We start from the raw sequence: 56,829 nt of genomic DNA, 5'->3' as shown, positions 1-56,829 counted from the left end.
TATCTGGCCGGGCTGCGCGAGCGCGCCGCGGCCGGCGGCCGCGAGGTCGTGGTCTGCGGCGACTGGAACATCTGCCACCGCGAGGCGGACCTCAAGAACTGGCGGACCAATCGCAAGAGCGCCGGGTTCCTGCCCGAGGAGCGCGAGTGGCTCGGGAAGGTCTACGACGAGGCCGGGTACGTGGACGTGGTGCGGGCCCTGCACCCGGACACCGAAGGCCCGTACTCGTGGTGGTCCTACCGCGGCCGCGCCTTCGACAACGACGCCGGCTGGCGCATCGACCTGCAGGTCGCGACCCCGGGGCTCGCCGCCCGCGCCGTCAAGGCGTTCGTCGAGCGGGCCGAGACCCACCCGGAGCGGTGGTCCGACCACGCCCCGGTGACCGCGGTCTACGAGCTCGGCTCCTGAGCGGGGCCCGACGGGCGGGCCGCCGCCAGGAGGCGGTCCATGGCCAGGGAGAGCTCCGCCTCCACCACGCCCTTGGTGAGGGGGCGCAACCGGGCCACCGCCTCCTCGTCGGGCAGGTGCACGGCGATGAGCTCGGCGAACAGGGCCGCCATGGCGTCCGCGTGCTCGCGGACCCGGCGGCCGGTCTCCAGGACCGCCGAGAGCGGGACGCCCTCGCGGACCAGCGCCGAGGAGACGTCGAGCAGGCGGCGGCTGACGTGGACGATCGCGTCGCCGTCGGTGGCGAGGTAGCCGAGGTCGAGGGCGGCCGCCAGGTTCTCGGGGGTGGCCTCGCCCTCGAAGTAATCGGCGAGGGCCTCCGGCGTCAGCCGTACCGGGGTCTCCTCGGACCAGCCGATGCCGAGCAGCTCGCCGAGCTGGCTGACGTCCCGGCCGTTTTCGAAGGCGGCGGTGAGCTCGGCTATGCCGCCGAGGGTGTGGCCGCGCTCCAGCAGGGCGGCGATGGTGCGCAGCCGGGCCAAGTGGTGGTCGTCGTACCAGGCGATGCGGCCCTCGCGGCGCGGCGGCGGCAGGAGCCGGCGCTCGCGGTAGAAGCGCAGGGTGCGGACGGGGATGCCGGCCGCCTCGGCCAGCTCCTCCGTACGGTATTCGCGCACTGTCGTCCCCGCTTCCGTGTCTGCCACGGCCGAAGCCTATGGCGTACCGGCAGTAACTTTCCGGGTGCGACCCCTACCCATGGGTACGGAGCTGCTCTACCCTCCCGATTGTGCCAGTGATTGCTGGCAGGGTGGCGCGACGGTGCGATGCGGAGAGGCGGCGGGCATGAGCGGCAGGGGCGGCACGGGCGGGCACGAGCACGTACGGGTGGCGGTGATCGGCTCCGGGTTCGGCGGGCTGGGCGCGGCCGTCCGGCTGCGCCGCGAGGGGATCACGGACTTCGTCGTCCTGGAGCGGGCCGACTCCGTCGGCGGCACCTGGCGCGACAACAGCTATCCGGGGTGCGCCTGCGACGTGCCGTCGCACCTCTACTCCTTCTCCTTCGCACCCAACCCCGACTGGCCGCGCACCTTCTCCGGCCAGCCGCACATCCGGGCCTACCTCGAGCACGTCGCCGACACCTTCGGCCTGCGCCCGCACATCCGGCTGAACCACGAGGTCCGCACGGCCCGCTGGGACGCCGAGCGGCTGCACTGGGAGCTCGACACCACGGGCGGCGCGCTCACCGCCGACGTCGTCGTCTCCGCGACCGGGCCGCTGTCCGACCCGAAGACGCCCGAGGTCCCCGGGCTCGCCGAGTTCCCCGGCAAGGTCTTCCACTCCGCCCGCTGGGACCACGACTACGACCTGCGCGGCAAGCGCGTCGCCGTGATCGGGACCGGCGCCTCGGCCATCCAGATCGTCCCGGCCATCGCGCCCGACGTGGAGCGGCTCACCCTCTTCCAGCGCACCCCGCCGTGGGTCATGCCGCGCACCGACCGCGCCATCAGCTCGGTCGAACGCTGGCTGCACCGCCAGCTGCCGTTCACCCGGGCGGCCCGGCGCGGGCTGCTGTGGGGGATCCGGGAGCTCCAGGTCAGCGCGTTCACCAAGCGGCCGAACCAGCTCGGGCTGATCGAATCGCTGGCCAAGGCCAATATGGCCCGCTCCATCAAGGACCCGGAGCTGCTGGCCAGGCTGACGCCCTCCTACCGGATCGGCTGCAAGCGGATCCTGCTGTCCAGCGAGTACTACCCGGCGCTCGCCCGGCCCAACGTGGACCTCGTCGCCTCCGGGCTGAAGGAGGTCCGCGGCACCACCCTCGTCGCCGCGGACGGCACCGAGACCGAGGCCGACGCGATCGTCTTCGGCACCGGCTTCCACGTCACGGACATGCCGATCGCGGACCGGGTGGTGGGCGCGGAGGGCCGTACGCTCGCCGACCACTGGAAGGACGGGATGCAGGCGCTGCGCGGGGCGACCGCCGCCGGCTTCCCGAACTGGATGACGATCATCGGCCCGAACACCGGGCTCGGGAACAGCTCGATGATCCTGATGATCGAGTCGCAGCTGAACTACATGGCCGACTACCTGCGCCAGCTGGACCTGTTGGGCGGGCGGGTCGCGCTCGCCGCCCGGCCGTCGGCCGTGAACCGGTGGAACCGGCACGTCCAGGCGCGGATGCAGCGCACCGTGTGGAACACCGGCGGCTGCACCAGCTGGTACCTGGACGCGCAGGGCCGCAACACCACAGTCTGGCCGGGGACCACCGGCGAGTTCCGCAAGCTCACGCGGACGGTGGACCTGGGCGAGTACGAGGTGGTGCGCGTCCGGGACGGCGGCGGCGAACGGATCCCCGCCCAGGCGGCGGCAGCCGCGGCGCCGGCCCCGGCCAAGGCCCCGGCCAAGGCCCCCGCGCAGACCGCCCCCAAGGCCGCCGCCGAGGAGGGCGCCGCATGAGCCGCCGTACGAACCGGCGCCCGGCCCACGCCACCACCGGGCGGTACGCCCCGCCCGCCGCCCGGCGCGAACGGTTCGCCGTGTCCGCGGACGGCGCCCGCCTGCACGTGGAGGAGCACGGCCCCGAGGAGGCCCCGGCCGTCGTCCTCGCCCACGGCTGGACCTGCTCCACCTCCTTCTGGGCCGCCCAGATACGCGACCTCGCCCGGGACCACCGGGTCATCGCCTACGACCAGCGCGGACACGGGCGCAGCCCGGTCGTCCCCGCCTCCGGCTACACCACCACCGCGCTCGCCGACGACCTCGTCGCCGTGCTGCGCACCACCCTCGCCCCCGGGGAGCGGGCCGTCGTGGCCGGCCACTCCATGGGCGGCATGACGATCATGGCCGCCGCCGGCCGGCCCGAGTTCGCCGAGCACACCGCGGCCGCCCTGCTGTGCAGCACCGGAAGCTCCCGCCTGACCGCCGAGTCCCTCGTGGTGCCGCTGCGCCCCGGCCCGGTGCGGACCCGCCTCACGCGCGCCGTCCTCGGCTCCCGCGCCCCGCTCGGGCCGGTCACGCCCGTGGCCCGGCAGGTGCTGAAGTACGCCACCATGGGCCCCGGATCGGCGCCCGACCGGGTCGACGCCTGCGCCCGTATCGTGCACGCCTGCCCCACCGACGTCCGGTACGGCTGGTCCCGGGTCCTGGCCGAGCTGGACCTGGACGCCGACCTGGCGGCGCTCACCGCACCCACCGCCGTCATCGGCGGCACGAGCGACCGGCTCACCCCGATCGGGCACGCCCGCGGCCTCGCCGCTGCCCTGCCCCACTGCGTCGGGCTGACCGAGCTCACCGGAATGGGCCACATGACCCCGATCGAGGCCCCCGAGGCCGTCACCGGCGCCGTGCGCGAGCTGGCCGGCCGGTACCTGAACCCGACGTCCCAGGAGCAGAAGGAGAAGACGCCGTGAGCACCCGCAGGAGTCTGGAAGGCCGGGTCGCCGTCGTCACCGGCGCCGCCCGCGGCGTGGGCGAGCTGCTCGCACGCAAACTCTCCGCGCGCGGCGCCCGGGTGGCGCTGGTCGGCCTGGAGCCGGAGGCCCTCAAGGAGGTCTCCGAGCGACTGCACACCGACAGCGACCACTGGTACGCCGACGTCACCGACCAGGAGGCGATGTCCCGGGTCGCGCAGGAGGTCAAGCAGCGCTTCGGCAAGGTGGACATCGTCGTCGCCAACGCGGGCGTGGCCGCCGGCGGGACGTTCGCCGACTCCGACCCCGACTCCTGGCGCCGGGTGATCGAGGTCAACCTGATCGGCGGCGCCGTCACCGCCCGCGCCTTCCTGCCGGTCCTGACCGAGAGCCGGGGCTACTTCCTCCAGATCGCCTCGCTCGCCGCGATCACGCCCGCCCCGATGATGTCGGCGTACTGCGCCTCCAAGTCCGGCGTCGAGGCCTTCGCGCACTGCCTGCGCGCCGAGGTCGGCCACAAGGGCGTCAAGGTCGGTGTCGGCTACCTGTCCTGGACCGACACCGACATGGTGCGCGGCGCCGACCGGAACGACGTGATGCGCGAGCTGCGCGGGCGGCTGCCGTGGCCGGCGAACCGCACGTACCCGCTGGGCCCGGCCGTGGACCGGATCGTCGCCGGCATCGAGCGCCGCTCGGCCCACGTCTACGCCCAGTGGTGGCTGCGCGGGATGCAGTCCGTCCGCGGCTACCTCCCGGCGGTCATCGCGCTGGGCGGACAGCGGGAGATGAAGCGGTTCGAACCGCGCCTGGGCGACGGGCCCAAGGGGCTGGTGGGGGCCGGCGGGGCCGCCGACGAAGCGGCCCGGATGCAGCGCAACTGATCGAAATGCGACCTTTGTCCTGTCGTGCAAGTCTGGTCGAGGCCCGGTCCCCTACACCCTCCAGGAGGGAAAAGCATGGGCATCAAGGACGAGTCCCAGGACAAGGCGCAGGAGCTCAAGGGCAAGGCCCAGAAGGCCAAGCAGGACGCGTCACAGCGCTCCCAGCAGGCCAAGGGCAAGGCCCAGCAGGGCCAGGAACGCGCCCGGCAGAGCGGCCAGGACAAACTGGACGACGCGCGCGACGAGCTCGACGACTGGGACGCGTGAGTCGGCGAGGAACTGACCGAACGGGCCTGACTGCCACCGGGTCCTGACGCACACAGCGCCGAGGGGCGCGACCCGCACTCTTCTCCGGGTCGCGCCCCTCCTGCGCTGCTCTTTTGCGCTGCTCGCGCTGCTCAGCTTTTACCGCGGCGGCAGCTTCGGGCGCCGCAGGTCCGGTACGTCCTCGTAGCCGGGCGGTACGGCGGCCGGGTCCTGCTCCAGCAGTTCCAGCGCCAGGTGCACGGCGTCGTCCAGTTGGGCGTGCCGGCCCTCCGCCCAGTCGAGCGGGGTCCGCAGGATCTCCAGGTCCGGCTCCACGCCGTGGTTCTCCACCGACCAGCCGTACTCCGGGAACCAGGCGGCGTTCATCGGCACCGTGATCACCGTGCCGTCGCCCAGGGTGTGCCGGCCCGTCATGCCGACGACCCCGCCCCAGGTGCGCTGGCCCACCACCGGGCCCAGGCCCAGCAGTTTGAACGCCGCGGTGATCATGTCGCCGTCGGAGGAGGTCGCCTCGTCGGCCAGCGCCACGATCGGGCCGCGGGGCGCGTTGGAGGCGTAACTGACGGGCTGGGCGTTGCGCGTGAGGTCCCAGCCGAGGATCGAGCGGGTCAGCTTCTCCACCACCAACTCGCTGATGTGCCCGCCCGCGTTGCCGCGCACGTCCACGATCAGGGCAGGCCGGGACATCTCCATGCGCAGGTCGCGGTTGAACTGCGCCCAGCCGGAGCCGCCCATGTCGGGGATGTGCAGGTAGCCGCACTTGCCGCCGCTGACCTCGCGAACGACGGCGCGCCGCTTGGAGACCCAGTCCTGGTAGCGCAGCGGCCGCTCGTCGACCAGCGGGACCACCGCCACCCTACGGGCGGGGCCCTCCCCTTCGGCGGGTGTGAAGGTCAGCTCGACGGTGGTGCCGCCCGCCGCCGTCAGCAGCGGGTAGGGCCCGGCCACCGGGTCGACGGGCCGGCCGTCCACGTGCGTGAGCACGGCGCCCTCCCGGATCCCGGTGCCGGCCAGCGGGGAGCGCGCCTTGGAGTCGGAGGACTCGCCGGGCAGGATCCGCTTGACCACCCAGCCCTCCTCCCGCGGCACGAGGTTGGCGCCGAGCAGCCCGATGGGCCGCTGGTAGTGCGGCGGGCCCTCGTTGCGGCGGGCGGGGGAGACGTACGCGTGGGAGGTGCCGAGCTCGCCGAGGACCTCGCGCAGCAGGTCTGCGAACTCGTCGGGGGAGGCGACCCGTTCGACGAGCGGCCGGTACTGGGCGAGGACGCCGTCCCAGTCGATGCCGCACATCTTCGGCTCCCAGAAGTACGCGCGGATCAGCCGGCCCGCCTCCTCGAAGGCCTGGCGCCACTCGGCGGCCGGGTCCACCTCGTGCCGGATGCGCCGCAGGTCCAGGTAGACGGTGGAGTCGCTGTCGCCCGACTCGGTGGCCGGGACCGCCCGCAGGTCGCCGTCGTCGTTGAGGACGAGCCGGGTGCCGTCGCCGCTGACCGCGAACCAGTCCAGCCCGGAGGCCAGTTCGCTCTTGCGGGCCTTGGTGATGTCGAAGTGCTCCAGGGTGGGCTTGCCGCTGATGTCGGCGGGGTTGGCGAAGGTCTCGCCGAGCGCCCCGGAGATCGGCCAGCGCAGCCACACCAGCCCGCCGCCGTGCACCGGGTGCAGGGCCGAGTACTTCGAGGCCGCCACCGGGAACGGCGTGACCCGGCTCTCCAGGCCTTCCACCTCCACGATCACCGAGCCGTCGCCGTCCCCGGACTCCCCTTCCACCGGGTCGAGCCCGCCCGCCGCGGGGCGGCCCTCGGGGGTGAGCGCGAAGGGCGAGGGCGTCGCCGAGGACAGCGGCACCAGGTACGGGCGGCAGCCCAGCGGGAAGGACAGGTCGCCGGTGTGCACGTCGTACACCGGGTCGAAGCCGCGCCACGACAGGAAGGCCAGATAGCGGCCGTCGCGCGTGAAGACCGGGTGGTCGTCCTCGAAGCGGCCGTTGGTGACGTCGACGACGGGGCGCGGGCCCGGGCCGGAGATCCGGGCCATCTTGATCTGCCGCAGCGAGCGCCCGATGCCCGGGTGCGACCAGGTCAGCCAGGCCCCGTCCGGCGAGAACGCCAGGTCGGTGACGGGCCCGTTGACGGACCGGATGAGCTCGGTGACCTCTCCGCCGGACTCCTCGGTTGCGTCGATGAGCAGCAGCCGCCCGTCGTGGGAGGCGATCGCGAGGCGCTCGCCGTCCGGGTCGGAGAGCAGCTCCAGTACGCGGCCCAGCTGCCCGGAGGCCAGCCGCCGCGGCTCGCGGTCGCCGGAGGCCCGCGGCAGGGAGGCGATCTCGACGGCGTCCTCGCCCTCCGCGTCCGTCACGTACGCGATCTGCCCGCTCGTGCCGAGCATCTCGGGCAGCCGCACCCGCACCCCGGGGGTGTCGGCGATGGTGCGGGCGGGCCCGTCGCGGTGGGTGAGCCAGTACAGGCTGCCGCGGATGACGACGGCGCTGGCCCGCCCGGTGGTGTCCACGGACAGCGAGTCGACGTGGTGGGCGGCGGGCACCTGGTAGTGGCGCCGGCCCGCGCGGGGGCCGCCGAGGCGGACGTCGAGCCGGCGCGGGACGGCCCCGTGCGCGAGGGACTCGACGAGCCACAGCTCCCCGGCGCACTGGTAGACGACCCGTGTGCCGTCGCTGGAGGCGTGCCGGGCGTAGAACTCCTCGTGGTCGGTGTGCCGGCGCAGGTCGGTGCCGTCGGGCAGGCAGGAGTACAGGTTGCCGATGCCCTCGTGGTCGGAGAGGAAGGCGATCCGGCCGTCCACGAACATCGGGGCGTCGAGGTGGCCCTCGATGTCCTCCAGCAGCCGCTTGCCGTGCAGCCATAGCCGGCCGGTGGCGCCGCCGCGGTAGCGCTTCCAGGCGGCGGGCTCGTGCGGCGGCTTGCCGGTCAGCAGCAGGGTGCGCCGCTCGCCCGCCCCCTCGCCGTCGTGGTCGCCGTCGTGGACCGCGATGTCCGAAACCGGCCCCCACGGCAGCCGGCCGCCGGGGGAGCCGTCGGTGGGCAGGCAGTAGGCCCAGGCGAAGTAGGAGAAGGGCTGCCCGTGCGAGGACACCGCCAGGATGTCGCTGCGGCCGTCCTTGTCGGGCGGGGTCCAGCCGCAGACCCGGGTGTCGGTGGCGCCCCAGTAGCTGAGCTGGCGGGCCGTGCCGCCGTCGACCGGGGCGAGGTGGACCTCGGGGTCGAGGCTGCGCCAGGTGGTGAAGGCGATGTGGCGGCCGTCGGGGGAGAAGCGGGGGTGGCCGATGCGGGTGCGGTCGACGGTGATCCGCCAGGCGCGGCCCGGGGTCTGGCCTTCCGGGACCAGCGGGGCGACCCACAGGTCGTCCTCGGCGGCGAAGCACAGCAGGTCGTCGTGCAGGTGCGGGAAGCGGAGGTACGCGACGTCGTGACTCACCCCACAATGCTTTCCGCGCCGGAGGGGCCTGGCAACTCGTACAGGTGATCCACGCCACCCCGGCAAACGAAACGGAACGGTTTCGTTTCGCTTGCCTGCGGGGTATCGTCGTCGGTGTACGCAACGGTTTCGCCCGGGACGGGAGGTGTCGGCATGTCCGAGGAGGTTTCCTCGCGGCGCACCCGCATCACCCCCGAGCGGGAGGCCGAACTCCACGGGGCGGTCCTCGACCTCCTGCGCGAGGTCGGCTACGAGGCGCTGACCATGGACGCGGTCGCCGCCCGTACGAAGTCCAGCAAGGCCACCCTCTACCGCCAGTGGGGGAGCAAGGCCGAACTGGTCGCCAAGGCCCTGCGGTGCACCCAGCCGGTCTCCCTCGCGGAGATCGACACGGGCAGCCTGCGCGGGGACTTCGGGCTGATGGTCCAGCGCTCCGACGACGCGCAGATGGCGAAGGACACCGCCCTGATGCGGGGTCTGGCCCACGCCGTCCACGAGAGCCCGGAGCTCCACAAGGCGCTGCGGGACCTGCTGGTCGACCCGGAGATCACCGGACTCCAGGTGATGCTGCGGCGAGCCGTCGACCGGGGGGAGATCGCCCCCGACTGCCCGGCCCTTCCGTTCGTACCGCACATGCTCATCGGGGCGTTCATCTCGCTCCCGCTGATCGAGGACCGGTCCGTCGACCGGACCTTCCTCGGCCAGTTCATCGACGCCGTGGTCTTCCCCGCCCTCGGCGTCTGAACAACCCGTACAGCGCACCGCCCTGCTGCTCCTGACACGCCGCTCTCGTCGTCGGGCCGGCTCTCCACGCCCTGATCCGTCCCATCCACGACGGATCCACCACGACCTGAACGGGAGAACCGCCTCCGTGGCCACCTTCCTCTACAGACTCGGCAGGGGCGCCTTCCGGCGCCGCGGCCTCGTCGCCCTCATATGGGTGGCGCTGCTCTTCGCCGCCGGCTTCGGCGCGGCGTCGGCGGGCGCGCCCACCTCCGGCTCGTTCTCCATGCCCGGTACGGAGGCCCAGAAGGCCTTCGACGTGCTGGACGAGAAGTTCCCGGGCATGTCCGCCGACGGCGCCTCCGCGCGCATCGTCATCAAGGCGCCGCAGGGCGCGAAGATCACCGACCAGGCCAACAAGGACCAGGTCGAGAAGATCGTCTCCGGTATCAAGGACGGCGAGGGCAAGGCCCAGGTCGCCTCGGTCACCGACCCCTTCCAGGTGCAGGCCGTCAGCCAGGACGGCTCCACCGCGTACGTCAGCGTGAAGTACACCGTCAGCGGCATGGAGCTGAAGGACGACACGCGCGACGCGCTCAAGGAGTCCGGCACCGCCGCCAAGGCCGCCGGGCTGACCGTCGAGATCGGCGGCGACGCCCTGATGACCGCGCCCGAGCAGGGCTCGGGCGAGATCATCGGCATCGTGATCGCCGCGATCGTGCTGGTCATCACCTTCGGCTCGCTGGTCGCGGCCGGGCTGCCGCTGCTGACCGCGCTGATCGGCGTCGGCATCGGCGTCTCCAGCATCACCGCGCTCGCCAACGTGCTCGACCTCGGCTCCACCACCTCCACCCTCGCGATGATGATCGGCCTCGCGGTCGGCATCGACTACGCCCTCTTCATCGTCTCCCGCTACCGCGTGGAGCTCGCCGAGGGCCGCGAGCGGGACGAGGCCGCGGGCCGGGCCGTCGGAACCGCCGGCTCCGCCGTCGTCTTCGCCGGCCTGACCGTGGTCATCGCCCTGGTGGGCCTGGCCGTCGTCAACATCCCGATGCTGACCAAGATGGGCGTCGCCGCCGCGGGCACCGTGGTCATCGCCGTCCTCGTCGCCCTGACGCTCGTCCCCTCCATCCTGGGCTTCGCCGGCAAGAAGGTGCTGCCCGCCGGCACCAAGAGCAAGCTGTTCGGCAAGGGCCGCCCGGCCGGCGCCGAGCCCAAGGCCAACGGCGGCACCCGCTGGGCCCGCTTCGTGCTGCGCCGCCCGGTGATCGTGCTCCTCGCCGGCGTGATCGGCCTCGGCGCGCTCGCCGTCCCGGCGGGCAAGCTGGAGATGGGCCTGCCCGACGACGGCGCCCAGCCGGTCTCCACCACCCAGCGCAAGGCGTACGACCTGCTCTCGGAGGGCTTCGGCCCCGGCTTCAACGGCCCGCTGCTCGTGGTCGTCGACGGCGACAAGAAGCTCGCCGACCAGACCGAGGCGCGGATCAAGGGCCTCCAGGGCGTGGCCGTGGTCACCCCGCCGACCCCCAACAAGGACGGCGACGCCGCGATCATCACGGTGATCCCGAAGGACCGCCCGTCCTCCGCGGAGACCGAGGCGCTGGTCCACGAGATCCGCGGGGGCAGCCCGGACGGGGTCCTCGTCACCGGTGCCACCGCGATGAACATCGACTTCTCGCAGAAGATGAACGACGCGCTGCTGCCCTACCTCGGGCTCGTCGTCGGCCTCGCGTTCCTGCTGCTGATGCTGGTCTTCCGCTCGGTCCTGGTCCCCCTCAAGGCGGCCCTCGGCTTCCTGCTGTCGGTCGTCGCGGCCCTCGGCGCGGTCGTCGCGGTCTTCCAGTGGGGCTGGCTCGGCTCGCTCTTCGGGGTGGAGCAGACCGGCCCGATCATGAGCATGATGCCGATCTTCATGGTGGGCGTCGTCTTCGGCCTGGCCATGGACTACGAGGTCTTCCTCGTCACCCGGATGCGCGAGGCGTACGTCCACGGCGAGCGCCCGGGCCAGGCCGTCGTGACCGGCTTCCAGTACAGCGCCCGCGTGGTCGTGGCCGCCGCCGTCATCATGATCGCGGTGTTCGCCGGCTTCATCGGCGCGAGCGAGCAGATGGTGAAGATGATCGGCTTCGGCCTGGCCGTCGCCGTCTTCTTCGACGCCTTCATCGTCCGCATGACCATCGTCCCGGCGGTGCTCGCCCTGCTCGGCCACAAGGCCTGGTGGCTGCCGCGCTGGCTGGACCGGCTCCTGCCGAACGTGGACGTCGAGGGCGAGAGCCTGCGCCGGCACCTGGAGTCCGGGGGCGGCTCCGCCCGGGACCACGGCCCCGACAAGGACCGGGAGCTGGTCAGCGCCTGACCCGCACGCCCTGTCCGTACGCGCACGGGTGTGCGTACGACCGGCCCCGCACCCGGATCCCGGGTGCGGGGCCGGTCCCGTTAGGCCGGCCGGGTGGCGGCGGCGTACGCGCGGCGCAGGAAGCGGCGCAGGGCGGCGCTGTCGAACTGGATGACCGCGACCCCCTCGGGCGAGTGGAACTCGACCACCGCCTGCGCGCGGCCGCAGGGCCACACGCGCACGTCGCCGGTGCCGCTCGGGGCCTGCAGGCCGGCCTCGAGCAGGGCCCGCGGGAAGACCCACTCGTTGTCGGTGCCCTCGGGGGAGAGCCCGGCGGGGAAGACGATGCGCACGGCCAGCGGCTCGGCGGCGGCGAAGCGCAGGGCGACGGGGATCTTCCGGTAGAGCGGATCGTCCGTGACGACGCGGGCGATGACGCGCTCCTCGACGGCGGCCGCGATCGCGGTGGCGGTCGCAGTGGCGGTCGCGGTGGCCCTGTCGGCGGTGGTCGTGGTCGCGGTGGCGGTGGTCGGGGGATCCTCGGCGGTGGCTGACATCGACAAGCTCCCTCTCATCGGGACATATGAGTCCGTATTGCCCTCAGCCTCGCACATTCCCACGAAATCGCGCGCTGGTGTTTGTGGCGCGGCCGCTCTTGCCAATCGTTTGCAAGTGAGCCGTATTCTTGAACGGTTAAAGATTTTGTACGTTCAAGGACCGCAGGAAGCGGAGCCAGCTCATGCACGTGCCCGATGGATTCATCGACGCCCCCGTCTCCGTCGCCGCAGGCGCCGTGGCCGCCACCGCGGTCGCCGTCAGCCTGCGCGGCGCCCGCCGGGAGCTCGACGAGCGCACCGCGCCGCTCGCCGGCCTCGTCGCCGCCTTCATCTTCGCCGTCCAGATGCTGAACTTCCCCGTCGCCGCCGGCACCAGCGGACACCTGCTGGGCGGCGCCCTCGCGGCCATGCTCGTCGGCCCGTACACCGGCGTGCTCTGCGTCTCCGTCGTGCTGCTCATGCAGGGCGTGCTCTTCGCCGACGGCGGCCTGACCGCCCTCGGCGTGAACATCACCAACATGGCCGTGGTCACCGTGGTCGTCGCCTACGCCGTCTTCCGCGGCCTGGTGAAGCTCCTGCCCCGCACCCGCCGCTCCGTCACCGCCGCCGCCTTCGCGGGAGCCCTGCTGTCCGTGCCCGCCGCGGCCGGCGCCTTCACCCTCCTCTACGCCTTCGGCGGCACCACCGACGTGCCGATCGGCAAGGTGTTCACCGCCATGGTCGGCGTGCACGTGCTCATCGGCCTCGGCGAGGCCGCCATCACCGCCGCCACCGTGGGCGCCGTACTGGCCGTCCGGCCGGACCTGGTGCACGGGGCGCGCGGGCTGAGCGCGCCGCTGAAGCTGCGCGTCGGCGGCGAGCTCGTCGACGCCCCGGCCCCGGCGTCCGCTCCCGTACCCGCCGCCGCCCGCTCCACCCGGAAGGTGTGGGCCACCGGCCTGGTCACCGCCCTCGTCCTGGCAGGCTTCGTCTCCTTCTACGCCTCCGCCAGCCCCGACGGCCTGGAGAAGGTCGCCGCCGACCAGGGCATCGACCAGAACGTGCGCGAGCACGCCGCCGCCGGCTCCCCGCTCGCCGACTACGGCGTCAAGGACGTCGACGACGCCCGCCTCTCCGGCGGCCTCGCCGGCGTCATCGGCGTCGGCGCGACCGTCGCCGTCGGCACGGGCGTCTTCTGGACCGTGCGCCGCCGCCGCACCGACGTCCCCGCATCCGCCCCCGCAGCCGCCCCCTCGGTCCGCTGACGTGGGAGCAGGCCACGCCCACAAGCTCTACCGGCACGGGCACTCGCCCGTCCACGCGCTGCCGCCGCACTGCAAGCTCGCCGCGGCCTTCGCGTTCGTCGTGGTCGTCGTGTCCACCCCGCGCGAGGCGGTGTGGGCCTTCGGCGTGTACGCCGTCCTCGTCGCGGCGGTCACGGCCCTCGCCCGGATCCCGGCGGGCCTCCTGCTGCGCCGACTGCTGATCGAGGTCCCGTTCGTCCTGTTCGCCGTGCTCATGCCGTTCGTGGCGCAGGGCGAGCGGACCGAGGTCCTCGGCATGTCGCTGAGCGTCTCCGGCCTCTGGGGCGCCTGGAACGTCCTCGCCAAGGGCACGCTCGGCGTCGCCGCCTCCGTCCTGCTCGCCTCGACCACCGAGCTGCGGGCGCTGTTGCTCGGGCTCCAGCGGCTGAAACTGCCGCCGCTGCTCGTCCAGATCGCCTCCTTCATGATCCGCTACGGCGACGTCATCACCGACGAGCTGCGCCGGATGTCCATCGCCCGGCGCTCGCGCGGCTTCGAGGCCCGAGGCATCCGGCACTGGGGCGTCCTGGCCAAGACCGCCGGGGCCCTGTTCATCCGCTCGTACGAGCGCGGCGAGCGGGTCCACCTCGCGATGGTCAGCCGCGGCTACACCGGCTCGATGCCGGTCATCGACGACATCGCGGCCACCCGCGCCCAGTGGGCGCAGTCGGCCGCACTCCCGGCGACGGCGCTCGCCGTCTGTCTGATCGGATGGATGCTGTGACCGCACCTGTCGACTCCCCTTCCCCTGCGCCTTCCCTGGAGGTCTCCGGCCTCGCCTACGCCTACCCGGACGGCCACCAGGCCCTCTTCGGCGTGGACCTGGCCGTCGGGCGCGGCGAGCGGGTGGCCCTGCTCGGGCCCAACGGCGCCGGCAAGACCACGCTGGTGCTGCACCTGAACGGCATCCTCGGCGGCGGCGTCGGCACCGTGGCGGTCGCCGGCCTGCCCGTGGAGAAGCGGAACCTCGCCGAGATCCGGCGCCGGGTCGGCATCGTCTTCCAGGACCCCGACGACCAGCTGTTCATGCCCACCGTCCGGGAGGACGTCGCCTTCGGCCCGGCCGCGGCCGGGCTGCGCGGCGCCGAGCTCGAGGAGCGGGTCGCCGAGGCCCTGGAACTGGTCGGGATGGCCGGCTTCGCCGACCGGCCCCCGCACCACCTGTCGTTCGGGCAGCGCCGGCGCGTGGCGGTCGCGACCGTCCTCGCCATGCGGCCGGAGATCCTCGTCCTCGACGAGCCCTCCTCCAACCTGGACCCGGCCTCGCGGCGCGAGCTCGCCGACATCCTGCGCTCGCTGGACGTGACCGTGCTGATGGTCACGCACGACCTGCCGTACGCACTGGAGCTGTGCCCGCGGTCGGTGGTGCTCAGCGAGGGCGTCATCGCGGCCGACGGGCGCACCCAGGACCTGCTGTGCGACGAGGAGCTGATGCGGGCCCACCGGCTGGAGCTGCCCTTCGGCTTCGACCCGCGCTCGGTGTCCGTGGCATAACCACGGGCCGGGCGTGGTTGCACCCCTCGTGAACATCCAGGGTCAGGTGGCGGAGGGCTTCGAGCCCGTCCGGGACGCCTTCGTGCGCAATTTCGAGGTACTCGGCGACCGGGGCGCGGCGGTGGCCGTGTACCGGGACGGCCGGCGGGTGGTGGACCTGTGGGCGGGCCCGCGGGACGTCGACGGCGGCGGGGACTCCCCGCCGTGGGCGGCCGACACGGCCCAGGTGGTCCGCTCGGCCACCAAGGGCGTGGCCGCCGTCGTACCGCTGCTGCTGCACCAGCGGGGGCTGCTGGACCTGGATGCGCCGGTGGCGGAGTACTGGCCGGAGTTCAAGACGGGCGGCAAGGAACGGGCCCTGGTGCGGGACCTGCTCGCGCACCGGGCGGGCGTGCCGGCGCTGGACGTGCCGCTGACCCTGGCCGAGGCGGTGGACGGGCTGTCGGGGGCGCGGGCGGTCGCCGGGCAGCAGGCGTTCTGGGAGCCGGGCACCGCGCACGGCTACCACGCGCAGACCTTCAGCTGGCTGCTGTCGGAGCTGGTGCTGCGGGTCACCGGTGCCTCGCTGGGGCAGTGGCTCGCGCAGGAGGTCACCGGGCCGCGGGGGCTGGACTTCTGGATCGGGCTGCCGCAGGCCGTGGCGGACGCGGGCCGCGTGGGCCGGGTCGGGCCGGTGGAGGCGCCGGAGCCGGCCGCCGGGCTGCGGACGCGGCCCCGCAGAAACGTTTCGGAGGCCTGGGCGGATCCGGAGTCGCTGACCCGGCGCGCCTTTGCCGCGATCAGCCCGCTCGCCGACGAGAACGACCCGGAGTTCCGGGCCGCCGAACTCCCGGCCTCGGCCGGCATCGGCACCGCCCGGGGCCTGGCCGGCCTGTACGCGGCGCTGCTCGGCGACACCGAGGACGGGGCCCGGCTGTTCACGGCCGAGACCGCCGCCCTGGCGGGTACCGAGCTGTCGGCCGGGCCGGACCGGGTGCTGGTCGTCCACACCCGCTTCGGGCCGGGATACATGCTGCACAGCCCGGCCTCGCCGCTGCTGTCCCCGGCGTCCTTCGGGCACCCGGGGCGGGGCGGTTCCCTGGCCTTCGCGGACCCGGAGGCGGGGGTCGGCTTCGGCTACGTCACCAACGCCCACGCCAAGTCGGTCACCGCCGACCCGCGGGCCCAGTCGCTGGTCCGCGCCCTGCGCACCTGCCTTTGAGGGAGCGGGGGGAGGGGGAGCCGCGGGCCGAAGCCGTGCCCGCGCGGGGCTGCCCGGCGGGCCCGTTCCCCTACCCGCCCTTCCCCCGTTCCCCGGACTCCGCCCGGCCCCCGCGCCTCAAACGCCGGCGCGGCTCAAAGACTGGGGCTCCGCCCCGGCCCCCGCGCCTCAAACGCCGGCGGGGCTGGATAGTGCCGGCGGGGGCTGGAGGTCGGGGCTCTGCCCCGGGCCCCGTGCCTCAAGCGCCGGCGGGGCTGGAAGGTCGGGGCTCCGCCTAGGACCTCGCGCCTCAAGCGCTGGCGCGGCTCAAAGATCGGGGCTCCGCCTAGGACCTCGCGCCTCAAACGCCGGCGAGGCTGGATGGTGCCGGCGGGGCTGGATGGGGTCGGCGGCGATGGATGGTGTCGGCGGGCTGGAATCGGCGCGCAGCGGCACAATCCAGCCCGCGCGGCGTTTGAGCGCACCGGGCGCGGAGCGCCCGGGTCTTTCAGCCCTGCCGGCGTTTGAGGCGCGGGGGTGCGGGGGCGGCTCCCCCGGAAGCGGCGCCGCATCGGGCAGCGGACGTTCCGTCGGGTCGGGCCTGCGGGAACCGGAGCGGTACCGCGCGCCGGCGGGGCTGCACATCCAGCCCCGCCGGCGTTTGAGGCGCTGCGGGCGGCCGCAGCCTAGCCCGGGTGCGGCCCCGTGAGGCGGGTGGCGCCGGGGGACGGGGACGTGGCCGTGCGGGTGGTGCGGCAGGTGCCCGAGGCTTCCAGGGCGGCGGCCACCTTGGCGGCGGCCTCCTCGTCGCGGACCAGGAACGCCGTCGTCGGGCCGGAGCCGGAGACGAGTCCGGCGAGGGCGCCCGCCCCGGTGCCCGCGGCCAGCGTCGCCGCCAGCTGCGGCCGCAGCGACAGGGCGGCCGGCTGGAGGTCGTTGGCCAGGGCGGCGGCCAGCGCGTCCGGGTCGCCCGCCGCGAGGGCGGCCAGCAGGGCCGGCGAGGCCTCGGGGGCCGGGACGTCCCGCCCCTCGGCCAGCCGGTCGAACTCGCGGAACACGGCCGGCGTGGACAGCCCGCCGTCGGCGACCGCGAACACCCAGTGGAAGGTGCCGGCGTCGACGGGGGTCAGCAGCTCGCCGCGCCCCGTGCCGAGCGCCGCCCCGCCGAGCAGGCTGAACGGCACGTCGCTGCCGAGCTCCGCGCAGATGTCCAAGAGGTCCTGCACAGGGCTGTTCAGGCCCCACAGGAGGTCGCAGGCCAGCAGCGCCCCGGCCCCGTCCGCGCTGCCGCCGGCCATCCCGCCGGCGACGGGGATCTTCTTCGCGATGTGGATGTGGACCGCGTCGGACAGGCCGTGCCGGGCCGCCAGGGTCTGCGCCGCCCGGGCGGCCAGGTTCGTACGGTCCAGCGGGACTTGGTCCGCGTCGGGCCCGGTGCAGGTCACCGTCAGTTCGTCGGCCGGGGTGACGGTCACCTCGTCGTACAGCGACACGGCGAGGAACACGTTGGCCAGGTCGTGGAAGCCGTCGGGCCGGGCCGCACCCACCGCCAGCTGCACGTTCACCTTCGCGGGGACGCGTACGGTCACACCGCCCGTGCGCACGCCCGCGCTCACAGCGCCGGCCTTTCCGCGGCCGGCTTGTGCTCGGCGATCGCGGCGAACTCCTCCACCGTCAGGGACTCGCCGCGCGCCTGCGGCGAGATGCCGGCGGCGACGAGCGCCGCCTCGGCGCCGGCCGCGGACCCGGCCCAGCCGGCCAGCGCGGCGCGCAGCGTCTTGCGCCGCTGTGCGAAGGCCGCGTCGACGACGGCGAAGACCTCGGACTTGGAGGCGGTGGTCTTGATCGGCTCGGTGCGGCGGACCAGGGAGACCAGGCCCGAGTCGACGTTCGGGGCGGGCCAGAAGACGTTGCGCCCGATGGCACCGGCCCGCTTCACGTCCGCGTACCAGTTCGCCTTGACCGACGGCACCCCGTACACCTTGTTGCCGGGCCTGGCGGCCAGCCGGTCGGCGACCTCGGCCTGCACCATCACGAGCGTGCGCTCGATGCTCGGGAAGCGGTCGAGCATCGTCAGCAGCACCGGCACGGCCACGTTGTACGGGAGGTTCGCGACCAGCGCGGTCGGCGCCGGGCCCGGCAGCTCCTCCACGAGCATCGCGTCGGAGTGCACCAGCGCGAAGCGGTCCTTGCGCTCCGGCATCCGCGCCTCGATGGTGGCGGGCAGGGCCGCGGCGAGGACGTCGTCGATCTCGACGGCGGTGACCCGGTCGGCGGCCTCCAGCAGCGCGAGCGTCAGCGAGCCGAGCCCCGGCCCGACCTCGACGACCACGTCGTCGGGCCGGACCTCGGCGGTGCGCACGATGCGGCGCACGGTGTTGGCGTCGATGACGAAGTTCTGGCCCTTCTGCTTCGTCGGGCGCACGCCGAGGGCCGCGGCCAGTTCGCGGATGTCGGCCGCGCCGAGGAGGGCGTCGGGGTTTTTGTCGGGCTGCTGCTCTGCGGTGCTCACCGGTAAAGCCTACGGCCGCAGTGCGGCCACGGACTCGCCCCCCGCTGCACGTAGAGCTTCTTCGCCCGGAACGTCTGCTCCGCGCCGGTTGCGTCCTGCGGGCGGCCGCTGCCGCCGAGGGCCTGCCAGGTGCGTACGTCGAACTGGTAGAGGCCGCCGTACGTCCCGGACGCGTCGGTGGCGTGGGCCCGGCCACCGGACTCGCACTGGGCGAGCGCCGCCCAGTCCAGGCCGTCGGCGCCGGCGACGGAGGCCGGCAGCGGCTTGGTGCCGACCCTGACGAGCTGGGTGACGGGTTCGCGGACGACGTCCTCCGCGACCCGGCGGGGCTTCTGCCGGACGCCGTTGACGGTGCGCAGGGCGTACACGACGCGGCGGGCGCCGGGCCGGCCGGGCCGCTCGACGACCTCGGTCCCGGCGAACAGGGTGTCGTCCTCGACGCGCTCGGTGGCGTACGGGATGCGCTCCTCGCGGACCTCGCGGGTGCCGCTGATGCGCAGGACGGTGACGGTCTGTCCGTCGCGCGGGAAGGAGTCGGGCGGGACGGAGGTGGTGTCCTCGCCCTGGAGGGTCAGGCCGGCCTGGCCGAGGGCCTCCTGCACGGTGGCGGCGTTGGTGCGGATGGTGGTCTCGCCGCCGTCGGCCATGAAGGTGACGCTGCGCTCGGTGCGGACGGCGAGGTCGAGGCCGCTGCGGGGGACGGGCGCGGTGCGCAGCGCGGACAGGTAGGCGCCTTCGACGCGGATGCCGAACTGGCGCAGGGCGCCCTCGACGGTGCGGGCGGTGGTCCACACCTGGCGGCTCTGCCCGTCGAGGGTGAGGCGCAGGGGGCGGCCGTAGCGGACGACGACCTCGTCCCCGTCGTCGAGGGCGGCGCCGCGGGCGGGCGCGACGAGGTCGTGGGCGCCGACGCCGAGGCCTTCGGCGGCGAGGAGTTCGCCGACGTCGCCGGCGAAGGTGTGCAGGGTCCGGGACTCGCCGTCCACGGTGAGGCGTACGGATTTGTCGGCGGCGACGAAGGCGGTGGTGCCGCCGGCGAGGAACGCGACGACGAGGGCCTGCGGGACGAGCCGCCGCCAGTGGTCGCGCCCTTGGCCTCCGGCGGGGGCGGGGGCCCCGGCGGTGCGGCGCCGACGCCCGGTGCCGGGCAGCGGGCCGGGGGCGGTCAGGGTGTCCGGGCCGCCGCCGGGGCCCGCGGAGGCTGCGCGGGCGGCCGGCACTGCGGCCGTCGCCGCGGCGGCGGCGCCTGCTGCGCCCGGTCCCGGTCCCGTCCCGGCGGGGCCCGCCGGATCCGGGACCGGGCGGCGCCGACGGCCCGGGCCCGCCGCCTCGCCCCCGTACGGTTCCTCCCGCGGCGCAGCCCGCCCCCGGCGCCCGGCCGCCTCGGCCTCGTGGGCCTCCTCGCGGGGCGCGGTACGGCCCCGGGCCGCCCGCCGTCCCGCCGCCCCGTCTTCCGGCGGCTCCTGCTGCGGGCCGCCGCTTCGCCGCCGCCCCGCGGTCTCACCTCCGGGCAGGCCGTCCTGCCGGCCGGTTCGGCCCCGCCGCCCGGGGGCCTCGGCCTCGGGGGCCTCCGCGCCGGGCGCAGTACGGCCCCGGGCCCGCCGGCCCGCGGCCTCGGCCCCGGTGTGCTCCTCCTGGGAGCCGGTGCGTGACCGGGCCCGCCGGCCGGGGCCCGCGCCCGGGTCGGGTGCGGCCGCGGGCTCGGCTGCGCGGCGCCGGCGGCCCGCCCGCCGCTCCCCGGGCGCGCGGGGGGCGGGCACACCGGGCTCCGCACCGCCCTCCGCCCCGGCGGTCGACGGGCCGGCGGTGTGGCCCGCTGCGGCGGCGAGGGGGTCCGGGAGCAGGCCCGTACTCCCGCCGGCCTCCGCGTACGCACAGGGGTACGGGCCCGCGGTCGGCCCGAGGTCCGCGGTCGGCCCCGAGTCCGCTGCCCCGTCCCGCGCGGGCGGCCCGAAGCCCGGGTACGGGTCGGCGGCCGCCCCGGCGGGCGGCGGGCCCGGCGCGTGGGCCGGGTACGGCTCCGCCGCCGCCCCGGGTCCCGCGGCCACCCCGGCGTAATCCGGGTAGGGCTCCGGCGCCGGGCCCGCGGGCGCGGCTTCGTACCCGGCCGGCGGCCAGGAGGGCAGGCGGGGGTCGGGGTCGGCCCCGTAGGGCCCGGGGTAAGGACTCTCGCTCACGACGCTCGCTCCACTGCTCCGGGCCCGGCTTCGGTTCGGGCACGGCACCCTAGCGGAGGCTCCGTCACTCACCAAAGCCGGGCCGTCACCCAGCGTGTCGGACGCGGGCGCGGGCGGGCACCCCGGATCAGTAGTCGAAGGCCCGCGCCGTGTTCGCCGCCAGGGCGGTGGCCATCGCGTCCTCGTCGATCCCGCGGACCGCGGCCATGGCCCGTACCGTCAGCGGAATGAGGTACGGCGCGTTCGGCCGTCCGCGGTACGGCGCAGGGGTGAGGTACGGGGCGTCGGTCTCGACGAGGACCAGCTCCAGCGGGGCGACGGCGAGGGCGTCGCGCAGCGGCTGGGCGTTCTTGAAGGTGACGGTCCCGGCGAAGGAGAGGTAGTAGCCGGCGGCGGCGCACTCGCGGGCCATGTCGGCGTCCCCGGAGTAGCAGTGGAACACCGTCCGCTCGGGCGCGCCCTCCTCGCGCAGGATGCGCAGGACGTCGGCGTGGGCGTCGCGGTCGTGGATGACGAGTGCCTTGCCCTGCCGCTTGGCGATCTCGATGTGGGCGCGGAAGGAACGCTCCTGCGCCGCCATCCCCTCGGGCCCGGTGCGGAAGTGGTCGAGGCCGGTCTCGCCGACGGCCTTGACGTGGCCGAGGGCGGCGAGCGCCTCGATCTCGGCGAGCGCGTCGTCGAGCGCGGCCTGGCCGCCGCCGGCCCGGGCGCCCTGCCGGGACCAGCCGTCGGGGTCCCCGTGGACGATGCGGGGGGCCTCGTTCGGGTGGAGGGCCACCGCCGCGTGGACGTTGTCGTACGCGGCGGCGGTCTCGGCGGCCCAGCGGGACCCCTTCACGTCGCAGCCCACCTGGACGACGGTGGTCACGCCGACCGAGGCGGCCTTGGCCAGGCCCTCCTCGACGGTGCCGGACTGCATGTCCAGGTGGGTGTGCGAGTCGGCCACCGCCACCCGGAGGGGTTCGGGCAGCGGCGGCGGGGTGTCCCGGTCGTTCCGGTCTTTCCGGTCGTTCCGGGGGGCCTTCGAGGGAGCGCTCATACGGCCGATCTTATGACCGGCGCAGCCACCGCAGCAGGCGTGCGAGCGGACCCCTGCGCTCCTCCTCCGCGTCCACGGGGACGGGTCCGGGGGCGTCGTGCAGCGGGGTCCTGCGCTGCCTGGGCGTCCGCGGCTCGTTCGCCCCGGCCGGTACGGGGCCGGCGATCCCGGGGGCGATGCGGTGGTGGTAGAGCTTGTCGATCATGCCCAGTACCGAGGAGACCTGGCCCTCGCGCATGATCCGCACCACGTGCCCGCCGCAGTTGTGGCAGGTCGGGTTCGACAGCGGCGACGGCACGCGCTCGCCGCCGGCCTTGTACATGATGAAGGGCTGGCCCTTGCCGTCGATGTGGTGCTCGATCTCGTAGCCCTGCTCCCAGGAGTACCCGCACTTCATGCACGCGAAGGAGTAGGCCTCGTGCACGATCTCCACCCCGGGTGTGGTGGTGACGGCGGGTACTGCGGAAGCGGGGACGGGTGCCGAGGTGTCTGCGATCTCACTCATGCCAGCTCCTCTTGTTCCACTGGTGCCATTGCCAGTGGACGCCTCTGCGGGCAGGAGCGCATCAGGCCCTGTCTACTGTTGGACGGTCTTTGGGCGACTCATTCCCAAAGCAGCCGGTGCGCGGTCTGAGCTTTGCTTTTCAGGTTAGCTCTTTACCGTCTTACAGCATCTTTTCAGCCGCATTCTTTGCCGCCACCACGGCGTCGAACACCTCCCGCTTGGGTACTCCGGCCTCGGCCGCGACCGCCGCAATGGCTTCTTTTCGACGCTCCCCGGCCTCCTCGCGCACCCGCACCCGGCGCACCAGTTCCTCGGCGTCCACATCGCCGGGCGCCGCGGCCGGGGCACCCTCCACCACGATGGTGATCTCGCCGCGCACGCCCTCGGCGGCCCAGGCCGCCAGCTCTCCGAGCCCGCCGCGCCTGACCTCCTCGTAGGTCTTGGTCAGCTCGCGGCAGACGGCCGCCCGCCGGTCGGGGCCGAACACCTCGGCCATCGCGGCGAGGGTGTCGTCGAGGCGGTGCGGGGCCTCGAAGTAGACGAGCGTGCGCCGCTCGGCCGCGACCTCGCGCAGCCGGCCGAGGCGCTCGCCGGCCTTGCGCGGCAGGAAGCCCTCGAAGCAGAACCGGTCGACGGGCAGCCCGGACAGGGCCAGCGCGGTCAGCACCGCGGAGGGCCCCGGCACGGCGGTCACCTTGATGTCCTGCTCGACGGCGGCGGCCACGAGCCGGTAGCCGGGGTCGGAGACGGACGGCATGCCGGCGTCGGTGACGAGCAGGACGCGCTTGCCGTCACGCAGCGCCTCGACCAGCTCCGGGGTGCGGGCCGATTCGTTGCCCTCGAAGTACGACACCACGCGCCCGGTGGTGTGCACGCCGAGCCCCTGGGTCAGCCGGCGCAGCCGCCGGGTGTCCTCGGCCGCGACGACGTCGGCCCGCTCCAACTCGGCGGCGAGCCGGGGCGGGGCGTCGGCGAGGTCGCCGATCGGGGTGCCGGCGAGCACGAGGACGCCTGCGGAAGCGGCGGAGCCGGAGGAGCCGAAAGAGGCAGAGGGGGCGGAGTGGGCGGAGGGGGCGGGCTGGTCAGTCGTCACCCGTCCATCCTCTCAGCCGTCCCGCCGCCGCGTCCCCGGGCGGTCCGCAGCACGTGGGCGGGCGGTGGGGTCCGACGCCGAGCCCCGACGCGGAGCCCCGGCGCCCGGTTCGGCGCCGGGGCAGGCGCTGGGGTTCGCACAGCTGCGTTCCCTACGATGACCCGGTGACCAGTACCGCGACGCCGCCGCCCAGCCCCGCGGGGGCCCCGCCCGCACCGTTCGCGGGGCGCGAAGAAGAGCCGTCCACCTGGCTGCGCCGCCTGCGCGGCTTCGGCTACGCGCCGCCCGCCGGCGCCCGGCGGCCCGACGTCCGCGCCCGCCTGGTGCCCCCGTACGCCCGCCCCTCCGCGCAGTTGTGGACGGCGCTCGGCATCCCCGCCTCCGCGGCCGGGACCTGGCAGCGCGTCATGGCCTGGGCGGGGCCGGTAGCGGTGGCGCTGGTGGCCGGGGTGCTGCGGTTCGTGCACCTGGGCAGCCCGAAGGCCGTGATATTCGACGAGACGTACTACGCCAAGGACGCCTGGGCCACCATCCGCCAGGGCTACGAGGCGAGTTGGCCGAAGGACATCGACAAGGCGATCCTCGCCAACCCGGACGGCGTCGCGCTCCCCGCCGACCCCGGGTACGTGGTGCACCCGCCGGTCGGCAAGTGGGTCATCGGGCTCGGCGAGTGGATGTTCGGCTTCGACCCGTTCGGCTGGCGGTTCATGACGGCCGTGCTCGGCACGCTGTCGGTGCTGATGCTGTGCCGGATCGGGCGCCGCCTGCTGCGCTCCACCTTTCTGGGCTGCCTGGCGGGCGCGCTGCTCGCGGTGGACGGCCTGCACCTGGTGATGAGCCGCACCGCCCTGCTCGACCTGGTGCTGATGTTCTTCGTGCTGGCCGCCTTCGGCTCGCTGCTGATCGACCGGGACCGGGCGCGGGCACGGCTCGCGGCGGCCCTGCCCGTGGACGCCGAGGGGCGGACCCGCCCGGACGCGGTGATCGCCGAGACGCTGCGGCTGGGCTGGCGCCCGTACCGGATCCTGGCGGGCGTCTGCCTGGGCCTGGCCTTCGGCACGAAGTGGAACGGCGCCATCGCGCTGGCCTTCTTCGGCGTGCTGACGGTGCTGTGGGACGCGGCCGCGCGGCGCACCGCGGGCGCGGGCGCCCCGTACGCGGCGATGCTGCGCCGGGACGCGCTGCCCGGCTTCGTCTCGACGGTTCCGGTGGCGATCGCGGTCTACCTGGCCTCCTGGACGGGCTGGATCCTGAGCCCGGACGACGGCCGGGGCGGGTACTTCCGCGACTGGGCCGCCAAGCAGGACCGGGGCAGCTCGCTGTCGTTCCTGCCGGAGTGGCTGCGCAGCCTGTGGCACTACGAGACCGAGGTCTACAAGTTCCACGTCGGCCTGACCTCCGGGCACACGTACGAGTCGAACCCGTGGAGCTGGCTGGTCCTTGGCCGGCCCGTCTCCTACTTCTACGAGTCCCCCGAGCCCGGCACGGACGGCTGCCCGGCGACCGCGGCCGGCAAGTGCGCCCGAGAGGTGCTGGCGCTGGGCACGCCGCTGCTGTGGTGGGCGGGCTGCTTCGCGCTGCTGTACGTGCTGTGGCGGTGGTTCTTCCGCCGCGACTGGCGGGCGGGTGCGATCGCGTGCGCCCTGGGCGCGGGCCTGCTGCCCTGGTTCAACTACCAGGAGCGGACCATCTTCTACTTCTACGCGGTGGTGTTCGTCCCGTACCTGTGCCTGGCGGTGGCGATGATGATCGGCGCACTGCTGGGCCCGGCGGGCTCCTCGGAGCGCAGACGCGCGCTCGGCGCGATCGCGGCGGGCGTGCTGGTGCTGCTGATCATCTGGAACTTCATCTACTTCTGGCCGATCTACACGGGCCAGACGATCCCGATGGACTCCTGGCGCGGCCGCATGTGGCTGGACAGCTGGGTGTAGCGGGCGAGGCGACGGGCCCGGCGTGCGCAGGCGCGCCGGGCCCGTCGGCGTACTGGTCCGAATGGCCTGCAGCCCGGGCGCGGCGGATGCCCCGTCCCTATGGTCGAAAACGGTGGAAAGGGGCCCGCGCTCCGAGCGGTTGCCCTTCTGCCTCCCCTCCATCCGCCGGGCAGGTCCGGCCTGCCCGCCTCGAGCAGAGGACGAAGACCATGAGCGACCAGTACGGTGCGAACGACCGGTACGGCATGGACGACCGGTACGGCGCGAGCGCGATGGCCGACGAAAACGTGGCCAAGGACGTCGAGTACACGGGCAGATACCTGGTCCTGCTCGATCAGGACGATCCCAAAGCAGGGCTCGATGCGTTGCGGTCCCGGGCCGGAGTGTCGGTGGCCGAACATGTCCGGGCCGGAGACTCCGCCGGCCCCGCGCTCGAACAGGGCGGCACCGTGGTGCTCGACGCCCTGGGCGTGGCCATCGTGGAGGCCGTCCAGGGCGACCAGCGGCTGGCCCTGGAAGCCACCGTCGCCTCGACCCGGGCCCTGGTCGGCGCGGAGCCGGAGCGGGTGCTGCACGCCTACAAGGAGGAGACGGCGGCCCACCCGGTCGAGTACTTCGAGGGCTATCTGCACGGCGTGGCCGACCTCGTCGAGCGCGTACGCGGGAACGGTCAGGCCGGCCCGGTACGGGCGCGGGCCGCGGCCGGTCCGCTGTGGAGCGAGGCGCAGGCGACCTGGGGGCTGCAGGCGGTCCTGGCCACCGAGACGGCCCTCACGGGCAGGGGCGTCGGGGTCGCGATCCTGGACACCGGCATCGACGCGGCCCACCCGGACCTGGCGGGCCGGGTGAAGGCGTCGGCGTCCTTCGTCCCGGGACAGGCGGTCGACGACGGCCACGGGCACGGCACCCACTGCGCCGGGACCGCCTGCGGCCCCAGGAACCCGAGCAGCGGGCCGCGCTACGGCGTCGCGTGCGAGGCCGACATCTACGCCGGCAAGGTGCTGAGCAACCAGGGCCGCGGAAGCGACGGCATGATCCTCGACGGCATCAACTGGGCCCTGGCCCAGGAGGGGGTCCGGGTCATCTCGATGTCGCTGGGCGGGGCGGTGGCGCTCGGCGCCGGCTTCTCCCGCATCTACGAGCGCGCCGCCCGCCGCTGCCTGAACAACGGCAAGGTGATCGTCGCGGCCGCGGGGAACGAGAGCCTCCGCCCGCTGGACCTCCAGCCGGTGGGAACGCCCGCGAACTGCCCGTCGATCCTCGCGGTGGCCGCGGTCGCACCGGACTTCACCATCGCCCCGTTCTCGTGCGCCGGCCTCAACCCGGTCGGCGGCGAGGTCGACGTGGCCGGGCCGGGCGTCGGCGTGCTGTCCACCTGGCCGAACGGCGGATACCGCCGCCTGAACGGCACCAGCATGGCCACGCCCCACGTCGCCGGGGTCACCGCGCTGCTCTGGGAGCAGAACCCGAACGCGACCGCCGCGCAGATCGTGACGCTGTTGCGCTCGGGGGCCAAGCACCTCGGCCTGCCGGTGTCGGATGCCGGTCGGGGACTGGTGCAGGCACCCTAGGGGTAGGAGAATGGCGAACCTTTCTGGAGGGCGACATGGGGCATGTGACCGGCGATGCGCGCACCGTGAGCGATGAGACCCCCCGTGTCAGGGTCGTCGTCGCGCTCGACCCGGACCGTTTCGACGAGGCGGTCGGGGCCGCCCGGCGTGCCGGAATGATCGTCGAGTCCGAGCAGCGGGGCATCGGCACCGCCGTGGGCACCGTCCCCGAGGGGGCGCTGGCCGCCCTGAGCGCGGCCGATGGCGTCGAGGAAGTGGAGCGGGAGCGCGGCTACGAGCTGCCGGATCCCGAGTCCCCCGTGCAGTAGTCGCTTTTCGGTCATTCGGCAGACCGTTTCGCCCGCTCACGCGCGCCTCTGTCCGAGAACAGCGTGTGCATTACATGCGGACGGCGCGTAAGGTCCGCTCCAGGAGATCTTTGAACGCGTTCAGAGATCGGGGGGATCCTGGGGAGGGTCTGTACGTGAACGGGGCAGCCAAGGGCGCCATCGTCGGCGGGGTGTTCCTCGCGATGGTCGGCGGGGCCGGGTACGGGGTGTACGCGCTGGTCGACGACGCCGGCAGCGGGCACGGCGGCCGCACGGGCGCCGACGGCACCACCGTGAAGACCGCCAAGGGCAGCGGGCCGGTCACCGACGAGGAGGCCGCCCGCACCGCCAAGGCCTTCCTCGCGGCCTGGGCCGCCGGCCACGACCGCGAGGCCGCCGAGCTCACCAACAACACCCAGGCCGCACAGAGCGCCGTGGCCGACTACCGGGCCGCGGCGCACGTCTCGAAGGCCGTGATCACGCCGGGCACCCCGACGGGGACGACCGTTCCGTTCACGGTGACCGCCGAGATCACGTACGAGGGGGTGACCAAGCCCCTCGCGTACAGCTCCCAGCTCACCGTCGTACGCGGCGTGACCAGCGGGAAGGCGCTGGTCGACTGGCAGCCGTCGGTGATCCACCCGCAGCTCGGCAAGGACGAGAAGCTGCGCGCGGGCGCGCCCGCCGCCCCGCCGGTGAAGGCCGTCGACCGCAACGGGGAGGAGCTCACCGCCGAGAAGTACCCCTCGCTCGGGCCGGTCCTCGACCAGCTCCGCCAGACGTACGGCGCCAAGGCGGGCGGCAAGGGCGGCGCCGAGCTGTGGATCGAGCCGGCCGTGACGAGCGGCCCCAGGCGGACGCTGCTGACCCTGGCGGAGGGCGAGCCGAGCACGCTGAAGACCACCTTGGACGCGAAGGTCCAGGCCGCCGCCGAGAAGGCCGTCGCCCGCTACCCCGAGGCCTCGGTGGTCGCGGTCAAGCCGAGCAACGGGCACATCCTGGCCGTCGCCAACCACCGCAAGGACGGTTTCAATGCGGCCATGGAGGGCGCTCGCGCCCCCGGCTCCACCATGAAGATCGTGACGGCGGCGATGCTGATCGACCGCGGCCGGGCGTCGGCCGACCAGCCGGCGCAGTGCACGAAGGAGGCCTCCTGGGGCGGGCGCTCCTTCCACAACCTCAACCACTTCGACCTGCCCGGGAACGCGCCGTTCGCCACGGCCTTCGCCCGCTCCTGCAACACCGCCTTCATCAAGCGGATCGACGACGTGAACGACGACGCGGCCCTGTCGAAGGAGGCCCGGGAGGTCTTCGGGATCGGGCTGGACTGGAAGACCGGCATCCGGTCCGCCGACGGCAAGGTGCCCGAGGCCGCGGGCGCGGGGGCGGCCGCCGAGTACATCGGGCAGGGCCAGATCACGATGAACCCGCTGAACGTGGCCTCGATCACGGCCACGGCCCGCACCGGCGTCTTCCGGCAGCCGGTGCTGGTCCCCGCGGACCTCGACGGGCGGCCGCTCGCACAGGCGGCGCGCCCGATGAAGCCGGCGGTGGCGCAGCAGCTGGTCCGGATGATGCGGCAGACGGCCGCGAACGGAACGGCGGCGGAGGTGATGAGCGGGGTGCGCGGCTCCGACAAGGGTGCGAAGACCGGCTCGGCCGAGGTCGACGGCGCCGGCAGCCCCGACAGCTGGTTCACCGGGTACAGCGGCGACGTGGCCGCGGCCGCCATGGTCGAAGCGGGCGGCCACGGCGGCGACGCGGCGGGCCCGATCGTGGCGGCGGTCCTCAACTCCTGACCGGCCGCGCCGCCCCCGCACCCCCGCGCCTCACACGCCGGCCAAGCCGGGCAGGGGTCCGGGCAGAGCCCGGGGAACGGCGGAAGGGCGGGCAGGGGACGGCCCCGCAGGGCGGCCCGGCCCCGCCCCCGGGGGCCCGTACCCAGGCCGGAGTGAGTACGTGCGCTCTGTTGGCGCGCCGCCGGGGGCGGGAGGGTGCAGCCATGGGGAACAACGTCAGGGCGATGGCCGCGGCCACGCCCGCCACGCGCGACCGCTACGTCGACCTGCTGCGCGTCGCCTCGCTCGGGACCGTCGTGCTCGGGCACTGGCTGATGGCCGCCGTCAGTGGCGACGGGATAGGGAACCTGCTCGCGGTCGTACCCGGGCTGCAGGTGCTGACCTGGGGGCTGCAGGTCATGCCCGTGTTCTTCTTCGTCGGCGGGTTCTCCCACGCCCTGTCCTACCGGTCACTGGAGCGCAAGGGCGGCGGCGCCCCCGTGTACGCCGCGTTCCTGCGCGGCCGGCTGCGGCGGCTGCTGCGGCCCACGCTCGTGTTCGTGCTCGTGTGGACCGCGGGGGCGCTCGCCCTGCAGGCCGCCGGCCGGGGCGACGGGCGGCTCACCGCGGCCGCCCTGCGGATGGTCACCCAGCCCCTGTGGTTCATCGGGATCTACCTCGCCATGGTGGCCTTCACCCCGCCGCTGCTCAGGCTGCACCGCCGCCTCGGCTGGGCCGCGTTCGCGCTGCTCGCGGGGGCGGCCGCCGCCGTCGACGCCCTCCGGTTCGGGCTCGGCGTGCCCTACGTCGAGTTCCTGGACTTCGCCTTCGTCTGGCTCGCCGTGCACCAGCTCGGCTTCCTCCGCGCCGACGGCCGGATCCGCAGGCCCGCCCTCCTCGCCGCCGCCGGGCTCACCGGCGCGGTGGCCCTCGTCGCGTACGGCCCGTACCCGCTGTCCATGGTCGGTATGCCCGGCGAGAAGGTGTCCAACATGGCCCCGCCGACCCTCGCCCTGCTCTGCCACGGCATGTGGCTCGTCGGCGCCGTGCAGCTGCTCGCCGGCCCCGCCCGCCGCCTCCTGGCCCGGCCGCGCGTGTGGCGGGGCGTCGTCGCCGCCAACGGCATCGCCATGACCGCCTTCCTCTGGCACCTGACCGCCATGCTCGCCGTGTACGCCGCCCAGCTCGCCCTCGGGCTCCGGCTGCCCGAGCCGGCCTCCGCCGCCTGGTGGGCCCAGGTGCCCGTACGGCTGCTCCTCGCGGCCGTGCTCACCGCGCTGCTCGTCGCGCTGTTCCGCCGCTTCGAGGCCCCGTCTCCGCTGCCGGCCCCCGCCGCCCCCGGCTCCGGGCCCCGCGCCGCCGCCGGGACCACGCTCTGCCTGCTGGGCGTCCTCGGCCTGTCCATGACCGGCCTCGGCGGCCTGTTCGACGGCCACACCGCCACCCTCGTCGCACTGCCCGTCACCGCGCCCGCCGCGATCGCGATGGCACTCGGCGGCTGGTGGTTGGTGGAACGATCCGGCTCGGCGCGGAGCGTTAGGCTGAGGGGCTGATCCCCACCCTTTCCCTGGAGCGCGTCTGATGGCCGTCAATCTGGTCAATGTCGAGGCAGTCAGCAAGGTGTACGGAACCCGTGCCCTGCTCGACGGCATCTCCCTCGGCGTGTCCGAGGGGGACCGGATCGGTGTCGTCGGCCGCAACGGCGACGGCAAGACCACCCTCATCAGGATCCTCGCCCGCCTGGAGGAGCCCGACTCCGGCCGGGTCACCCAGAGCGGCGGCCTGCGCATGGGCATCCTGACCCAGCACGACTCCCTCGACCCGGCCGCCACGATCCGCCACGAGATCATCCGCGACATGGCCGACCACGAGTGGGCCGGCAACGCCAAGATCCGCGACGTCCTGACCGGCCTGTTCGGCGGCCTCGACCTGCCCGGGTTCACCCTCGGCCTGGACACCGTGATCGGCCCGCTCTCCGGTGGGGAGCGCCGCCGCATCGCGCTCGCCAAGCTGCTCATCGAGGACCAGGACCTGATCGTCCTCGACGAGCCCACCAACCACCTCGACGTCGAGGGCATCTCCTGGCTGGCCCGCCACCTCCAGGAGCGCCGCTCCGCGCTGGTCTGCGTCACCCACGACCGCTGGTTCCTCGACCAGGTCTGCACCCGCATGTGGGACGTCCAGCGCGGCTCGGTCTACGAGTACGAGGGCGGCTACAGCGACTACGTCTTCGCCCGCGCCGAACGGGAGCGGATCGCCGCCACCGAGGAGGCCAAGCGCCAGAACCTGATGCGCAAGGAGCTGGCCTGGCTGCGCCGCGGCGCGCCCGCCCGCACCTCCAAGCCCCGCTTCCGCATCGAGGCCGCCAACGCCCTCATCGCGGACGTGCCGGAGCCGCGCGACACCTCCGAGCTGATGCGCTTCGCCAACGCCCGCCTCGGCAAGACCGTCTTCGACCTCGAGGACGTCACCGTCCAGGCCGGCCCCAAGACGCTGCTCAAGCACCTCACCTGGCACCTGGGCCCCGGTGACCGCATCGGCCTCGTCGGTGTCAACGGCGCCGGCAAGACCTCCCTGCTGCGGGCCCTCGCCGAGGCCGCCCGCACCCAGGGCGACGTCCAGCCCGCCGCCGGCACCGTCACCGTCGGCAAGACGGTCAGGCTGGCGTACCTCTCCCAGGAGGTCGGCGAACTCGACCCGTCCCTGCGGGTCCTGGAGGCCGTGCAGCGCGTACGCGACCGGGTCGACCTCGGCAAGGGCCGCGAGATGACGGCCGGCCAGCTGTGCGAGCAGTTCGGCTTCACCAAGGAGAAGCAGTGGACGCCCGTCGGCGACCTCTCCGGCGGTGAGCGCCGCCGCCTGCAGATCCTGCGGCTGCTGATGGACGAGCCCAACGTCCTGTTCCTCGACGAGCCCACCAACGACCTCGACATCGAGACCCTCACCCAGCTCGAGGACCTCCTCGACGGCTGGCCCGGCTCGATGATCGTGATCTCCCACGACCGGTTCTTCATCGAGCGCACCACCGACACGGTGATGGCGCTGCTCGGCGACGCGGCACTGCGGATGCTGCCGCGCGGCCTCGACGAGTACCTCGAGCGCCGCCAGAGGATGATCGAGGCGGCCGCGCCCGCGCCCGCCCCCGCCCCGGCCAAGTCGGCGTCGGCGGGCGACCAGCGCGCCGCGAAGAAGGAGCTGGCGAAGATCGAGCGCCAGCTCAACAAGATGGCCGACCGCGAGACGAACCTGCACGCCCAGATCGCCGAGAACGCCACCGACTTCGAGAAGGTGGCCAAGCTCGACGCGGAGCTGCGCGAACTCATCTCGGGCCGCGACGAGTTGGAGATGCGCTGGCTGGAGCTGGCCGAGGAGGCCTAGGATCCGCCCGCGCCGCGGGCGGCCAACTGGCCTGATAACGGCGCTGTCACGGGCCGGTCCGCCCTTGGGAACAGGGGTGCGACCGGCCCGTTGCGCGTCCGCCGGCAGTGATAGAAAGGTGATCCCCCCGACCGCCCGCACGCCGAAGGTACGCGCTGATGACCGAGCCGCCCCAGCCGCCGAACCAGCCGCCCGCACCTTCCGGTTACGGCCACCTGCCCGGCCCGCCGCAGCCCGGTTACGGCATGCCCCCGCAGGGCCCCAACCCCTACGCCCAGGCGCCGACGCAGCCCATGGGGCAGGTGGGGTACGGGTATCCGCCGCCGCCCGGGACCGCGCCCGGCGCTCCGCACGGCCAGGGCGCGCCGCCGAAGCGGAAGACGGCCGCCATCGTGGCGGCCGCCGTCGCCGGCGCGCTCGTGCTCGGCGCCGGCGCCTGGTTCGCGTTCGGCTCCGGCGGCTCCGACGGGCCCGGCAAGCCCGCCGCGCAGAGCTCCGCGCCCGCCGACGGCAAGCCCTCCGCCTCCCCCGACAAGGGCGACGGCAGCGGCAACGGCGCGAAGGACTCCGAGGACCTCAACGCCGGCCGCAAGCAGGGCGAGGACAAGGTCCTGTGGCTGAAGACCGCCAAGATCGACGGCCCCGGCGCGGGCGTCGACTCCGCGGGCCAGTGGATCGTCGGCGACACCGTCGTCAAGAGCACGGGGAAGAGCCTCACCGCCTACGCGGCCGCCGACGGCAAGCAGCAGTGGGCCCTGTCCTTCCCCGCCCCGATCTGCTCCGTCACCCGCCAGACCACCGCCGACGCCAAGACCGTCGTCATGTACAAGGACGGCGAGTCCGACACCGCCACCTGCAACCAGATGCGGCTGGTCGACCTCAAGGCGGGCAAGGAGGGCTGGTCCAAGGAGGTCCCCAAGGAGGGCCTCTTCGACATCATGACCAGCCCCACCCTCGGCATCACCGGCGACACCGTCGCCGTCAGCCGCAGCGGCACCGCCAGCGCCTTCAAGGTCAGCACCGGCGACAAGCTGTTCGGCAGCGCGAACGCCGAGGGCTGCAAGCCCGACGCCTACGTCGCCCACAACGGCAGGATGATCTCCATCAACACCTGCTACGACGAGGACCTCAGCTCCGAGGTCTCCGACGCCGACCCGGTCACCGGCAAGCGGACCTGGACCTTCAAGCTCCCCGCCACGTACAAGGTGAGCGGCGTCTACTCGCTCGACCCCGTCGTCCTCGACGTCGGCAACCAGGAGAAGAAGGAGCGCTCCATCGTGGTCCTCGGACCCGACGGCAAGCAGCGCGCCACCGTCAGCGGCGACGGCAGCTTCGCCACCGAGTGCACCAACGGCCTCTTCCGGTCCGTCGAGGTCTGCGAGTCCACCGTCGTCGACGGCGGCACCCTCTACATGCCGACCGTCGCGGAGTCCGGCAAGGCCAACGAGATCGTCGCCTTCGATCTGGCCACCGGCAAGGCCAAGTGGCGCACCCCGGCCGGTGAGGGCCGCACCCTGACCCCGATCAAGGCCGAGAACGGGCAGCTGATCGCCTACCGCAAGGGCGCGGCCGGGCAGGGCGGCGAGGTCGTGGCCTACCCCGCCGCCGGCGGCGAGCCCACCGCGCTCCTGCGCAACCCGTCGGGCGTCTCCTCTCCGATCGAGAGCACCTTCTACGAGCCGAAGATCGACTACGTGGGCGGCCGCCTCTACATCTCCGCCTCCCGCCTGTTCGCCAGGGGCACGGACGAGAAGCTCCTGATGGTCTTCGGCAAGTGAACGAGCCCACCGAGCCGCCCACCGAGAGGCAGTAGCAACCGATGAGTACCCCGCCGCCCCCCCACCAGCCGCCCGCCGGCGGCTTCGGAGCGCCGCAGGATCCCCCGCCGGGCGGATTCGGCGCGCCGCCCCCGCCGCCGGCGCCGCCCGCCGCCCCGCAGCAGCCGCCGACCGCCCCGCAGCAGCCGCCCGTACCGCCGGCCGCCCCGCAGCAGCCCCCGACCGCCCCGCAGCAGCCGCCCGTACCGCCGGCCGCGCCGACCGCGCCCGCCGGGCCCGCGGTCCCGCAGCAGGCGCAGCCCGCGTACGGCTACCCCCAGCCGCAGGGCTACGGCTACCCGCAGCAGGGCGCCCCGGGCCCGTACGGCGCGCCCACCGCCCCGATGCAGGCCGCCCAGCCCCTGCCGGCCCCGCCCGCGGGCGGCGCCGGCGGCAGCAGCCAGAAGAAGACCCAGCTGATGATCATCGGTGCGGCCGCGCTCGCGGTCGTCCTGATCGTCGCCGGCGGCCTCTGGTACGCCTCGGGCGACGGCGGCGGTGGCGGCAGCGAGCCGGAGGCCAAGGGCGGCAGCACGGGCGCGAGCAGCCCCGCCGCCGGCGCCGGCTCCGAGAAGGTGCCCGCCAGCACCAAGGCCAAGCCGCTGTACAACCAGCCGAGCCCGGCGCCCGACGACATCGTCTCCGTCCCCGGCTCCTGGCTGACCGACTCGGTCTACGCCAAGTCCGACATCGGCAAGGTCGTCGGCTACAACCTCGTCGACGGCGGCAAGAAGTGGGAGCTGCCCTTCCCCGGCGAGATCTGCGGCGCGGCCAAGCACGTCAGCGACAACAAGACCGCGGTGCTGTTCCGGGCGGCGGCGCCGACCCCCGAGAACAAGTACCCCCAGTGCACCGAGGTCGGCGTCATCGACCTGAACGCCGGCAAGCTCCTGTGGCAGGGCAACGCCAAGGGCACCGCCACCGGCGACAAGCCCGCCGACCTCGAAGAGGTCACCCTCAGCGGCCAGACCGTCGCCGCCGCGGGCCTGCGCGGCGGCGCCGCCTGGAACCTCGCCGACGGCAAGCCCCTGTGGGCCCCGAAGCTCGACGCCGACAACTGCCACGACGAGGGCTACGCCGGCGGCGAGGCCCTCGCCGTCATCCGCAAGTGCGGATCCATCGGCAACCAGAGCGTCCTCGCACAGAGCCTCGACCCGAAGACCGGCGCGGTCACCGCCTCGTACAAGCTCTCCGAGGGCATCGAGGACGCCTCGATCATCTCCACCAAGCCGCTGGTCGTCGCCGCCGACGTCGGCAAGACCGCCAAGAACGCCACCGGCATCAGCGACCTGTTCGTCATCGACGCCAAGGGCGAGCTGAAGGCGCGCATCTCGACTGCCTCCGGCAACCTCGGCGGCAAGTGCAGCATCACCTACGTGGAGAAGTGCACCAACATCGTCGTCGGCAACGGCAAGGTGTACGTGCCCTCCATCGAGCACCAGGGCGCCGACCCCAGCTACCCCGGCCGCACCAACGAGCTGCTCTCCTTCGACCTGGAGACCGGAAAGCAGACCAACGTCAAGGCCGACGCGGGCGAGCGCTACACCATCTTCCCGCTGCGCATGGACGGGCCCAACGTCATCGCCTACAAGGTGCCCCCGTACGACAAGGGCGGCCAGGTCGTCTCCATCGACGGCACGACGATGAAGGAGACCCTGCTGATGCAGAACCCGGCGGAGAAGGCCAGCCGCGCCATCGAGACGGCCTACTCGCCGGAGTACTCCGAGATCCGCTACCACAACGGCAAGCTCTTCATGGCGCGCACGAACGTCAGGAAGCCCTACTCGCCGGGCGAGCAGGAGTACCTCTTCGCCTCCTGGACCGCCGGCTGAGCCCGAGCGGATCCGCGGCCGCCCCCGGCCGTCCCCCGGCCGTCCCACGGTCACCGGAGCCCCCGGAAGGTCCGCCTTCCGGGGGCTTCTGCGCGGTATCCGCCGCGCACCGTCGAACAAGCGTGTAGCTTGCCGGGGCAGAAGGGTCGGGGGTGGGAGCCCAATGGGCGTACGGGTCATGGTGGTCGACGAGCACCGGCTGCTGGCCGAGGCGCTCGCCTCGGCCCTGAAGCTGCGCGGGCACAGGGTGCTCGCCGCCGCCGCGCCGGCCGCGGGCGCCGCCGAGCTGGTCATCAGCCGGGCGCCGGAGGTCTGCCTGCTCGGCACGGCGACCCCGGCCGAGCCGGGGGTCTTCGAGCCGGTCGTCCGCATCAAGCGGGAGCGGCCGCAGATCGCGGTGGTCGTGCTCGGCCCGGTGCCGAGCCCGCGCGGGATCGCGGCCGCCTTCGCCGCGGGCGCCTCCGGGTACGTACGCCAGGACGAGCGCATCGAGGGCGTCGAGCGGGCCCTGGCCAAGGCGCGGGCGGGCGAGGCCGCGGTCTCCCCGCAGCTGCTGCAGGGGGCCTTCGCGGAGCTGCTGAACCCGGCGGTCCAGCCGGACGACGAGGGCAGCCGGCTGCTGCGGCTGCTCACCCCGCGCGAGGTGGAGGTGCTCGTGCGGGTCGCCGAGGGCGAGGACACCCGGCTGATCGCGGCGGGCATGGAGATCGCCCCGAGCACGGCGCGCACGCACGTGCAGCGGGTGCTGATGAAACTGGGCGTGGGCTCCCGGCTGGAGGCGGCCGCCCTGGCCGCCCGGACCGGCCTGCTGGAGCGGGCCGCGCTGCCGCGGGCGGGGGCCGATTTCCCCGGAGGGCCGTAATCCGGTATGCCAGTGGGCGGCAAGTGCACGCATCGCGCGTGCGTTCCCCCGTGAGAGGCAGCAGACGAGTGAGCAAGACGACGGCGTCTTCCAAGTACATGGTCACCGGCGGTGCCGGCTACGTCGGCAGTGTCGTCGCGGCCCACCTCCTGGAGGCCGGCCACGAGGTCACCGTCCTCGACGACCTCTCCACCGGCTTCCGCGAGGGCGTCCCGGCCGGGGCCGCGTTCATCGAGGGCCGCATCCAGGACGCCGCGCAGTACCTGGACCCCTCCTACGACGCCGTGCTGCACTTCGCGGCGTTCTCCCAGGTCGGCGAGTCCGTCGCCAACCCGGCGAAGTACTGGGACAACAACGTCGGCGGCACCCTCGCCCTGCTGAACGCCATGCGCGGGGCGGGCGTGCGCAAGCTGGTCTTCTCCTCGACGGCGGCCACCTACGGCGAGCCCACCGAGGGCCTGCTGACGGAGGCGTCGGCCACCCGGCCCACCAACCCCTACGGCGCGTCCAAGCTGGCCGTGGACCACATGATCGCCGGCGAGTGCGCGGCGCACGGCGTGGCGGCGGTCTCGCTGCGCTACTTCAACGTCGCGGGCGCCTACGGGCAGTACGGCGAGCGGCACGACCCCGAGACGCACCTGATCCCGCTGGTGCTGCAGGTGGCCCTGGGCGAGCGGGCGGCGATCTCGGTGTTCGGCGAGGACTACCCGACGCCGGACGGCACCTGCATCCGCGACTACATCCACGTGGCCGACCTGGCGGAGGCCCACCTGGCCGCGCTGACGGCCGCCACCCCGGGCGAGCACCTGATCTGCAACCTGGGCAACGGCGCCGGCTTCTCGGTCCGCGAGGTCATCGAGACCGTCCGCAAGGTCACCGGCCACGACATCCCGGAGGTCGTCGCGGAGCGCCGCGCCGGCGACCCGGCGGTGCTGGTCGCCTCGGCGCGCGCCGCGCACGAGAAGCTCGGCTGGACCCCGTCCCGCCCGGACCTCACCGGCATCATTTCCGACGCGTGGAACTTCACGCGCGCGCTGCGCTCCTGACGCCGCGCCGCCCGCGGGCACCGCGGGCACCTTCCGCCCCGTGCCTCCCGCGCCCCCCGCACTCCGTCGTGCGGGGGGCGCGGTGCGTGCGCGGCGCGTACGCGGGGTCGTACGCCGGGAGTGGAGGCAGGGCCCCAGGCGCGCTACGGGGGCGTGGGCCGAGCGGAGAGCGCCGTGGGCGGGCGCAGTGCGCGGGCGCCCGGCGTGCACACGCCGGGTGAAATGCCCCCCGTGCAACTGCCTGGGGCACCTCCCGGGCCGGAAACCGTCTTCCGGACCCCCGGGACCGTCGAAAACCGGCCACGTCAGGGCTTCTTGGAGACCGTCCAGCCGGAAAATCGCTCGGAAAACTTCTGCTATTCGGCCAACCGCGGGCCGCTGCCCGCTCTACGCTGATGCGTGACACCGGTGGGGGCCGGTGTTGATTCAGGGGTCGAGACACGCCGGGTACGGCGTCCGGTCCGGGGTAGTGCAGAGATGTTGCGGCGGCGGCCGCGGCAGCTGCGGATCAGCACCCGGTCCGGGCGCCGTACCCGCAGTCGTCCGTTCCCCGACCCTTGGGGGTTTTGTGGTTCGCATCCGAGTTCTCGTGGTCGACGACCACCGCATCTTCGCCGAATCGCTCGCCGCGGCGCTCGCGGCCGAGCCCGACGTCGACGTGTCCGCGGCCGGCAGCGGCCCCGCGGCGCTGCGCTGCCTGGAGCGCGCGGTGGCCGAGGGCCGCCGCTTCGACGTGCTCCTGGTCGATGCCGATCTCGGCGCCTCCGCCGGGTCGGTGCCCGCGCAGCGCGCCTCGGGCTCGGGGCCGCCACCGCCGCCGCCGGGCGCCGACGGGATCGCGCTGGTCGCGGGCGTACGGGGCTCCCACCCCGCGGTCCGCACGGTCGTCCTCGCCGAGCGCGACGACCCGCGCCGGGCCGCGGTCGCCCTGCAGGCGGGTGCCTCCGGCTGGGTGGCGAAGGACTGCTCGCTCTCCCGGCTGCTGGCGGTCATCCGCGGCGTGCTGCGCGAGGAGACCCATCTGCCGCCCGCGCTGCTGACCGGGGTGCTCCGGGAGCTGACGGCCGCGCGCAAGCACCGCAGCGACAGCGAGCGGCTCGTGGAGTCGCTCACGCCGCGCGAGCACGAGGTGCTGCGCTGCATGGTGGCGGGGCTCGGCCGCAAGGACGTCGCGGCCCGGCTGTTCCTGTCCCCGCACACCGTCCGCACGCACATGCAGAACGTGCTGGGCAAGCTGGGCGTGCACTCCACGCTCGCCGCGGTGGCGCTGGCCCGGCGGGCGGGCGTACGGCCGGCGGAGCTAGCCGGGGATGTTGTCGAACGGAGCGGTCAACTGGCGTAGCAGGGCGGCGAGTTCGGCGCGCTGGGCCTGCGAGAGCTGGGCCAGGATCGCCCGCTCCTGCGCCAGCAGCCCGGCGAGGGCCTGGTCGGCGCGGTCGCGGCCCTCGGGGGTCAGCCGGACCAGGACCCCGCGCCGGTCGTTGGGGTCGGGCAGCCGCTCGACGAGGCCCTTCTTGGCGAGCCGGTCGATGCGGTTGGTCATGGTTCCGGAGGTGACCAGAGTCTGCGTCAACAACTGGCCGGGGGAGAGCTGGTAGGGCGCGCCGGCACGCCGCAGGGAGGTCAGGACGTCGAACTCCCAGGGCTCCAGGCCGTGCTCGGAGAAGGCCAGCCTGCGGGCGCGGTCGAGATGGCGGGCGAGCCTGCTCACGCGGCTCAGCACTTCGAGCGGTTCCACGTCGAGGTCAGGGCGCTCCCGCCGCCATGCCGCGACCAATCGGTCGACCTCGTCCTCCATGCCGATCAGTGTAAGGGGTCTGTCGATGTGAAGTCTCTTGAATTCGAGATTCCAGGTGATGTACATCTTGAAATCGTGAATCTTGATGTCAAGATATATTTTGTGTGGCGGTGGGCATGGAGGGGGCCGGAACCGCTTCCGCTTCCGCCCGACCCGCCAGCAGGGAGGTTCGAACATGCATTCCGATATCGCAGCGTCGGCCCGCATCCCCACGGCCACCACCCACGCCGCGCCCACCTGGGACCCCCAGCAGTACCTCCGGCACGCAGGACACCGCACCCGGCCCTTCCTCGACCTCCTGAACCGCATACCCGAACTCCCCACCCGGCCCGCCCGCATCGCCGACCTCGGCTGCGGCCCCGGCAACGTCACCGCCCTCCTCGCCGACCGCTGGCCCGAAGCCCACATCACCGGCTTCGACCTCTCCCCGGAGATGCTGCGCCGCGCCGACGCCGAGCACGCGGGAGCAACCCCGGGCGGCGGCACCCTCGACTTCCGGCCCGCGGACATCGCCGGCTGGCTCCCCGAGGAGCCCTACGACCTGATCGTCTCCAACGCCGCCCTCCAGTGGGTCCCCAGCCACCCCGGCTCCTTCGGCGCCTGGATCAACGCACTGCGCCCCGGCGGCACCTTCGCCTTCCAGATCCCGGGCAACTTCACCGCCCCCAGCCACGCCCTGCTCGCCCGGCTGTGCGACAGCCCGCACTGGCGCGACCGGCTCGCCGGGCACGGCGCCCGCTACGTCCACACCCTCGAACCCGCCGAGTACCTCGCCCGCCTCACCGAGCTGGGCTGCACCGCCGACACCTGGGAGACCACCTACTTCCAGTTGCTGCCCGGGCCCGACCCCGTCCTGGACTGGGTCAAGGGAACCGCCCTGCGGCCCGTCCTGACCGCCCTGGGGGACGACCACAAGGCCGCCGAGGACTTCCTCGCCGAATACCGCGACCTGCTGCGCACCGCGTACCCGCCCGGGCCGCGCGGCACCGTCTTCCCGTTCCGCCGCATCTTCGCCGTGGCCGTTAAGGAGCATTGACCTTGCTGACCGCCGTCGACCACGTCCAGCTCGCCGCGCCGCCCGGCTCGGAGGACCGGCTCCGCGCCTATTACACCGACGTCCTGGGCATGACCGAGATCCCCAAACCGCCCGTCCTCGCCGCCCGCGGCGGCTGCTGGTTCGCCGCCGGAGCCGTACAGCTCCACCTCGGCATCGAGGAGGACTTCCACCCGGCCCGAAAGGCCCACCCCGGGCTGCGGGTGACGGGGATCGAGGAGTACGCCAGCAGACTCGGGGAACGCGGCGCCACCGTCGTCTGGGACGACGACCTGCCGGGGCACCGCCGCTTCCACTCCGAGGACCCCGTCGGCAACCGGCTCGAATTCCTCGAGACCCTGACCCCGCCGGCCGGCGGCTCCCCGACCGGCTGACGCTGCACACGACGACGCCCCGCCCCCCGGCATGCGCAAGGGGGCGGGGCCGTCGTTCTGTGCCCGCGGCGGGCGGGCTCAGCTCTTGCGGTGGCCCACCAGGCGCGGCTTCGACTCCAAGCCGTCCAGCCCGTGCCAGGCCAGGTTCACCAGGTGCGCCGCGACCTCCGCCTTCTTCGGCCGGCGCACGTCCAACCACCACTGCCCGGTCAGCGCCACCATCCCCACCAGCGCCTGCGCGTACAGCGGGGCCAGCTTCGGATCGAAGCCGCGCGCCTTGAACTCCAGACCCAGGATGTCCTCGACCTGCGTGGCGATATCGCTGATCAGCGAGGCGAACGTCCCCGTCGACTGCGCCACCGGCGAATCCCGCACCAGGATCCGGAACCCGTCCGTGTAGGACTCGATGTAGTCCAACAGTGCGAACGCCGCCTGCTCCAGCAGCTCCCGCGGATGACCGGCTGTGAGCGCACCCGTCACCATGTCCAGCAGCTGGCGCATCTCCCGGTCCACCACGACCGCGTACAGGCCCTCCTTGCCGCCGAAGTGCTCGTACACCACCGGCTTGGAGACCCCGGCCTTCGCCGCGATCTCCTCCACCGACGTGCCCTCGAAGCCCTTCTCGGCGAACAGGGCGCGGCCGATGTCCAGCAGTTGCTGGCGCCGCTCGGCGCCCGTCATCCGGACCCGGCGGCCTCGCCGGGGCTTGTCGCTGCTGGAAATGCTGCCGTCGATCGCCACGTCCCCCATCATGCCGCGTTCGCGGCGTTTTCCCTGCGTCGGGCATCGATGCGGGACCCCGACGGCCAGCGCACATCGGTGGCCCAGCCCGCCAGCTCGAACCAGCGGATCAGCCGGGCGCTGGAGTCGACCTGCCCGCGCAGCACCCCGTGCCGGGCCGACGTCGGATCCGCATGGTGCAGGTTGTGCCAGGACTCCCCGCACGACAGCACCGCCAGCCACCACACGTTGCCCGAGCGGTCACGGGACTTGAACGGGCGCTTGCCGACCGCATGGCAGATCGAATTGATCGACCACGTCACATGGTGCAGCAGCGCCACCCGCACCAGGGAGCCCCAGAAGAACGCCGTGAACGCACCCCACCAGGACATCGTCACCAGACCCCCCACCAGCGGCGGGACCGCCAGCGACAGAGCCGTCCACCCGATGAAGCCACGGCTGATCCGCCGGATCACCGGGTCCTTGACCAGATCCGGGGCGTACTTCTGCTGATCGGTCTGCTCCTCGTCGAACAGCCACCCCACGTGCGCCCACCACAGGCCCTTCAGCAGCGCCGGAAGCGTCTCCCCGAACCGCCACGGCGAATGCGGATCACCCTCGTGGTCGGAGAACCTGTGGTGCTTGCGGTGGTCCGCCACCCAGCGCACCAGCGGCCCCTCCACCGCCATCGACCCCATCACCGCCAGGGCCACCCGCAGCGGCCGCTTGGCCTTGAACGAACCGTGCGTGAAGTGCCGGTGGAAGCCGACCGTCACCCCGTGGCAGGTCAGGAAGTACATGAACGCCAACAGCCCCAGGTCCAGCCAGCTCACCCCCCGCCCCCAGGCCAGCGGCACCGCCGCCAGCAGCGCCAGGAACGGGACCGTGATGAACAGCAGCAGCGCGACCTGCTCGACGGACCGTTTGCTCTCGCCGCCGAGCGTCGCGGACCCGGCGGAGGAGTCGGCAGGCGCGGAACCGGGCGCCGCGGAGGTGCCCTCGAAAAGATCGGGACTCGTGGTCATGAGCGTCCCCTGGGGGGTGAGGAGGAGGCAGGGACCCGGGCTACGGATGCGTAACCTACGGCAACGTAAGTATGGCAAAGCAGCAGCCCCCGGCAAGAGGGGCACGACCGGGCCGCCCCCGCCCACAGCCCGTTCCGCCCCACCCGCCGGCCCCTGCACACGGGCCGCGCGCCGCCTGGTGAGACGGTCACCGGGCCCGACCGGCCGGACACCTATCCTGGTGTCGTCGGACAGCGCGGTCCGCACGGGCAGCCGAGCTGCGCACCAGGTGGGGACACCCCCGGAGCCGATCCGGGACGGCGCCTCCGCGCACCCGCAGCGCACGCAGCCCACCTCCCCGTAGCGCTCGACCACTGCAAGGAGCCGCACCTGTGAGCAGTGCCGACCAGGCCTCCTCGGCCCAGGCCCCCACCCGGGCACAGGCCCCCTCCACCGCCGACACCTCCGCCAACGCGGAGCTGCGCGCGGACATCCGCCGCCTCGGCGACCTCCTGGGCGAGACCCTCGTCCGCCAGGAGGGCCAAGAACTCCTCGACCTCGTCGAGCGCGTCCGCGCCCTGACCCGCACCGACGGCGAGGCCGCCGCCGCGCTGCTCGGCGACACCGACCTGGAGACCGCCGCCAAGCTCGTACGCGCCTTCTCCACGTACTTCCACCTCGCCAACGTCACCGAGCAGGTCCACCGCGGCCGCGAACTGCGCGCCCACCGCGCCGCCGAGGGCGGCCTGCTGGCCCGCACCGCCGACATGCTCAAGGACGCCGACCCCGAGCACCTGCGCGAAACCGTCCGCAACCTCAACGTCCGTCCCGTCTTCACCGCGCACCCCACGGAGGCCGCCCGCCGCAGCGTCCTCAACAAGCTGCGCCGCATCGCCGCCCTCCTCGAGGAGCCCGCCTCCGGAGCCGGCGACCGCCGCCGCCACGACCTGCGCCTCGCCGAGAACATCGACCTCATCTGGCAGACCGACGAACTGCGCGTCGCCCGCCCCGAGCCCGCCGACGAAGCCCGCAACGCCATCTACTACCTCGACGAGCTCCACGCCGGCGCCGTCGGCGACGTCCTCGAAGACCTCGCAGCCGAACTCCAGCGCGTCGGCGTCGAACTGCCCCCCGGCACCCGCCCCCTCACCTTCGGCACCTGGATCGGCGGCGACCGCGACGGCAACCCCAACGTCACCCCCGAGGTGACCCGCGAAGTACTGATCCTCCAGCACGAGCACGGCATCACCGACGCCCTCGAACTCATCGACTACCTGCGCGGCCTGCTCTCCAACTCCATCCGCTACACCGGCGCCACCGAGGAACTCCTCTCCTCCCTCCAGGCCGACCTCGAACGCCTCCCCGAGATCAGCCCCCGCTACAAGCGGCTGAACGCCGAGGAGCCGTACCGCCTGAAGGTCACCTGCATCCGGCAGAAGCTCCTCAACACCCGCCAGCGCCTCGCCAAGGGCACCCCCCACGAGGAAGGCCGCGACTACCTCGGCACCTCCGAGCTCCTCACCGACCTCACCCTCGTACAGACCTCGCTGCGCGAGCACCGCGGCGCGCTCTTCGCCGACGGCCGCATGGACCGCACCATCCGCACCATCGCCGCATTCGGCCTCCAGCTGGCCACCATGGACGTACGCGAACACGCCGACGCCCACCACCACGCCCTCGGCCAGCTCTTCGACCGGCTCGGCGAGGAATCCTGGCGCTACGCCGACATGCCCCGCGACTACCGGCAGAAGCTCCTCGCCAAGGAACTCCGCTCCCGCCGGCCCCTCGCCCCCACACCCGCGCCCCTCGACCCGGCCGGACAGAAGACCCTCGGCGTCTTCTTCACCATCAAGGACGCCTTCGAGAAGTTCGGCCCCGAAGTCATCGAGTCCTACATCATCTCGATGTGCCAGGGCGCCGACGACGTCTTCGCCGCCGCCGTCCTCGCCCGCGAGGCCGGCCTCCTCGACCTCCACGCCGGCTGGGCCAAGATCGGCATCGTGCCGCTCCTGGAAACCACCGACGAACTGCGCGCCGCCGACGTCATCCTCGACGACATGCTCGCCGACCCCTCCTACCGGCGCCTGGTCTCCCTGCGCGGCGACGTCCAGGAAGTCATGCTCGGCTACTCCGACTCCTCCAAGTTCGGCGGCATCACCACCAGCCAGTGGGAGATCCACCGCGCCCAGCGCCGGCTCCGCGACGTCGCCCACCGCCACGGCGTCCGCCTGCGCCTCTTCCACGGCCGCGGCGGCACCGTCGGCCGCGGCGGCGGCCCCTCCCACGACGCGATCCTCGCCCAGCCCTGGGCCACCCTGGAAGGCGAGATCAAGGTCACCGAGCAGGGCGAGGTCATCTCCGACAAGTACCTCGTACCGTCCCTCGCCCGCGAGAACCTCGAACTGACCGTCGCGGCCACCCTGCAGGCCTCCGCCCTGCACACCCGGCCCCGCCAGTCCCACGACGACCTCGCCCGCTGGGACGCGGCCATGGACATCGTCTCCGAGGCCGCCCACGCCGCGTACCGGGAGCTCGTCGAAGACCCCGACCTGCCGGCGTACTTCTTCGCCGCCACCCCCGTCGACCAGCTCGCCGACCTCCACCTGGGCTCCCGCCCCTCCCGCCGCCCCGACTCCGGCGCCGGCCTCGACGGCCTGCGCGCCATCCCGTGGGTCTTCGGCTGGACCCAGTCCCGCCAGATCGTCCCCGGCTGGTACGGCGTGGGCTCCGGCCTCAAGGCCCTGCGCGAAGCCGGCCAGGACGGCGCCCTCTCCGAGATGGGCACCCGCTGGCACTTCTTCCGCAACTTCCTGTCGAACGTCGAGATGACCCTCGCCAAGACCGACCTGCGGATCGCCCAGCACTACGTCGACACCCTCGTCCCCGACGAGCTCAAGCACGTCTTCGACCGCATCCGCGCCGAGCACGAGCTCACCGTCCGCGAGGTCCTGCGCATCACCGGCGGCGAAAAGCTCCTGGACTCCCAGCCCGTCCTCCAGAAGACCTTCGCCGTACGCGACGCCTACCTGGACCCCATCTCCTACCTCCAGGTCTCCCTGCTCGCCCGCCAGCGCGCCGCCGCCAGCCGCGGCGAAGCCCCGGACCCCGTCCTCTCCCGCGCCCTGCTCCTCACCGTCAACGGTGTCGCCGCGGGCCTGCGCAACACGGGCTGACCCGGACGGTCGAACGAACGGCCGGTATCCGCGCCCGTCACACGATGTGATGACGAGCGCGGACACCGGCCGCTACCGTTGTGTTCCAAGACCAGAATGCCGTCCATGGGAGCAACCATGACCGCTGAGTCGGTGCACGACTGGACGCGGCCGCCGCTCGACGGCTATACCGTGGACGACCTGCTGACGCTGCCGGACCTCCCGCGACACACCGAGCTGATCGACGGGAGCCTGGTCTTCGTGAGTCCGCAGCGCTACGTCCACTCCGCGCTGATCGACCTCCTGGTGAACCGTCTGCGGCGGAGCGCGCCGGACCACCTCAAGGTCGCGCGCGAGATGACAGTGGTGATTGACAAGAGGAACGGCCCCGAACCGGACATCTCCGTCATCCGGCGCGAGGCGCTCACCGACCCGAGGCAGACCCACTTCTACGCCGCGGACGTCCTGCTGGCCGTCGAAGTGGTCTCACCGGAGTCCGAGGCCCGGGACACCGACGCCAAGCTCCGCAAATACGCCAAGGCCGGCATCCCGAACTACTGGATCGTCAAGGACGAGGGCGACGAGGAGGTCGAGCCCGTGGTGTACCTCTACGAACTCGACCCGCACACCCGCGCCTACGTCTGCCAGGGCATCCACACGAAGCCGTTCCGCGTCGACCGGCCCTACCCGGCCGACCTCGACTTCGAAGGACTCGACGACCTGTAGCCTTCAGGAGTTGTACGCGGACTGGGCGCGCTCCAGGCCCTCCGTGACCAGGCACTCCACCGCATCCGCAGCCCGGTCCACGAACCAGTCCAGATCCTTGCGCTCCGCCGACGAGAAGTCCTTCAGCACGAAATCCGCGACCTGCATACGACCCGGCGGCCGCCCGATGCCACAACGGACCCGGTGGTACTCCGCCCCCATCGACTTCGTCATCGACTTCAGCCCGTTGTGCCCGTTGTCGCCGCCGCCCACCTTCAGGCGCAGCGTCGCGTAATCGATGTCCAGCTCGTCATGGACCGCGATGATCCGGTCCACCGGCACCTTGTAGAAGTCGCGCAGTGCCGTCACCGGCCCGCCCGACAGGTTCATGAACGACATCGGCTTCGCCAGCACCACCCGCCGGTTCGCCGGCCCCGGCGGCCCGATCCGACCCTCCAGCACCTGCGCCCGCGCCTTGTGCGCCTTGAACTTCCCGCCGATCCGCTCCGCCAGCAGGTCCACCACCATGAAACCGATGTTGTGGCGGTTGCCGGCGTACTCACCGCCTGGGTTGCCCAGCCCGACCACCAGCCAAGGACTCGACTCGTCCGACATTCCTGCTCGCTCCTCTGCACATGGGACGACCGCCGTCCCGCTCCAGTGGAGCCGGACGGCGGTCGGTCGGCAAACGCGACGGGGAGGCTCAGGCCTCCGCGCCCTCCTCGGCGGCCTCGGCGGCCGGCTCCTCGGCCTGCGCGGCGACGACCTGCAGGACGACGGCGTCGCCCTCGGTCACCAGGGAAACGCCCGACGGCAGCGCGATGTCCTGCGCCAGGACGGACGCACCGGCGGCCAGACCCTCGACGGAGACCGTCAGGGCCTCGGGCAGGTGGGTGGCCTCGGCCTCGACCGACACCGCGGCGAGGACGTGCTCCAGCAGGTTGCCACCGGCGGCCAGGTCACCCTCGGTCTGGACCGGAACCTCGACCGTGACCTTCTCGCCCTTCTTGACGGCGAGGAAGTCGACGTGGTCGACGGTGCGCTTGATCGGGTCCTTCTGGACGGCCTTGGGGATGACCAGCTCGGTGCCCTCGCCCGCGATGTCCAGGGAGATCAGGACGTTCGGGGTCTTCAGCGCCATCGTCAGGGCGTGGCCCTCGACCGACACGTGCTTGGGGGCCTCGCCGTGGCCGTAGATGACCGCGGGGATCTGCTTGTTGCGGCGGGTGGCACGGGCGGCGCCCTTGCCGAAGACGGTGCGGATCTCAGCGGAGAGCTTGACCTCGGACATGTTCACTCCTCGTGGGGTGACGAAAACGGACAAGGTCACCCGGCCACGAAACGGCCTGCTACGAAGAGCGCGTCGATAACGGAGCGCCGACACCAAAAGGTGCGGCCTCCCTCGCCGAGCAACTCGAAGAGTCTACCCGGCGCGGAGGCCGCGCCCAAAAGGATCTACCCGTGCGATCCGGTGCCTACTGCTGCTCCTCGAACAGGCTGGTCACCGAGCCGTCCTCGAAGACCTCGCGGACCGCGCGCGCCACCATCGGAGCGATCGACAGGACCGTGATCTTGTCGAGCTCCAGGTCGGACGGGTCCGGCAGGGTGTTCGTGAAGATGAACTCGCTCACCTTCGAGTTCTTCAGGCGGTCCGCCGCCGGGCCCGACAGGATGCCGTGCGTGGCCGTCACGATGACGTCCTCCGCACCGTGCGCGAACAGCGCCTCGGCCGCGGCGCAGATGGTGCCACCGGTGTCGATCATGTCGTCGACCAGGACGCAGACCCGGCCCTTGACCTCACCGACGACCTCGTGGACGGTCACCTGGTTGGCGACGTCCTTGTCACGGCGCTTGTGCACGATCGCCAGCGGGGCGTCGAGACGGTCGCACCAGCGGTCGGCCACACGCACACGGCCGGCGTCCGGGGAGACGATCGTCAGCTTGGTGCGGTCCACCTTGGCGCCCACGTAGTCCGCGAGGACCGGCAGGGCCGACAGGTGGTCCACCGGACCGTCGAAGAAGCCCTGGATCTGGTCCGTGTGCAGGTCCACCGTCAGGATGCGGTCCGCACCCGCGGTCTTCAGCAGGTCGGCGACCAGACGGGCCGAGATCGGCTCGCGGCCCTTGTGCTTCTTGTCCTGGCGGGCGTAGCCGTAGGACGGGATGATCACGGTGATGGAGCGGGCCGACGCGCGCTTCAGCGCATCGATCATGATCAGCTGCTCCATGATCCACTTGTTGATCGGAGCCGTGTGGCTCTGGATCAGGAAGCAGTCCGCACCACGCGCCGACTCCTGGAAGCGGACGTAGATCTCACCGTTCGCGAAGTCGAAGGCCTTCGTCGGCACGAGGCCGACGCCCAGCTGGTGCGCAACCTCCTCGGCCAGCTCGGGGTGGGCGCGGCCGGAGAAGAGCATCAGCTTCTTCTCGCCGGTCGTCGAGATCCCGGTCACAGCACAGTCTCCTCAGACGTGTTGAAAGCTGCTCGCCCCCGTGTGCGTCCGTCCCGCACACGGTGAAGCCAGCCGAATTGCGTGCACGTATCACGGTACGCCGTCTCGGACGTACCTGTTTCCGGTCAGTTCACCTGAAGGCCGCCTCAGCCCTCCGCGGAGTCCTCCCGGACCGCCGACTGAGCCGCCGACGCGGCAGCGCTTCCCGGACGCTTGCGGGCCACCCAACCCTCGATATTCCGCTGCTGGCCGCGTGCCACGGCCAGCGCGCCGGGCGGCACATCCTTCGTGATCACCGAGCCGGCGGCCGTGTAGGCGCCGTCCCCGATGGTGACGGGTGCCACAAACATGTTGTCCGAGCCCGTCTTGCAGTGTGAGCCGATCGTCGTGTGGTGCTTGTGCTCACCGTCGTAGTTCACGAACACGCTCGCCGCACCGATGTTCGAGTACTCGCCGATCGTCGCGTCACCCACGTACGACAGGTGCGGCACCTTCGTACCCTCGCCGATCACCGCGTTCTTCATCTCCACGAACGTGCCGGCCTTCGCCTTCAGCTCCAGGCGCGTACCCGGACGCAGGTACGCGAACGGACCCACCGACGCCGACTCCCCGACCACCGCCGAATCCGCCACCGTGTTGTCCACGCGGGCCCGCGGGCCGACCTGGGTGTCCTTCAGCCGGGTGTTCGGACCGACCTCGGCCCCCTCGGCGATGTGCGTCGCGCCCAGCAGCTGCGTACCCGGGTGCACCACCGCGTCCTGGCCGAACGTCACCGTCACGTCCACCAGCGTGCTCGCGGGATCCACCACGGTCACTCCGGCGAGCATCGCCCGCTCCAGCAGGCGGGCGTTCAGCAGCGCACGGGCCTCCGCGAGCTGCACGCGGTTGTTGATCCCCAGGATCTGGCGGTGGTCGCTGCCGACGGACGCACCGACCCGGTGGCCCCCCTCGCGCAGGATCCCCAGCACGTCGGTGAGGTACTCCTCGCCCTGGCTGTTGTCGGTACGGACCTTGCCCAGCGCATCGGCCAGCAGCGCCCCGTCGAACGCGAACACCCCGGAGTTGATCTCACGGATCGCGCGCTGCGCCTCGGTGGCGTCCTTGTGCTCGACGATCGCGGTGACGGCGCCGGTCTCCGGGTCGCGGACGATGCGGCCGTAGCCGGTGGAGTCCGGGACCTCGGCGGTCAGGACGGTGACGGCGTTGCCGTCGGCCCCGTGGGTCGCGACCAGGGCGCCCAGGGTCTCGCCGGTCAGCAGCGGGGTGTCGCCGCAGACCACGACCACGGTCCCGTCGACGGAGCCGCCGAGCTCCTGGAGGGCCATGCGGACGGCGTGGCCGGTGCCGTTCTGCTCGTACTGGACGGCCGTGCGCACATCGGCGTCCACGGCGGCGAGGTGCGCGGTGACCTGCTCACGGGCGTGGCCGACGACGACCACGAGGTGCTCGGGGTCCAGCTCGCGCGCGGCGGCGACGACGTGCCCCACGAGCGAACGCCCGCAGATCTCGTGCAGAACCTTGGGAGTGGCCGACTTCATGCGGGTGCCCTCACCCGCTGCGAGGACGACGACGGCTGCCGGGCGGTTGGCGCTCACGGGTGTGCCCTTCGGCTTCGGGGGTGGACCTGTGAAGGATACCGGGGCGTTAAGGGCCGGAAACGAGGGCGGGTCCTGACCTTCCGGTCAGGACCCGAACGTGAGCTGTGTTTCCGTGCGCTCCCGGAGAAGGATTCGAACCCTCATTCAATGGACCAAAACCATTTGTCCTGCCCTTAGACGATCCGGGATGGTTCGCCCTCTATGTCCGATTTCGTTGATCGGCTTCGGACACAGCCCCTACTATGCCGCACCACCAGCCTTCAATGCGACGGTACAGCTCGGCGCTTTGCAGGACGCGTACGGCAAGGCAGCCGTAGTAGTTCTCGCCGGTGTGCTTGCGGCTGGTCTTGGGGTTGTGCCGTTTGACGGTGGTCGTGAGGAACTTCCCCGCGTCGGCGCCCACGAGGTCCGCCCAGAAGCCTTCCGCGGCAGCCCTGTCGGCCGTTTCGTGGATGGCGATGTTGAAGCGGATGTGCTCGCCGCTGATGCCGAGCAGGCGAAGCCAGGAGAGGTAGACCCGCACCATGTCGGGGTCGCTGTTGACGAAGATCGCGCGCTCTCGCCGCTCGTAGGCCTTGTCCTTGCTGCCCTCCGACCAGTAGAGCCCGACGCCGAAGAGGAACAGCTCCCGGTCCGAGATCGAGCCGATCTCGCGGGCTGCGTCCCGCTTGGTCTGGAGTCTTTCCTCGTCGCGCATCTCGAGGGTCCGCTCCCAACCGCGTCGCGCCGCGGCGGTGGCTTCCTCCTTGGTCCGCTGCCGGTCCGGCTTCGGTAGGTCGCGGACCCACAGGGAGATCGAGCTCTTCGAGCAGCCCAGTTCGAGCTGGATCTGGTCGTAGGTCATGCCCTGGAGGCGGAGCTCGCGGGCGCGGTCGCGGAGGTCGTCCTTGGCGTTGGGGCGCTTCGTCCATTCCGGCGCCGGCTCGCCCTGGAGGAGGCGGTTCAGGATGTCGCCGTTGTAGACGCAGAGGCGGTCGCGGATCTGGCGGCGGCTGAGGCCTTCCCGGCGCAGGGCGACCGCTTGCTCGCGCAGGGCTTCGAAGTCCGAGTATTTGCTCATGCCGCCACCTTGGTCCGGAATGTGGGATTCAGGTCTCTTTCCGTGGTCGATTCAGTCGGACGTGCGATTACCTCGGGTTTGCGGGAATTCCGGTCGCGGGTGTGCTGGGGGCGCTGCGTACGCTGAGGGCATGACCAGTGCGGGGGATCAGCAGGGCGGGGCCGGTCGGGACGGGCCCCTGTGGTGGGAGCGGCGGCGGGGGGCCGTCCTGGACGTGGGGCTCGGGGCGTTGTCGGCCCTGGAGTGTGCGTTCGAGGGGGTGGACTTCGCCCGGGAGGGCGGGTTGCCGACCGTCGCGGGGGTGCTGTTCGGGGTTGCGGTGGGGTCCGTGCTCGTGTTGCGGCGGCGCTGGCCGATCGCGGTGGTGCTGGTCGGCATCGGGGTGGCGCCGGCTGCGATGGGGTTCCTGCTGGGTGTCGTCGGGCTGTACACGCTGGCCGCCTGTGAGGTGCCCCGGCGGATCACCGCGACGCTCGCCTCGATGTCGTTGGCGGCCACCTTTGTCGTCACCTACCTGCGCACGATCGGGCAGACCGGGACCACCCCGACCCTCGTGGTGGTGCTGTCGGTGTTCATGGCGGTGGCGCTCAATGTGCCGCCCGTGCTGCTCGGGCTGTACGTGGGGGCCCGGCGGCGGCTGATGGAGAGCTTGCAGGAGCGGGCCGACTCGTTGGAGCGGGAGCTGTCGCTGCTGGCGGACCGGGCGGAGGAGCGGGCCGAGTGGGCCCGTACGGAGGAGCGGACGCGGATCGCGCGGGAGATGCACGACGTGGTGGCGCACCGGGTGTCGCTGATGGTGGTGCACGCGGCGGCGCTGCAGGCGGTGGCGCCGCGGGATCCGGCGAAGGCGGCGAAGAACGCGGCGCTGGTGGCGGACATGGGCCGGCAGGCGCTGACGGAGTTGCGGGAGATGTTGGGGGTGCTGCGGGCGCCGGCTGCGCCGCGGCCGGCGCCCGTTGCCGCGGTTGCCGGTGGGGCGGCGGCCCGGTCGGCTGCGTCTGCCGGGGGTTTCGAGGAGGGGCCGACGCTGGCCGAGCTGGAGGCCTTGGTCGGGCAGTCGCGCGCGGCGGGGATGGCGGTGCTGCTGGACGTGCGCGGGACGGGGCCGGGTTATTCGGCGGAGGTGGAGCAGACGGCGTACCGGGTGGTGCAGGAGGCGCTCACCAACTGCCACAAGCATGCGCCGGGGGCCGAGGTGGTGGTGCGGCTGGCCCATCGTGAGGGTGAGGTGGCCATGCAGGTGGAGAACGGGCCGGGTGCGGCGGACGTGGCCCGGCCCGAGTTGCCCAGTGGGGGCAATGGGCTGGTGGGGATGCGTGAGCGGGTCGTCGGGCTCGGTGGGGTGTTCGTGTCGGGCCCGACGGACTCCGGGGGGTTCAGGGTTTCGGCGGTTCTGCCGGGTGGGCGGCGCTGACGCGGGTGTGCGGGTCTTTACGGGGCCATGGTCAGGCGGGTGGGCTGGAGGCCGGTCAGGAGCAGGGTGAGGGCCTCGTCCATGCTGGCGCCGAGGTACCAGTCGCCGGTGTGGTCGATGGCGTAGACGCGGCCTTCCTGGTCGATGGCGAGGTGGGAGCCGCCGTCGGAGTCGACGCCGAGCGGGCAGAGGTGTGTGGACAGGGCGCGGCCGAGGTCGGCGAAGGTGCGGGCCAGGTGGAGTCCGGTGAGGGGGTCGAGGCGTAGGGGGACGGGGGCTATCTGGCGGCCGGGTCCGTGCGCTTTGACGGTGAGGCCGCCGAATTCGGCCCATGCCTCGACGGCGGCGGGGAAGACGGTGTGGCGGTGTCCGGCCGGGGTGGTGTGGTCGCGCAGTGCGTCGGCCCAGTACTCGGCCTGTTTGATGTCCCAGCGGCCGGGCTCCCAGCCGGCGGTGCGCAGGGCCTGGTCCACGGTGGAGGGGAACCGGGTGGCGGAGGAGCGGTCGTAGGAGGCGGAGGAGATGGTCATGGTGGTGGTGGTCAGGCTTTCTCTGACGCGGGTGTGAGGTCGACGTGGCGTACGCCGAAGTGGGCGAGGAGGGCTTCGCAGGAGCGGCAGGGCGGTGCGTAGGTGCCGTGGAGGGGGTCGCCGTCCTCGCGGATGCGGCGGGCGGTGATCTTGGAGTTTTTCAGGGAGCGGCGGGCTTCGCTCGCGGTGAGGGGTTTGCGGGAGGCGCGCTTGCTGCGGGCGCCTTCGGCGGCGGTGAGGTGGCGGGAGACGAGGATGGCCTCGGGACATCGGCCGGTGAACCGTTCACGCTGGCCGCTGGTGAGGGTGTCGAGGAAGTCCTGGACGAGGGGGTGCAGGGCGGGTGGCTGGTCGGCTTTGCCGGCGGTGCCGGTGAGGGTTTCGCCGCGTACGGAGAGGGCGGCGGCGATGGTGGGGAGGATGCCGTCGCGGCGGAAGCGGGGTACGGGTGCGGTGGTGCGGGCGTCGGTGCCGCTCCAGCGCAGGCGGGGATCTCCGCCGGGTCCGGCTGCGGCCTGGCCGCCGTCGGGTGTGCCCGTGCGTGTCGCTGTGTTCTGCATGGTCGCTTCTTCCCTCCCGTGGCTGCGGTGGTGGCCGCTGTTGCGCACGCCCCCGTGCTGCGGGGACAGCCTGTCAAATGTCCTCTGTCGTGTGGAACCGGGGTCGAATATTCGTATCAATTCGGATGTTCCCGGCCGTCGTGCGGGTGGGGGGCTTGCGGGCGGGGGCCGCTCTTGCCGGAGCACATAGGCTGTGGTGAACCAGCCAGATCCAGCAGGGGGCTACCGCCATGACGACAGGTCGGCTCGGGCAGCACGCCGCGCCACCCAACGCCGCGTACTCGGGGCAGGTCGTGCATTTCCCGGACCCGGTCCGGGCCGCGCGGCATCCTCATGGAGTGCGGATGGGCGCTCAGGGACATCCTGACTTCTCGCCGTATGCGCGGGCGGCGGTGGAGATCGCCGAACCGCCCGAGGGCTTCGGTGTGGACGAGCTGCGGCTGACGGACTACGTCTCCGCGAATGCGGCCATGCATGCTGCGGGGCACGCCTTGTGGGACACGGTCGGCCCGGTTGCGACGCCGCACGGCTGGACGTGGCACCACGTGGCGGGGACGCGGCGGATGGAGCTGGTTCCGGTGGAGGTGAAGGCGCTGTTGCGGCATCACGCGGGCCTGGCGACCGCCCCGGTGGACCATGAGAAGCGTGGGACGCGGCCGTTGCAGGAGGTGCGTCCGGTGCATCTGGCGCTGCCGAAGACGGGTGTGGCGGTGACGGAGGAGCAGGTCCAGGGGATCGAGGAGGACCTGGGGTACCGGCTGCCGGAGGCGTACCGCTCGTTCCTGAAGGCGGCGGGCGGCTGTGCGCCGGTGGGCGCCGGGTTGGACGTGGATCTCGGGCTGCTGGTGGACCAGCCGTTCTTCACGGTGCGTGAGGAGGCTGCGGTCAATGACCTGGTGTACGTCAACAAGTGTCTGCGCGACCACCTGACGAAGGACTACCTGTGCGTCGCGTTCGTCCAGGGCGGGCTGCTGGCGGTGAAGGTGAAGGGTGAGGGCATCGGTTCGGTGTGGTTCTCCCCGTACGACGACGGGCGCGACCGGGACGGCTGGGTGGTCCAGGAGCGCGTGGAGCGGCTGCTGCTGCCGTGCGGTGCGGATTTCGATGCCTTTCTCGAGCGGTTGGCGGGAAATCCACCGGAGTTGGAGACGGTGGCCGGTCTGATGGTGGACGGCGGATTCGCGCGTTCGGTTCCGGTGGCTGCACCGGTGGAGGGATGACGGCGCGATGGTGACGTTTGCGCAGGCGCAGGAGCGCGCCGAGGAGTGGATCAACGGTGATCTGCCGCCGTACCAGCACCGTGAGGTGCGGGTGCGGGAGTTCGGGCTGGGGTTCGTGGTGTGGGCCGAGGACCGGGCGGGCGGGCCGGTGTCGGGGGGTGGCCGGCAGCGGCTGGTGATCGCCCGGGACAGTGGTGAGGTCACGTTGTGGCCGGGGCTTCCGGTGGGTGAGGTCATCCGCCGGTACGAGGAGGAGTACGGGGCTGCGGCCGCGCCGGCGGCGGAGGCTTCGGTGCCGACGCCGCGTATCGACTCCGAGCAGACCTCGTTCATGCTGAGTCCGCCGGAGTGGCTGCAGGAGGCCGCGGACCGGGCGGGGATTCCGCCGGCTGCGGGGGCGGCTGCTGGTGCTGGTGCGGCTGCTGCTGGTGCGGCTTCCGTGCCGGCTGCGGCTTCGGGTGCCGAGGCCGAGCCGCTGTCCGTTCCCGTCTCGGAGCCCGAGCCGGCCGCCGTGGCGCCGGAGCCGGTGCCGCTGCGCCGCGAGGTGCCGTACGAGCCGACCGCGAACGAGGGGGTGCCGGCCGGGGCCACGCCGTGGGCCGGCACCGACGTGAACCCCGGTGCGGACGACGTGTCCGTACCGCTGCCCGCGACGGTCTTCGCGCCGCCGCTGTCGGGTTCGGACCTGGAGGACCTGCCGGCGCCGCCGTCGGGGTCGTCCGAGGCCAGGACCCAGCTGATCGCCGGGGGCAGCCAGCTCCCGAAGACCGCGATCGCGCCCGCGCTGGACCTCGGGGCCGGGGCGCCGCCGATGCCTGCGCCTGCGCCCGTGCCTGCCGGCCCTGCCGGTGGGCACGTGCCCGGGTCGCCGGCGGCGCTGGCCGAGGAGCCGACGAGCCGGGCCCAGGTCACCCCGCCGGGTGCTCCGCCGGTGGTGCCGCCCGCGCCGCCCGGGGCTCCGGGTGCTGCTGCCCCGGCCCGGCCGCCGGTGGCTCCGGGTGCGGGCGGGCCGCCCGCGCCTCCGGGGCCGCCCGGTGCGCCGTCGATGGGGCGTGGGCTGGACCATGCCGCGACGATGCTGGCGGGTCCGGCCGTGACGGGTCAGCCTCCGGCTCCTCCCGGTCCGCCCGGTGCGCCCGGTGGTACGGGTGGGGGTCAGCCGCCTGCGCCTCCGGGGCCGCCCGGTGCGCCGTCGATGGGGCGCGGGCTGGACCATGCCGCGACGATGCTGGCGGGTCCGGCCGTGACGGGTCAGCCTCCGGCTCCTCCCGGTCCGCCCGGTGCTCCGGGTGCGGGTCAGCCGCCTGCGCCTCCGGGGCCGCCCGGTGCGCCGTCGATGGGGCGCGGGCTGGACCATGCCGCGACGATGCTGGCGGGTCCGGCCGTGAC

General features: G+C 73.1%; 47 protein-coding genes, 1 tRNA gene and 1 pseudogene (1 of these 49 only partly in view). 29 read left to right on the top strand and 20 right to left on the bottom strand.

Going from position 1 to position 56,829, the window contains the following annotated elements; translation table 11 throughout:
- On the top strand, positions 1-408 hold the 3' portion of the coding sequence (locus ABZ924_RS05175) for an exodeoxyribonuclease III (RefSeq protein WP_361904283.1). It extends 396 nt beyond the left edge of the window; the window shows 408 of its 804 coding nt (coding positions 397-804); its start codon lies beyond the left edge, outside the window; its stop codon occupies positions 406-408.
- Here ABZ924_RS05175 and ABZ924_RS05170 read toward each other — a convergent pair.
- On the bottom strand, positions 390-1,091 hold the full coding sequence (locus ABZ924_RS05170) for a MerR family transcriptional regulator (RefSeq protein ID WP_361904279.1): 702 nt from the start codon (positions 1,089-1,091) through the stop codon (positions 390-392). The two genes, ABZ924_RS05175 and ABZ924_RS05170, sit on opposite strands and share 19 nt — an antisense overlap.
- 139 nt (positions 1,092-1,230) lie before the next feature.
- Here ABZ924_RS05170 and ABZ924_RS05165 point away from each other — a divergent pair, with 139 nt between their 5' ends.
- The 4 genes from ABZ924_RS05165 (at position 1,231) to ABZ924_RS05150 (ending at position 4,945) form a co-directional block, all read left to right on the top strand.
- Positions 1,231-2,844: an NAD(P)/FAD-dependent oxidoreductase gene (locus ABZ924_RS05165; RefSeq protein ID WP_361904277.1), complete on the top strand. Its 1,614-nt coding sequence runs from the start codon at positions 1,231-1,233 to the stop codon at positions 2,842-2,844.
- Positions 2,841-3,797 (top strand): alpha/beta hydrolase, encoded by a 957-nt coding sequence (locus ABZ924_RS05160; RefSeq protein ID WP_361904274.1) that lies wholly within the window; start codon positions 2,841-2,843, stop codon positions 3,795-3,797. Before ABZ924_RS05165 ends, ABZ924_RS05160 begins: the two co-directional genes overlap by 4 nt.
- A complete protein-coding gene (locus tag ABZ924_RS05155; RefSeq protein ID WP_361904271.1) occupies positions 3,794-4,678 on the top strand; it encodes an SDR family oxidoreductase in 885 nt (294 codons plus the stop codon). Before ABZ924_RS05160 ends, ABZ924_RS05155 begins: the two co-directional genes overlap by 4 nt.
- Positions 4,679-4,753: 75 nt before the next feature.
- On the top strand, positions 4,754-4,945 hold the full coding sequence (locus tag ABZ924_RS05150; RefSeq protein WP_361904268.1) for a hypothetical protein: 192 nt from the start codon (positions 4,754-4,756) through the stop codon (positions 4,943-4,945).
- A gap of 138 nt (positions 4,946-5,083) precedes the next feature.
- Here ABZ924_RS05150 and ABZ924_RS05145 read toward each other — a convergent pair whose 3' ends face one another.
- Complete coding sequence (locus ABZ924_RS05145; RefSeq protein WP_361904266.1) at positions 5,084-8,377, bottom strand: S41 family peptidase; 3,294 nt, start codon at positions 8,375-8,377, stop codon at positions 5,084-5,086.
- Positions 8,378-8,530: 153 nt separating this feature from the next.
- On the opposite strand from ABZ924_RS05145, the gene ABZ924_RS05140 reads away from it, so the two are divergent.
- Positions 8,531-9,121 carry a TetR/AcrR family transcriptional regulator gene (locus ABZ924_RS05140; protein ID WP_361904263.1) on the top strand — a complete coding sequence of 197 codons (591 nt, stop codon included), beginning with the start codon at positions 8,531-8,533 and terminating at the stop codon, positions 9,119-9,121.
- A 127-nt stretch (positions 9,122-9,248) separates the two neighbouring features.
- Entirely contained in the window at positions 9,249-11,456 is a 2,208-nt protein-coding gene (locus ABZ924_RS05135) for an MMPL family transporter (RefSeq protein ID WP_361904260.1), read from the top strand.
- A gap of 80 nt (positions 11,457-11,536) precedes the next feature.
- Here the strand turns inward: ABZ924_RS05135 and ABZ924_RS05130 are convergent, their stop codons facing one another.
- Complete coding sequence (locus ABZ924_RS05130) at positions 11,537-11,992, bottom strand: SsgA family sporulation/cell division regulator (RefSeq protein WP_361904257.1); 456 nt, start codon at positions 11,990-11,992, stop codon at positions 11,537-11,539.
- 182 nt (positions 11,993-12,174) lie between these two features.
- Between ABZ924_RS05130 and ABZ924_RS05125 the strand changes: the two genes are divergently transcribed.
- From ABZ924_RS05125 to ABZ924_RS05110, 4 genes are read left to right on the top strand one after another with little or no spacing between them, the layout of a single operon-like run.
- Positions 12,175-13,236, top strand: coding sequence for an energy-coupling factor ABC transporter permease (locus ABZ924_RS05125; protein ID WP_361904254.1), 1,062 nt, complete (start codon positions 12,175-12,177; stop codon positions 13,234-13,236).
- Between the two features lies 1 nt (position 13,237).
- Positions 13,238-13,999 carry a cobalt ECF transporter T component CbiQ gene (cbiQ, locus tag ABZ924_RS05120; RefSeq protein ID WP_361904251.1) on the top strand — a complete coding sequence of 254 codons (762 nt, stop codon included), beginning with the start codon at positions 13,238-13,240 and terminating at the stop codon, positions 13,997-13,999.
- Positions 13,987-14,769 (top strand): ABC transporter ATP-binding protein, encoded by a 783-nt coding sequence (locus ABZ924_RS05115; protein WP_361904248.1) that lies wholly within the window; start codon positions 13,987-13,989, stop codon positions 14,767-14,769. Before cbiQ ends, ABZ924_RS05115 begins: the two co-directional genes overlap by 13 nt.
- A 28-nt stretch (positions 14,770-14,797) precedes the next feature.
- Positions 14,798-15,970, top strand: coding sequence for a serine hydrolase domain-containing protein (locus ABZ924_RS05110; RefSeq protein ID WP_361904246.1), 1,173 nt, complete (start codon positions 14,798-14,800; stop codon positions 15,968-15,970).
- Positions 15,971-16,635: 665 nt separating this feature from the next.
- Here ABZ924_RS05110 and ABZ924_RS05105 read toward each other — a convergent pair.
- The 6 genes from ABZ924_RS05105 to rsmI all read right to left on the bottom strand — a co-directional run bounded on the left by ABZ924_RS05105 (position 16,636) and on the right by rsmI (position 23,185).
- The gene (locus ABZ924_RS05105) at positions 16,636-17,565 is read right to left on the bottom strand and encodes a 4-(cytidine 5'-diphospho)-2-C-methyl-D-erythritol kinase (RefSeq protein ID WP_361904243.1); all 930 of its coding nucleotides are present in this window, start codon (positions 17,563-17,565) and stop codon (positions 16,636-16,638) included.
- Positions 17,562-18,461 carry a 16S rRNA (adenine(1518)-N(6)/adenine(1519)-N(6))-dimethyltransferase RsmA gene (gene rsmA, locus ABZ924_RS05100; RefSeq protein WP_361904240.1) on the bottom strand — a complete coding sequence of 300 codons (900 nt, stop codon included), beginning with the start codon at positions 18,459-18,461 and terminating at the stop codon, positions 17,562-17,564. Before rsmA ends, ABZ924_RS05105 begins: the two co-directional genes overlap by 4 nt.
- Complete coding sequence (locus ABZ924_RS05095) at positions 18,458-19,681, bottom strand: ubiquitin-like domain-containing protein (RefSeq protein ID WP_361904550.1); 1,224 nt, start codon at positions 19,679-19,681, stop codon at positions 18,458-18,460. The genes rsmA and ABZ924_RS05095 overlap by 4 nt, the downstream gene beginning before the upstream one ends.
- 1,084 nt (positions 19,682-20,765) lie before the next feature.
- Entirely contained in the window at positions 20,766-21,677 is a 912-nt protein-coding gene (locus ABZ924_RS05090; protein WP_361904237.1) for a TatD family hydrolase, read from the bottom strand.
- Between the two features lie 10 nt (positions 21,678-21,687).
- Positions 21,688-22,182, bottom strand: a complete 495-nt coding sequence (locus ABZ924_RS05085) for a hypothetical protein (RefSeq protein ID WP_361904235.1) — start codon at positions 22,180-22,182, stop codon at positions 21,688-21,690.
- A 160-nt stretch (positions 22,183-22,342) separates the two neighbouring features.
- On the bottom strand, positions 22,343-23,185 hold the full coding sequence (gene rsmI, locus ABZ924_RS05080) for a 16S rRNA (cytidine(1402)-2'-O)-methyltransferase (RefSeq protein WP_361904547.1): 843 nt from the start codon (positions 23,183-23,185) through the stop codon (positions 22,343-22,345).
- A gap of 341 nt (positions 23,186-23,526) precedes the next feature.
- Here rsmI and ABZ924_RS05075 point away from each other — a divergent pair, with 341 nt between their 5' ends.
- From ABZ924_RS05075 to ABZ924_RS05025, 11 genes are all read left to right on the top strand, one after another.
- Positions 23,527-25,206: a phospholipid carrier-dependent glycosyltransferase gene (locus tag ABZ924_RS05075; protein ID WP_361904544.1), complete on the top strand. Its 1,680-nt coding sequence runs from the start codon at positions 23,527-23,529 to the stop codon at positions 25,204-25,206.
- A gap of 209 nt (positions 25,207-25,415) precedes the next feature.
- Positions 25,416-26,777: a S8 family serine peptidase gene (locus ABZ924_RS05070; protein ID WP_361904232.1), complete on the top strand. Its 1,362-nt coding sequence runs from the start codon at positions 25,416-25,418 to the stop codon at positions 26,775-26,777.
- A gap of 35 nt (positions 26,778-26,812) precedes the next feature.
- Positions 26,813-27,085, top strand: a complete 273-nt coding sequence (locus ABZ924_RS05065; RefSeq protein ID WP_361904229.1) for a hypothetical protein — start codon at positions 26,813-26,815, stop codon at positions 27,083-27,085.
- A gap of 155 nt (positions 27,086-27,240) precedes the next feature.
- Positions 27,241-28,884 carry a penicillin-binding transpeptidase domain-containing protein gene (locus tag ABZ924_RS05060; protein WP_361904226.1) on the top strand — a complete coding sequence of 548 codons (1,644 nt, stop codon included), beginning with the start codon at positions 27,241-27,243 and terminating at the stop codon, positions 28,882-28,884.
- A 203-nt stretch (positions 28,885-29,087) separates the two neighbouring features.
- Positions 29,088-30,416, top strand: a complete 1,329-nt coding sequence (locus ABZ924_RS05055; protein WP_361904223.1) for an acyltransferase — start codon at positions 29,088-29,090, stop codon at positions 30,414-30,416.
- Between the two features lie 28 nt (positions 30,417-30,444).
- Positions 30,445-32,241, top strand: coding sequence for an ABC-F family ATP-binding cassette domain-containing protein (locus ABZ924_RS05050; protein WP_361904222.1), 1,797 nt, complete (start codon positions 30,445-30,447; stop codon positions 32,239-32,241).
- Positions 32,242-32,399: 158 nt separating this feature from the next.
- Positions 32,400-34,019 (top strand): PQQ-binding-like beta-propeller repeat protein, encoded by a 1,620-nt coding sequence (locus ABZ924_RS05045; protein ID WP_361904219.1) that lies wholly within the window; start codon positions 32,400-32,402, stop codon positions 34,017-34,019.
- A gap of 41 nt (positions 34,020-34,060) precedes the next feature.
- On the top strand, positions 34,061-35,890 hold the full coding sequence (locus tag ABZ924_RS05040) for a PQQ-binding-like beta-propeller repeat protein (RefSeq protein WP_361904217.1): 1,830 nt from the start codon (positions 34,061-34,063) through the stop codon (positions 35,888-35,890).
- Between the two features lie 163 nt (positions 35,891-36,053).
- On the top strand, positions 36,054-36,752 hold the full coding sequence (locus tag ABZ924_RS05035) for a LuxR C-terminal-related transcriptional regulator (protein ID WP_361904214.1): 699 nt from the start codon (positions 36,054-36,056) through the stop codon (positions 36,750-36,752).
- A 98-nt stretch (positions 36,753-36,850) separates the two neighbouring features.
- Positions 36,851-37,798, top strand: coding sequence for a UDP-glucose 4-epimerase GalE (gene galE / locus ABZ924_RS05030; RefSeq protein WP_361904541.1), 948 nt, complete (start codon positions 36,851-36,853; stop codon positions 37,796-37,798).
- Between the two features lie 568 nt (positions 37,799-38,366).
- On the top strand, positions 38,367-39,140 hold the full coding sequence (locus ABZ924_RS05025; protein WP_361904212.1) for a response regulator transcription factor: 774 nt from the start codon (positions 38,367-38,369) through the stop codon (positions 39,138-39,140).
- On the opposite strand, the gene ABZ924_RS05020 is transcribed toward ABZ924_RS05025, so the two are convergent.
- Positions 39,099-39,596, bottom strand: a complete 498-nt coding sequence (locus tag ABZ924_RS05020) for a MarR family transcriptional regulator (RefSeq protein ID WP_361904210.1) — start codon at positions 39,594-39,596, stop codon at positions 39,099-39,101. The genes ABZ924_RS05025 and ABZ924_RS05020 overlap by 42 nt on opposite strands.
- 175 nt (positions 39,597-39,771) lie before the next feature.
- Between ABZ924_RS05020 and ABZ924_RS05015 the strand changes: the two genes are divergently transcribed.
- Entirely contained in the window at positions 39,772-40,632 is an 861-nt protein-coding gene (locus ABZ924_RS05015; RefSeq protein WP_361904208.1) for a trans-aconitate 2-methyltransferase, read from the top strand.
- A gap of 2 nt (positions 40,633-40,634) precedes the next feature.
- Positions 40,635-41,024 (top strand): VOC family protein, encoded by a 390-nt coding sequence (locus ABZ924_RS05010; RefSeq protein WP_361904538.1) that lies wholly within the window; start codon positions 40,635-40,637, stop codon positions 41,022-41,024.
- Between the two features lie 78 nt (positions 41,025-41,102).
- On the opposite strand, the gene ABZ924_RS05005 is transcribed toward ABZ924_RS05010, so the two are convergent.
- On the bottom strand, positions 41,103-41,774 hold the full coding sequence (locus tag ABZ924_RS05005; protein ID WP_361904535.1) for a TetR/AcrR family transcriptional regulator: 672 nt from the start codon (positions 41,772-41,774) through the stop codon (positions 41,103-41,105).
- Entirely contained in the window at positions 41,774-42,769 is a 996-nt protein-coding gene (locus ABZ924_RS05000; protein WP_361904205.1) for an acyl-CoA desaturase, read from the bottom strand. The genes ABZ924_RS05005 and ABZ924_RS05000 overlap by 1 nt, the downstream gene beginning before the upstream one ends.
- 458 nt (positions 42,770-43,227) lie before the next feature.
- On the opposite strand from ABZ924_RS05000, the gene ppc reads away from it, so the two are divergent.
- Together ppc and ABZ924_RS04990 are read left to right on the top strand one after the other, a co-directional pair.
- The gene (gene ppc, locus ABZ924_RS04995; RefSeq protein WP_361904532.1) at positions 43,228-45,921 is read left to right on the top strand and encodes a phosphoenolpyruvate carboxylase; all 2,694 of its coding nucleotides are present in this window, start codon (positions 43,228-43,230) and stop codon (positions 45,919-45,921) included.
- Between the two features lie 117 nt (positions 45,922-46,038).
- Entirely contained in the window at positions 46,039-46,626 is a 588-nt protein-coding gene (locus tag ABZ924_RS04990; RefSeq protein ID WP_361904203.1) for a Uma2 family endonuclease, read from the top strand.
- 3 nt (positions 46,627-46,629) lie between these two features.
- On the opposite strand, the gene pth is transcribed toward ABZ924_RS04990, so the two are convergent.
- The 6 genes from pth to ABZ924_RS04960 all read right to left on the bottom strand — a co-directional run bounded on the left by pth (position 46,630) and on the right by ABZ924_RS04960 (position 51,716).
- A complete protein-coding gene (gene pth / locus ABZ924_RS04985) occupies positions 46,630-47,220 on the bottom strand; it encodes an aminoacyl-tRNA hydrolase (protein ID WP_361904200.1) in 591 nt (196 codons plus the stop codon).
- A gap of 88 nt (positions 47,221-47,308) precedes the next feature.
- On the bottom strand, positions 47,309-47,896 hold the full coding sequence (locus ABZ924_RS04980; RefSeq protein WP_361904197.1) for a 50S ribosomal protein L25/general stress protein Ctc: 588 nt from the start codon (positions 47,894-47,896) through the stop codon (positions 47,309-47,311).
- A 184-nt stretch (positions 47,897-48,080) separates the two neighbouring features.
- A complete protein-coding gene (locus tag ABZ924_RS04975) occupies positions 48,081-49,058 on the bottom strand; it encodes a ribose-phosphate diphosphokinase (protein WP_361904194.1) in 978 nt (325 codons plus the stop codon).
- 146 nt (positions 49,059-49,204) lie between these two features.
- On the bottom strand, positions 49,205-50,653 hold the full coding sequence (gene glmU / locus ABZ924_RS04970; RefSeq protein WP_361904192.1) for a bifunctional UDP-N-acetylglucosamine diphosphorylase/glucosamine-1-phosphate N-acetyltransferase GlmU: 1,449 nt from the start codon (positions 50,651-50,653) through the stop codon (positions 49,205-49,207).
- A 120-nt stretch (positions 50,654-50,773) separates the two neighbouring features.
- Positions 50,774-50,844 (bottom strand) — tRNA-Gln (locus tag ABZ924_RS04965).
- Positions 50,845-50,855: 11 nt separating this feature from the next.
- Entirely contained in the window at positions 50,856-51,716 is an 861-nt protein-coding gene (locus ABZ924_RS04960) for a hypothetical protein (protein ID WP_361904189.1), read from the bottom strand.
- Between the two features lie 130 nt (positions 51,717-51,846).
- On the opposite strand from ABZ924_RS04960, the gene ABZ924_RS04955 reads away from it, so the two are divergent.
- Positions 51,847-53,130: a histidine kinase gene (locus tag ABZ924_RS04955; protein WP_361904187.1), complete on the top strand. Its 1,284-nt coding sequence runs from the start codon at positions 51,847-51,849 to the stop codon at positions 53,128-53,130.
- Between the two features lie 17 nt (positions 53,131-53,147).
- Here the strand turns inward: ABZ924_RS04955 and ABZ924_RS04950 are convergent, their stop codons facing one another.
- Together ABZ924_RS04950 and ABZ924_RS04945 are read right to left on the bottom strand one after the other, a co-directional pair.
- The gene (locus ABZ924_RS04950; protein ID WP_361904184.1) at positions 53,148-53,660 is read right to left on the bottom strand and encodes an SUKH-3 domain-containing protein; all 513 of its coding nucleotides are present in this window, start codon (positions 53,658-53,660) and stop codon (positions 53,148-53,150) included.
- An 11-nt stretch (positions 53,661-53,671) separates the two neighbouring features.
- The gene (locus ABZ924_RS04945; protein WP_361904182.1) at positions 53,672-54,220 is read right to left on the bottom strand and encodes a YwqJ-related putative deaminase; all 549 of its coding nucleotides are present in this window, start codon (positions 54,218-54,220) and stop codon (positions 53,672-53,674) included.
- Between the two features lie 230 nt (positions 54,221-54,450).
- Here ABZ924_RS04945 and ABZ924_RS04940 point away from each other — a divergent pair, with 230 nt between their 5' ends.
- Together ABZ924_RS04940 and ABZ924_RS04935 are read left to right on the top strand one after the other, a co-directional pair.
- On the top strand, positions 54,451-55,440 hold the full coding sequence (locus tag ABZ924_RS04940) for an SMI1/KNR4 family protein (RefSeq protein ID WP_361904179.1): 990 nt from the start codon (positions 54,451-54,453) through the stop codon (positions 55,438-55,440).
- Between the two features lie 7 nt (positions 55,441-55,447).
- Positions 55,448-56,829 (top strand): annotated as a pseudogene (locus ABZ924_RS04935) (hypothetical protein); the annotation flags it as partial.

Origin of the sequence: Streptomyces sp. NPDC046876, from assembly GCF_040645035.1 — a bacterium.
Classification (GTDB): domain Bacteria; phylum Actinomycetota; class Actinomycetes; order Streptomycetales; family Streptomycetaceae; genus Streptomyces.
Note: the sequence above shows the minus strand (reverse complement) of the source record. Positions and strands in the feature narration are given on the sequence as shown.

Excerpts from the sequence above, each read along its gene's own strand:
- ABZ924_RS05165 (WP_361904277.1), top strand. The coding sequence starts at position 1,231 with ATGAGCGGCAGGGGCGGCACGGGCGGGCACGAGCACGTACGGGTGGCG.
- ABZ924_RS05160 (WP_361904274.1), top strand. The coding sequence starts at position 2,841 with ATGAGCCGCCGTACGAACCGGCGCCCGGCCCACGCCACCACCGGGCGG.
- ABZ924_RS05150 (WP_361904268.1), top strand. The coding sequence starts at position 4,754 with ATGGGCATCAAGGACGAGTCCCAGGACAAGGCGCAGGAGCTCAAGGGC.
- ABZ924_RS05140 (WP_361904263.1), top strand. The coding sequence starts at position 8,531 with ATGTCCGAGGAGGTTTCCTCGCGGCGCACCCGCATCACCCCCGAGCGG.
- ABZ924_RS05130 (WP_361904257.1), bottom strand. The coding sequence starts at position 11,992 with ATGTCAGCCACCGCCGAGGATCCCCCGACCACCGCCACCGCGACCACG.
- ABZ924_RS05125 (WP_361904254.1), top strand. The coding sequence starts at position 12,175 with ATGCACGTGCCCGATGGATTCATCGACGCCCCCGTCTCCGTCGCCGCA.
- ABZ924_RS05115 (WP_361904248.1), top strand. The coding sequence starts at position 13,987 with ATGGATGCTGTGACCGCACCTGTCGACTCCCCTTCCCCTGCGCCTTCC.
- ABZ924_RS05090 (WP_361904237.1), bottom strand. The coding sequence starts at position 21,677 with ATGAGCGCTCCCTCGAAGGCCCCCCGGAACGACCGGAAAGACCGGAAC.
- ABZ924_RS05085 (WP_361904235.1), bottom strand. The coding sequence starts at position 22,182 with ATGAGTGAGATCGCAGACACCTCGGCACCCGTCCCCGCTTCCGCAGTA.
- ABZ924_RS05070 (WP_361904232.1), top strand. The coding sequence starts at position 25,416 with ATGAGCGACCAGTACGGTGCGAACGACCGGTACGGCATGGACGACCGG.
- ABZ924_RS05065 (WP_361904229.1), top strand. The coding sequence starts at position 26,813 with ATGGGGCATGTGACCGGCGATGCGCGCACCGTGAGCGATGAGACCCCC.
- ABZ924_RS05055 (WP_361904223.1), top strand. The coding sequence starts at position 29,088 with ATGGGGAACAACGTCAGGGCGATGGCCGCGGCCACGCCCGCCACGCGC.
- ABZ924_RS05050 (WP_361904222.1), top strand. The coding sequence starts at position 30,445 with ATGGCCGTCAATCTGGTCAATGTCGAGGCAGTCAGCAAGGTGTACGGA.
- ABZ924_RS05045 (WP_361904219.1), top strand. The coding sequence starts at position 32,400 with ATGACCGAGCCGCCCCAGCCGCCGAACCAGCCGCCCGCACCTTCCGGT.
- ABZ924_RS05040 (WP_361904217.1), top strand. The coding sequence starts at position 34,061 with ATGAGTACCCCGCCGCCCCCCCACCAGCCGCCCGCCGGCGGCTTCGGA.
- ABZ924_RS05035 (WP_361904214.1), top strand. The coding sequence starts at position 36,054 with ATGGGCGTACGGGTCATGGTGGTCGACGAGCACCGGCTGCTGGCCGAG.
- galE (WP_361904541.1), top strand. The coding sequence starts at position 36,851 with ATGGTCACCGGCGGTGCCGGCTACGTCGGCAGTGTCGTCGCGGCCCAC.
- ABZ924_RS05020 (WP_361904210.1), bottom strand. The coding sequence starts at position 39,596 with ATGGAGGACGAGGTCGACCGATTGGTCGCGGCATGGCGGCGGGAGCGC.
- ABZ924_RS05015 (WP_361904208.1), top strand. The coding sequence starts at position 39,772 with ATGCATTCCGATATCGCAGCGTCGGCCCGCATCCCCACGGCCACCACC.
- ABZ924_RS05005 (WP_361904535.1), bottom strand. The coding sequence starts at position 41,774 with ATGGGGGACGTGGCGATCGACGGCAGCATTTCCAGCAGCGACAAGCCC.
- ABZ924_RS05000 (WP_361904205.1), bottom strand. The coding sequence starts at position 42,769 with ATGACCACGAGTCCCGATCTTTTCGAGGGCACCTCCGCGGCGCCCGGT.
- ABZ924_RS04990 (WP_361904203.1), top strand. The coding sequence starts at position 46,039 with ATGACCGCTGAGTCGGTGCACGACTGGACGCGGCCGCCGCTCGACGGC.
- pth (WP_361904200.1), bottom strand. The coding sequence starts at position 47,220 with ATGTCGGACGAGTCGAGTCCTTGGCTGGTGGTCGGGCTGGGCAACCCA.
- ABZ924_RS04980 (WP_361904197.1), bottom strand. The coding sequence starts at position 47,896 with ATGTCCGAGGTCAAGCTCTCCGCTGAGATCCGCACCGTCTTCGGCAAG.
- ABZ924_RS04960 (WP_361904189.1), bottom strand. The coding sequence starts at position 51,716 with ATGAGCAAATACTCGGACTTCGAAGCCCTGCGCGAGCAAGCGGTCGCC.
- ABZ924_RS04955 (WP_361904187.1), top strand. The coding sequence starts at position 51,847 with ATGACCAGTGCGGGGGATCAGCAGGGCGGGGCCGGTCGGGACGGGCCC.
- ABZ924_RS04950 (WP_361904184.1), bottom strand. The coding sequence starts at position 53,660 with ATGACCATCTCCTCCGCCTCCTACGACCGCTCCTCCGCCACCCGGTTC.
- ABZ924_RS04945 (WP_361904182.1), bottom strand. The coding sequence starts at position 54,220 with ATGCAGAACACAGCGACACGCACGGGCACACCCGACGGCGGCCAGGCC.
- ABZ924_RS04940 (WP_361904179.1), top strand. The coding sequence starts at position 54,451 with ATGACGACAGGTCGGCTCGGGCAGCACGCCGCGCCACCCAACGCCGCG.